Below are 57,671 nucleotides of genomic sequence, written 5' to 3' on the forward strand. Positions count from 1 at the left end.
TACCAGATGTTTTCCGCCCCGTTTCCGGCGCTTCGTTCATCCAACTCGCTGGCGTCTTCTGCGGCTTGACGCCCCGTCCGACGTTTCAAACTCTAGCCGATCCCCGCTCCGAAAAGCGAATCGACCGCAATCCAATAAAACGAACACGCCGAATAGGAACCAAGCCGCGACAAGACGCGACCCGGCCCGAACCAGGAAATGGTGTTTCAAAAGGATTGGCTGCCCCGGGACCGTCCGCGCGGAGATGCGTGTCCGGTGCTCCCAGCCAGGCAGCTCGAAGAACTCTACGCGTGATCGCGACCGGATGCAAACGGGGTGCAAAGGGCCGGCCGGACCCCGGGGAGAGGGGTCCGGCCGGCACGACCGCGGGGCGGGGGATCAGCTGTTGGTGGGGAAGCCGAGGTTGATGCCGCCGTGCGAGGGGTCCAGCCAGCGCTGGGTCACGGCCTTGCCGCGGGTGAAGAACTGCACGCCGTCCGGACCGTACGCGTGGGCGTCGCCGAACAGGGAGGCCTTCCAGCCGCCGAAGGAGTAATAGGCGACCGGGACCGGGATCGGCACGTTGATGCCGACCATGCCGACCTCCACCTCGAACTGGAAGCGCCGGGCCGCGCCGCCGTCGTTGGTGAAGAGGGCGGTGCCGTTGCCGTACGGGTTGGCGTTGATCAGTGCCAGGCCCTCGTCGTAGGAGGCGACGCGCACGACGGAGAGGATCGGGCCGAAGATCTCGTCGTTGTAGACGGACATGCCCGGCTTCACGTGGTCGAACAGGGTGGGGCCGAGCCAGAAGCCGTCCGAGGTCGGGGCGCCGTTCTCGTCCTCGGCGGTGACCGGGTGCTTGCGGCCGTCCACGGCGAGCTCGGCGCCGTCGGCGACCCCGGACTCGACGTAGGAGGTGACCTTGTCGCGGTGCTGGCCGGTGACCAGCGGGCCCATCTCGGAGTCGCCGTTGCAGCCGGGACCGACCTTCAGGGTGGCGATCCGCTGCTTGATCTTGTCGACCAGCTCGTCGCCGATCGGGTCGACCGCGACCAGGACGGACACGGCCATGCAGCGCTCGCCGGCCGCGCCGAAGCCCGCGTTGACCGCGGCGTCGGCGGCCAGGTCGAGGTCGGCGTCGGGCAGGACCAGCATGTGGTTCTTGGCGCCGCCCAGGGCCTGCACGCGCTTGCCGTAGCGCGTACCGGTCTCGTAGACGTAGCGGGCGATCGGGGTGGAGCCGACGAAGCTGACGGACTTGACGTCCGGGTGCTCCAGCAGGCGGTCCACGGCGGCCTTGTCGCCGTGCACGACGTTGAAGACGCCGTCCGGCAGGCCGGCCTCCTTCCACAGCCCGGCGAGGAAGTTGGCGGCGGACGGGTCCTTCTCCGAGGGCTTCAGGACGACGGTGTTGCCGGCCGCGATCGCGAGCGGGAAGAACCACATCGGCACCATGGCCGGGAAGTTGAACGGCGAGATGATCGCGACCGGGCCGAGCGGCTGGCGGATCGAGTAGACGTCGACGCCGGTGGACGCCTGCTCGGTGAAGCCGCCCTTGACGAGTTGCGGGATACCGCAGGCGTACTCGACGACCTCCAGACCACGGGCGATCTCGCCGAGCGCGTCGGAGTGGACCTTGCCGTGCTCGGACACGATGATCGCGGCCAGCTCGTCGCGGCGGGCGTTCAGCAGCTCGCGGAAGGCGAACAGCACGGTGGTGCGCTTGGCGACCGAGGCGGTGCGCCACTCCGCGAAGGCCGCGGCTGCGGCGGCCACGGCCTGGTCGACCTCGGCGATCCCGGCGAAGTCGACCTGGCCGGCGACCTGGCCGGTGGCCGGGTCGAAGATGTCACCGCGGCGGGGCGCCGCGCCGGCGGTGGCGACGGGCTCGCCGCCGATCCAGTGAGTGATGTGCTTGCTCAAGTCCGTCTGCCTCCGAAGTCCCGGGCGGCGTCCTGCCGCCGGTCCTGTCTGGCGCCGCCCGCGAGTGGGCCGGGCGACGGGATTCACGGGGCTACCGCGTTCGTCTCCAGTCTGGTGGCCGCCGCGCCAGGCCTCAACGAACAGGCTGACGGGGATCGCGGATTCAGCCTTACAGGTCGTCCGGTTGCTCGGCCGAACGCGTGAGAGAGCACGAACGTGTGAAGCCGGACCCGCAAGGACGAACACACGAGGACGGACGCGCGAGGACGGACGCGCAGCAACGAACCCGCAAGACGAGCGCGCAAGGACGAAGCGCCGCCACCCCGCGTTCAGGACTCCTCGTCTTCCAGGTACGGGTCGTGCAGACCGTCAGCCGCCTCCTGGGTCTCCAGCAGGTCCAGCCGCAGGTCCTGGGCCCAGGCGAGCGCCCACCGCTTCAGCCCGCCGACCGCTCGTGCCGCGACACCCCGGGCCCGGAACCGCCCGTCCGCCGCCTCGGCCAGCGTCTCCAGCCGGTCGGCGAGCGCCGCGGGCTGGAAGTCCGCGTCCAATTCGCCTGCCAGTGCGAGGAGCTCGCCCTCCCGGTAGCAGTCGGTGAGGGCGTGCACATCGACCAGGTCCCGCGGCATGCCGCGGTCCACCAGCAGCGCGGTGGTGAGCGCGGCGGCGTCCTCCAGGGCGACGACCGGCAGGACCACCGGCAGGACGACTGGCGGCGCCACCGGCGGGACCGCCGACAGCACCACCGCCGGCTCGCCGGGCGGGGGCGCGGCAAGGTCGAAGCGCACCGGCCGGTGGGCCAGCGGCTCCTTCCGCAGCTCCACCGAGTGCGACCGCCCGCCGAGCGCGAGCCGGACGGTGAGCTGCTCCAGTCGCGGCGTGCCCGGGCGTTCGGCGACCCCGCCGCCGGCCGCGCGGTAGGCCTCGCCCAGCGCGGCGGCCACCTCCGGCAGGTCGGCCCCGCCGGTCACCAGGGTGAGGCCGTCCTGCGGGCAGGCCGCGACGCCGTGGGCGCGCAGCGCGTGCCCACCGGCCAGGGCGAGCCCGTACCGGTCGCAGACGGGGGCCGCCAGTGCGGCGAGGCGCAGCTGGGCCGGGCCCGGTCGAAGGGGCGCGTCGACGGCGTCCGGGGCGGTGGTCACGTTTCCAGTCTGACGCGACCGCCCGCCCCGCGCGCCACCGCCGGCCGGGGCCGGAGCCCGGACCGCGGGATCACCAGCCGCTGAGCCCGGCCGCGGCCTCGTGCAGGGCGAGCTCCAGCAGCACCGGGTCGTTGAGCCGTCCGGAGCCGTCGGGCGGGACCAGCCAGCGCACCCCGCGGCTGCGGCGCTCGGGGTGCGGGACGACGATCCAGGTGCCCTCCCCCGCGCTGCGCACGCCCGTGCCGATCCAGCGGGCGGCGGTGCCGACGGGGACCAGGAAGCTGACGTGCTCGTCCCCGAAGTCGGTGAGGACGGGGCCGCAAGAGCCGGTGTCCAGGATCTCCAGCGCCGGGCGCCCGAGCCGTCCGGGGACGGAGAGGACGTCCCAGCGGCGGCCGGCCGGTAGCAGCATCAGCCCCAGTCCGGTGCGCTCCCATTGCTCCCGGAAGGCCTCCGGGTCCGGTGCCACCTGGGCGAGCCAGTGCAGTCCGGTGCTCTCCATGTCTGTCCCCGCTTCTTGCCGCTGGTTCCGGTCGGGTCGTCCCGGTCGGGACGCGGCGGGGAGACCGAGACCCGCCGTCACCAAGGAGAGGCGGACGGCGGGTCTCTCTTACACGGATAACACGGATGACACGGATAACGCGGACAACGGGGTCAGCTGTCGAAGCCGAGCCCCATGCGGTCGAGCGTGCGCAGCCAGAGGTTGCGGTGGCCGCCGTTGCGGTCCGAGCGCTCCAGCGAGCGGGTGGTGATCTCGATCCCGGCCCAGCGCACCGGCTCGGGCGGGAACGGCAGCGGCTTGCTGCGCACCATGTCCAGCGAGGTGCGCTCGGTGCGCTCGCCGGACAGCAGGTCGAGCATCACCTCGGCGCCGAAGCGCGTCGCGCCGACGCCGAGCCCGGTGTACCCGGCCGCGTACGCGACCTTGCCCCGGTAGGCGGTGTCGAAGAACGCCGAGAACCGGCTGCAGGTGTCGATGGCACCGCCCCAGGCGTGGGTGAACCGCAGGCCCTCCAGCTGCGGGAAGCAGCGGAAGAAGTGGTTCGCCAGCGTGCGGAAGGTCTCCGGCCGCTGGTCGTACTCGTGCCGGACGTGGCCGCCGTAGTGGTAGACGGCGTCGTAGCCGCCCCACAGGATCCGGTTGTCGGCGGAGAGCCGGAAGTAGTGGAACTTGTTGGCGCTGTCGCCGAGTCCCTGCCGGCCGCGCCAGCCGATCGCGGCGAGCTGTTCGTCGCTGAGCGGCTCGGTCATCAGCGCGTAGTCGTACACCGGCACGACGTACGGCCGGACCCTCTTGACCAGCGACGGGAACACGTTGGTGCCGAGTGCGACGCGCCGGGCGAAGACCCGTCCGTACGGGGTGCGGACGGCCATGCCGCTGCCGTACTCCCGCAGGTCGGTGGCCCGGGTGTGCTCGAAGATCCGCACGCCCTGGCCGAGGCAGGCGTCCCGCAGGCCCCAGGCGAGCTTGGCGGGGTGGACCATCGCCACGCCCTCCTTGTCCCAGAGGCCGCCGAGGAAGGTCGGCGAGTCGACCTCGGCGCGCAGCTCGTCGGCGTCCAGGACGGTGATGTCGAAGCCGTACCGGGCGACGGCCTCGGCGATCTCGTGGAGTTCCTCGACCTGGTGTGGCTGGGTGGCGACGTCGATCTCGCCGGTGCGCTCCCACTCGGCGTCGATGCCGTAGCGCTTGAGGGTGGCCTCGATGCCGTCCAGGTTGGCGGCACCGAGGCGTTCCAGCTGGGCGAGTTCGGCGGGCCAGCGTTGCAGGCCGTTGCCGAAGCCGTGGGTGAGGCTGGCCGCGCAGAATCCGCCGTTGCGCCCGGACGCGGCCCACCCGACCTCGTTGCCCTCGACCAGCACGACGTCCAGCGAGGGGTCGCGTTCCTTGGCGATGAGGGCGGTCCACAGGCCGGAGTAGCCGCCGCCGACGACCAGCAGGTCGCAGGTGGTGTCGCCGACCAGGGCGGGCAGCGCCGCCGGCCGGCCCGGGTCCTCCAGCCAGAAGGGGGTGGGCCTGGCGTCACTGAGTGCGCGGGCGGAGTCCATGCATTATCAGCCACTTTCTGTACTTAGGCGATGGTTTGTTCGGCCACCACACCCGACCGTACGTCAGGCGGTGGCCTTCCGGCGGTTGCCCAGCCACTGGCCGCCGACGGTCAGCGCGACGGCGGCGATGAACATCGCGGTGCCGATGACGTTCACCTGCACCGGGATGCCGCGCTGCGACGCGCCCCAGACGAACATCGGGAAGGTGACCGTGGTCGGGCCCGAGTTGAACTGGGTGATGATGAAGTCGTCGAAGGAGAGCGCGAAGCTGAGCAGCGCTCCCGCCGCGATGCCGGGGGAGGCCAGCGGCAGGGTGACCCGCAGGAAGGTCTGGGTGGGGGTCGCGTAGAGGTCCTGGGCGGCCTGTTCGAGCCTCGGGTCCATGCTCATCACGCGGGCCTTGACGGCCGTCACCACGAAGCTGAGGCAGAACATGATGTGCGCGATGAGGATGGTGGTGAAGCCGAACGGGATGCGCATGTTGAGGAACAGCGTCCCGAGCGAGGCGGCCATGACCACCTCGGGCATGGCCATCGGCAGGAAGATCATCGCGGTGGTGGCCGAGCGGCCGCGGAAGCGGTAGCGGGCCAGCGCGAAGGCGACCATGGTGCCGAGCACGGTGGCGCCGATGGTGGCGAGCACCGCGATCTGCAGGCTGAGCGAGAGCGACTGGCACATGTCGGCCACGCCGCAGGGGTTGGTCCAGGCGTCGGTGGAGAACTCGTTCCACTCGTAGTTGAACTTGCCGACCGGCTTGTTGAACGAGAAGGCGAGCACGACCAGGTTGGGCAGCACCAGGTAGGCGAGGGCCAGCAGGCCGGCCAGCACCACCAGGTGGGCGCGTATCCACTTGGTAATCCGGGACATCAGACCAGTTCCTCCGTCCCGGCCTTGCGCATGTAGACCGTCACCATGCCCAGGATCAGGGCCATCAGGATGAAGCTCAGTGCGGCAGCCGTGGGGTAGTCGAGCACGTTCAGGAACTGCTTCTGGATGCCGTTGCCGACCATCTGCTCGCTCGGCGAGCCCAGCAGCTGGGCGTTGATGTAGTCGCCGGAGGCCGGGATGAAGGTGAGCAGGGTGCCGGCGACCACCCCGGGCAGCGAGATCGGGAAGGTGACCTTGCGGAAGGTGGTGAACGGCCGGGCGTACAGGTCGCCGGCCGCCTCGTGCAGGCGGGGGTCGATCCGCTCCAGCGAGGTGTACAGCGGCAGGATCATGAACGGCAGGAAGTTGTAGGTGAGACCGCAGACCACGGCGAGCGGCGTGGCGAGCACCCGGTCGCCGGAGGTGAGGCCGAGCGCGTTGGTGACGTCCAGGACGTGCAGGGTGTTGAGCACCCCGACCACCGGCCCGCCGTCGGACAGGATGGTCTTCCAGGCCAGCGTGCGGATCAGGAAGCTGGTGAAGAACGGCGCGATGACCAGGATCAGGATGACGTTGCGCCAGCGCTTGCTGGCCTTGAAGGCGATCGTGTACGCGAGCGGGTAGCCGACGGCCAGGCAGAGCACGGTGGCGATGCCCGCGTAGGAGAACGAGCGGACGAAGTGCCACTTGTACTCGACCAGGGCGTCCCAGTAGGTCGCGAGGTGCCAGGTGACCTTGAAGCCCGCTTCGAGCGAGCCGGTCTGCAGCGAGGTGGACGCCTGGTAGACCATCGGGACGGCGAAGAAGACGACGAGCCAGGCGATGCCGGGCAGCAGCAGCCAGTACGCGGTGAGCTTGCGCTTCGGCTTCCGCGCCGGTTCCGCGAGCGGTATGACCTGTGACGGGGCGGCCGGGGTGGTGGTGGTCATGCGGCCTCCTCCGCGGTGCCCGCGTCGATCGCCTGCGCGGCGTCCAGCGCGAAGGAGTGCGCCGGGTTCCAGTGCAGCAGGACGGGCGCGCCGGGGACGATCCGGGCGTCGCGCTCCATGTTCTGCTCGAAGACGGTGACCTCCTGGCCGCCGTCGGTGCGCACCACGTACTGGGTGGAGACGCCGATGAAGCTGGAGTCGAGGACGGTGCCGGCCAGCCGGTTGCGGCCGTCGGCGACCTCGGCGGAGGCGTGCGCGATGGTGATCTTCTCCGGGCGCACGCCCAGGTGGACCTGCCTGGCCTCGGTGGCGCAGCGCGCCTTGGGCACGGCGAGGCGGACGCCGGCCGCGCTGAGCAGCAGGTCGCCGCCGTCGCTGCCGGTGACCTCGGCGGGCAGCAGGTTGGACTGGCCGAGGAAGTTGGCCACGAAGGTGGTGGCGGGGTTCTCGTACAGCTCGGCGGGGGCGCCCAGTTGCTCAACCCGGCCGCCGTTCATCACCGCGATGGTGTCGGCCATCGTCATGGCCTCCTCCTGGTCGTGGGTGACGTGCACGAAGGTGATGCCGACCTCGGTCTGGATCCGCTTGAGCTCCAGCTGCATCTGGCGGCGGAGCTTGAGGTCGAGCGCGCCGAGCGGCTCGTCGAGGAGCAGCACCTGGGGGTGGTTGATCAGGGCGCGGGCGACGGCGACGCGCTGCTGCTGGCCGCCGGAGAGCTGGTGCGGCTTGCGCCGGGCATACTGGCCGAGTTCGACCAGCTCCAGCATCTCCTCGACCTGCTTCTTGACGTCCTTGCGGCCGCGGCGGCGCAGGCCGAAGGCGACGTTCTCGAAGATGTCGAGGTGCGGGAAGAGCGCGTAGCTCTGGAAGACGGTGTTCACCGGCCGCTTGTACGGGGGCAGGGCGGTGACGTCCTGGCCGCCGATCAGGACGGTGCCGCTGGTGGGCTCCTCCAGGCCCGCGATCATGCGCAGGGTGGTGGTCTTGCCGCAGCCGGAGGCGCCGAGCAGGGCGAAGAAGGAGCCCTGCGGGACGGTGAGGTCGAGCGGGTGGACGGCGGTGAAGGCGCCGTAGGTCTTGCCGATGCCGGTGAGGCGGACGTCGCCGCCGGCGGCCGCGTCGCGCTGCTGGTCTGTCATGGGTGTCTTCCTGGGTTCTCTGCCGGGAGTGGGCCGCGCGTGGGGGTCAGGCGCCGATGAGCTTGGAGAACTTCTGCTCGAAGTCGCTCTCCTCGGTCTCGGTGAGGGTGCGGAACACGTGCGACTTGGCCGCCATCTCGGGGGTGGGTACGACCAGCGGGTTGGCCGCGCTGTCCGGGGCGAGGGTGGCGAGTTCGTCCTTCATCCCGGTCACGGCGGAGACGAAGCCGATGCCCGCGACCAGCTGCGCCGCGATCTTCGGCTGATAGTAGAAGTCGATCAGCTTTTCCGCGTTCGCCTTGTGCTGCGCCCGGGCCGGGACCAGCATGTTGTCCGTCGAGGAGACGTAGCCCTTCTCCGGGATGACGAACTCGATGTCCGGGTTGTCGGCGCGCAGTTGGATCAGGTCGCCGCCCCAGGCGACGCAGGCCGCGATGTCGCCGGAGGACAGCTCCTGGCCGTAGTCGTTGCCGGTGAAGCGGCGGATCTGCTTGCTGTCGACGCCCTTCTGCAGCCGGGCGACGGCGGCGTCGTAGTCGTCGGCGGTGAACTTCGCCGGGTCCTTGCCCAGGTCCAGCAGGGTGATCCCGATGCTGTCGCGCATCTCGGAGAGGAAGGTGACCCGGCCCTTGAGGTCGGGGTCGTCCAGCAGTTGGGAGACGCTGGTGACCTCCTTCCCCTTGGTCGCCTTCTTGTTGTAGGCGATGACGACCTGGATGCCGGCCCACGGGTAGGAGTACAGCCGGCCCGGGTCCCAGTCGGGGGCGCGGAAGCGGGAGTCGATGGTGGTGATCGCGGTGGTGACGTTCGCCGGGTTGAGCTTCTGCGCCCAGCCGAGCCGGATCAGCCGGGCGGCCATCCAGTCGGTGAGGACCATCAGGTCGCGGCCGGTGTCCTGGCCGGCCGCGAGCTGCGGCTTGACCTTGCCGAAGAACTCGACGTTGTCGTTGACGTCCTCGTTGTACCTGACCTTGACGCCGGTGGCCGCGGTGAAGGCGTCCAGGGTGCCGTGCTTCTGCTTGTCCTTCTCGTCGGTGTCGATGTACAGCGGCCAGTTGGAGAAGTTGACCACCTTCTCGCTGTCCGAGAGGTCCTTGGCGGCGTTGGCGGTCGAGTCGCCGCCGACGGTCCTGGCCGCCGGGATCCCGCAGGCGGCCAGCGTGCCCGCACCGGCGGTCAGCGCGGCGGCCCGCAGCAGGGTACGGCGGCCGATCGCGGCCCGGCCGCTGGTCAGGCTGCGTTCCCAGGCCTTGCGGACCGGTTCGGGCAGACCGTCGGTGAACTCGTTGAACGCCATGGAACGGGCCTCCTGGGGGTAAGAGGTCGAATCGGGGCGCCCTGGGGGCGGCGCCCCTGGGCAGGGGTTATCTGTCTCCGAAGACGGTGCGGTGCCAGTCCTTGCGGGCGACCGCGGTGGTGTCGAACATGACGTGCTTGACCTGGGTGTACTCGTCCAGCGAGTACTGGGACATGTCCTTGCCGTAGCCGGACGCCTTGTAGCCGCCGTGCGGCATCTCGCTGATGATCGGGATGTGGTCGTTGACCCAGACGCACCCGGCCGCGATCTCCCGGGTGGCGCGCAGCGAGCGGTGCACGTTGCCCGTCCAGGCGGAGGCGGCCAGGCCGTAGGGGGTGTCGTTGGCCAGCCGCAGGCCCTCGTCGTCGGTGTCGAAGGGCAGCACGACCAGCACCGGGCCGAAGATCTCGCCCTGGACCACCTCGCTGTCCTGGGCGGCGCCGGTGATCAGGGTGGGCGCGTAGTACGCGCCGCGGGTGAGGTCGGTGCCGTCGTGGCCCTTCTCCGGCGCGCGGCCGCCGGTGACCACGGTGGCGTAGGAGCGGGCGCGTTCGACGAAGCCGGCCACCCGGTCCCGGTGGGTGTACGAGACCAGCGGGCCGAGGTCGGTGTGCGGGTTGAGCGGGTCGCCGATCCGGATCGCGGCGTACAGCTCGGCCACGCCGGCCACGAACGCGTCGTACAGCGGGCGCTGGACGTACGCGCGGGTGGCGGCGGTGCAGTCCTGGCCGCCGTTGATCAGCGAGGCGGCGACCGCGCCGTGCACGGCGGCGTCGAGGTCGGCGTCGTCGAAGACCACGAACGGGGCCTTGCCGCCGAGCTCCAGGTGGGTGCGCTTGACGCTCGCGGTGGCGAGTTCGGCGACCCTGCGGCCGACCGGGGTGGAGCCGGTGAAGGACACCATGGCGACGTCCGGGTGCGCGACCAGGTGCTCGCCGGTGGTGCGTCCGGCGCCGGTGACCACGTTGACCACGCCGTCCGGGATGCCCGCCTCGGTGCAGGCCCGGGCGAACATCAGCGAGGTGAGCGGGGTCAGCTCGGACGGCTTGAGCACGATGGTGTTGCCCGCCGCGATCGCCGGCAGGACCTTCCAGGCGGCCATCTGCAGCGGGTAGTTCCACGGCGAGATCGAGCCGACCACTCCGATCGCCTCGCGGCGCACGTAGGAGGTGTGGTCGCCGGAGTACTCGCCGGCCGCCTTGCCCTCCAGGTTGCGGGCGGCGCCGGCGAAGAACGCCACGTTGTCGATGGTGCCGGGGACGTCGAACTCGGTGGCCAGCTTGACCGGCTTGCCGGTCTGCGCGGTCTCCACCCGGGCGAGGTCGGCACTCGCCGAGGCCAGGACGGCGGCCAGTGCGGTCAGCGCCTCGGAGCGGGCACCGGGGGTGGCGCGGGACCAGCCGGGCAGGGCCGCCTTCGCGGCGGCCACGGCCGCGTCGACCTCGCCGGTGGTGGCCAGGGCGACCTGCTCGACCACGCTGCCGTCCGCGGGGTTGACGACCTGGAAGGGCTCGCCGCTCCCCCGGGTCTGACGGCCCGCGATGTACTGCGCGCCCGCGCCGAAGTCGGTCAGGTCCATCTGGTTCCTCCAAGTGCCGGTGGGTCGACTGCCACGGCGATTCTCACGGTTGTGCCGTGGGGGAATCCGACCGGCTGATCACCGGGGTTGCGCGATCCTGGCAGTCCGGCGGACTCCGGACAAGGGATTCCGCTGTTGCATTCCGGCAACGCGATGGATTCCGGCGTGAGGTCTGTTTTTCGCCACAGCCGACCCGCTGACCATGCCCGCTGCCGCCCCGGCGTGACAAGGGTCACTGCGACAACCTCGGCGGGTAGGGCCTTACAGGGTGCAAGGGTTCACCGAGGGCGACAGGTCGTCGCCGCGATGGATGATTTACCTGACACTCTGGTCCCTCAAGGCCCTGGAGGCCCGCGATGCTCCCCACCGTCGCCCGCGTGCTCGACCTGGAGGTGATGCGGCGCGGCCTGCCCCAGGTCGTCGCCGGCGCCGACCACCTGGAGCGGCCTGTCCGCTGGGTCCACGTGAGCGAACTGCCCGACGTCGCCGGGATGCTCCAGGGCGGCGAACTGGTGCTCACCACCGGCATCGCGCTGCCCGACGACCGCGAGGGCCTGGCCCGCTACGTCCGCGAACTGGACGAGGTGGGGGTCGCCGGCCTGGTCGTCGAGTACGGCCGGCGCTACTTCGACTCGCTGCCCCGCGCCCTGGTGCACGCCGCCGAACAGCGCGGCCTGCCGCTCATCACGCTCCGCCGCGAGCTGCGCTTCGTCGCCGTCACCGAGGCCGTGCACGCGCTGGTGGTCAACGCCCAGCTGGAGCAGCTGCGCGTCTCCGAGGCCGTCCACCAGGTGTTCAACGAGCTGGTGGTGGAGGGCGCCGAGCCGCCCGAGGTGATCCGCCAGGTGGCCCGGATGGCGGGCGCGCCGGTCGTCCTGGAGAACCTCGCGCACCAGGTGCTCGCCCACGACACCGCCGGCCGCCCGGAGGTCGAACTGCTGGAGGACTGGGAGCGCCGCTCCCGCGGGGTCCGCCCGCCCGGCCGCACCGGGCACGACCCGCGCAGCGGCTGGCTGGTGACCACGGTCGGCGCCCGCGGCCAGGACTGGGGCCGGCTGGTACTGGTGCAGGATCCGGGCCCGCTGCCCGAGAACGAGGCCCACCCGCACACCATGCTGCTGGAGCGCGGCGCCTCCGCGCTGGCACTCAACCGGCTGGTGGTGCGCGACCGGGAGAGCCTGGAGCGGCAGACCCACCGCACCCTGCTGTCCGGCATCCTCACCCACGCGCTGACCGTCTCCGAGGTGGCCCTGCGCGCCCAGGCGCTCGGCGTCCCGCTGGAGGGCCGTCGGCTGGTCGGGGTGGTGCTGCGGCAGCGGCGCGGCCCGATCCCGGCCGCTCTGGAGGCGCAGGCCCGGCTGCGCGACTTCACCGAGCTCGCCGCGGGGGCCGTCCGGGCCTGCCGGCTCTCCGCCCTGGTCGGCGCGCTGGACGACGAGGGCGTCGGCGTGCTGATCACGCTCGGCACCCAGCAGGACGAGCACGCCGCCCTGGACGCCTTCTCGGCCACGCTGCGCCGGATGTCGGCCGAGGCCGGCCGGGACGACGCCGCCGCCGCACCGGCCCCGGTGGTCGCGGTCGGCTCCTCGGTCGGCTCCGTCCGGGACGCCCGGCGCACCCTGCTGGAGGCCACCCAGGTCGCCGACGCGGCCCTGCACGACGCGCCCGGCGGCCGGGCCGCCTCGTACTACCGGCTGCCGGACGTCCGGCTGCGCGGCCTGCTCCACCTGCTGCGCGACGACGCCCGGCTGCAGACCTACGTGGAGCGGGAGCTCGGCCCGCTGCTGGCCCACGACGCCGAGCACAACGGCCAGTTGGTGCAGATGCTGCGGATCTACCTGGAGCAGGGCCGGAACAAGTCGGCGGCGGCCGACGCCGCGCACCTGTCCCGGCCGTCCTTCTACGACCGCCTGCACAAGGTCGAGCGGATCCTCGGCGTCGACCTCGACCAGGTGGAGTCCTGCCTCTCCCTGCACGTGGCACTGCTCGCCCTGGACGCCGTCCGCCGCTGACCGCTGCACGCCGGTGGCCTACACGCCGGTGATGCGCCCCCAGACCTTGTGCAGTTCGGGCCGCTCCGCCGAGGTGACGTCGCGCATGGTGTGCAACCGGGCGCGCATCTCGTCGGTCGGGAAGAGCAGCGGGTTCTCCGCCAGCTCGGCCTTGTCCTTGTCACCGCTGGCCGCCAGCACCTCGCGGGCGGCCGGCACCGGGCAGATGTACTGGACGAACGCGGCGAGTTCGGCGGCCACCTCGGGCTGGTAGTAGTGGTCGATCAGCAGCTCGGCGTTGCGCTTGTGCCGGGCCCGGTTGGGGATCATCAGGCTCTCCGCCCACAGCTCGCCTCCCTCCTGCGGCACCACGAACTCGATGTCCGGGTTCTGGGCGGTCAGTTGGACGGCGTCGCCGGAGTAGGCCTGGCAGGCGACGGCGGCGCCGGAGGCGAGGTCGCTGGTGTAGTCGTTGCCGGTGAAGCGGCGGATGTGGCCGGTGTCGACCATCTTCTGCACGGTGTCCATCGCCCGGTGCGCGTCGTCCTCGCCGAACCGGGAGACGTCCGCGCCCTGGGCGAGCATCAGCAGCCCGAGCGCCTCGTCCAGCCCGGCGAACAGGGTGACCCGGCCCTTGAGGTCGGGCGCCCAGAGGTCCGCGGTCGACTTCAGCTCCCGGCCGAGCGCCTTGCGGTTGTACGCGATGCCGGTGATCCCGGACTGCCAGGGCACGCTGCGCCGGCGCCCGGGGTCGAAGGCCGGGTCGGCGAGCTGCGGGTCCAGGTTGGCGGTGACGTTGGGCAGGTTGGCCCGGTCCATGGCCTGCACCCAGCCGAGCGAGACGTACCGGCCGGCCATCCAGTCGCTGACCACCATGAGGTCCCGGCCGGGGTCGGCGCCCTGGGTGAGCACCGGGCTGATCTTGCCGAAGAACTCGTCGTTGTCGTTGATGTCCTCGGTGTAGGTGACCGCGATGCCGGTCCGCTCGGTGAAGGCGTCCAGGGTCGGCCGGTGCCCCTGGTCGTCGGTGTCGATGTACTGGGTCCAGTTGGAGAAGGCGAGCCGCTGCTCGCGGTCCGAACGGTCCTGGACCGAGCGGCGGTCCTCGGCGACGTACGCGGACGGGATGCCGCAGCCGGTCAGCGTGCCGGCGCCGAGCAGCGCGGCCCCGCCGAGCACCGAACGCCGGCGGATCGTACGGGAGTTGTGGGGGCGGGTCGGGGTGGTGCTGCTGGGCATGGGGAAGGCCTCCGGAGCGTGGGACGGCCCCGGGCGTGCGCGACACCCGGGGCCGTCCGGTCGGTACGTCAGACGGTGTGCACGTCGGCGAGCGACAGCACCTCGTCGAGCACCGCGAGACCGGTCTTGGCCTCCTCCTCGGTGACGGTGCACGGCGGGACGACGTGGAGGCGGTTCATGTTGACGAACGGCCAGAGCCCGCGCTGCTTGCAGGCGGCGGCCAGCTCGGCCATCGGCGCGTTGGCGGCGCCGGCCGCGTTGTACGGGACCAGCGGCTCGCGGGTCCCGCGGTCCTTCACCAGGTCGAGCGCCCAGAACACGCCGAGGCCGCGGACCTCGCCGATCGAGGGGTGCCGCTCGGCCAGCTCCCGCAGGCCGGGGCCGAGCACGGTCTCGCCGATGTGCTTGGCGTTCTCGACGATGCCCTCCTCCGCCATGGCGGTGATGGTGGCGACGGCCGAGGCGCAGGCCAGCGGGTGGCCGGAGTAGGTGAGCCCGCCCGGGAACGCCCGCTCGGCGAAGGTGGCGGCGATCTCGGCGCTGATCGCCACGCCGCCCAGCGGGACGTAGCCCGAGTTGACGCCCTTGGCGAAGGTCAGCAGGTCCGGGGTGACACCCCAGTGGTCGGCCGCGAACCACTCGCCGGTGCGGCCGAAGCCGGCCATCACCTCGTCGAGGATGAACACGATGCCGAAGCGGTCGCAGATCTCCCGGACCCCGGCCAGGTAGCCCGCCGGCGGGATCAGGATGCCCGCCGTACCGACCACGGTCTCCAGGATGATCGCCGCGATCGTCCCGGGGCCCTCGAAGGCGATCACCTGCTCCAGGTGCTCCAGTGCGCGCTCGCACTCCTGCGCCTCGTTCTCGGCGTGGAAGTTGGAGCGGTAGGCGTACGGGCCCCAGAAGTGCACCACGCCGGAGACGCCGGTCTCGTTGGCCCAGCGGCGCGGGTCGCCGGTGAGGGCGATCGCGTTGGCGGTGGCGCCGTGGTACGAGCGGTAGGCGGACATGACCTTCTGCCGGCCGGTGTGCAGCCGGGCCAGCCGGACGGCGTTCTCGACCGCCTCGGCGCCGCCGTTGGTGAAGAAGATCTTGTCGAGGTCGCCGGGGGTGCGCTCGGCGATCAGCCGGGCGGCCTCGCTGCGCGCCTCGACCGCGAAACCGGGGGCGATGGTGCAGAGCTTCGCCGCCTGCTCCTGGATCGCGGCGACCACCTTCGGGTGCTGGTGACCGATGTTGGTGTTGACCAGCTGCGAGGAGAAGTCGAGGTAGCGGTTGCCGTCGTAGTCCCAGAAGTACGAGCCCTCGGCGCCGGCCACCGCGAGGGGGTCGATCAGCGCCTGGGCGGACCACGAGTGGAAGACGTGCGCGCGGTCGGCGGCCTTGACCGCCTGGCCGGCGGCTGAGTCAGCGGTGGGGATGCTCATGCCGGTAAGGCTAGGGAGTCGCGGCCCCGAAGTGCAGTTTCATCTTGTCAGCCGGTCACGCGAACGGCCGACAGGATGCAAAGACACCGGGCCCGGGTCGAAAGGACCCGGGCCCATTGTCCGTTCACACGATGGACGCGCGATCAGATCGCGGTCATACAGCGCCCGACCGCCACGACCCGCTAGATCGCGGTCATACAGCGCCCGACCGTCACGACCCGCTAGATCGCGGTCATGACGTGCTTCACCCGGGTGTAGTCCTCGAAGCCGTACGCGGAGAGGTCCTTGCCGTAGCCGGACTTCTTGAAGCCGCCGTGCGGCATCTCGGCGACCAGCGGGATGTGGGTGTTGATCCAGACGCAGCCGAAGTCCAGCCGGCGCGACATCCGCATGGCGCGGGCGTGGTCCTTGGTCCACACCGAGGAGGCCAGCGCGAAGTCGACGCCGTTGGCGTAGTCGACGGCCTGGTCCTCGTCGGTGAACTTCTGCACGGTGATGACCGGGCCGAAGACCTCGTTCTGGATGATCTCGTCGTCCTGCCGCAGGCCGGAGACGACGGTCGGGGCGTAGAAGTAGCCCTTCTCGCCGACCTGGTGGCCACCGGCCTCGACCTTGGCGTGGGCGGGCAGCCGCTCGATGAAGCCGGCCACCTGCTTCAGCTGGTTGGCGTTGTTCAGCGGGCCGTACAGCACGTCCTCGTCGTCCACGCCGCCGGTCTTGGTCTCGGCCGCGGCCTTGGCCAGCGCCTCGACGAAGGCGTCGTGGATCGACTCGTGCACCAGCACGCGGGTGGCGGCGGTGCAGTCCTGGCCGGCGTTGAAGTAGCCCGCGACCGAGATGCCCTCGACGGCCTCGGCGATGTCGGCGTCCTCGAAGACCACGACCGGGGCCTTGCCGCCCAGCTCCAGGTGGACGCGCTTGACGTCCTTGGAGGCGGACTCGGCGACCTGGATGCCGGCCCGGACCGAACCGGTGATGGAGGCCATCGCCGGGGTCTTGTGCTCGACCATCAGCCGGCCGGTCTCGCGGTCGCCGCAGATCACGTTGAAGACGCCGGCCGGCAGCTCCAGGTCCTTGAGGACGCCGCCGATGATCTCGGCGAGCAGGACGGTGGAGGCCGGGGTGGTGTCCGAGGGCTTCAGGACGACGGTGTTGCCCGCGGCGATGGCCGGGGCGAACTTCCAGACGGCCATCATCATCGGGTAGTTCCACGGCGCGACCTGGGCACAGACGCCGACCGGCTCGCGGCGGACGATCGAGGTCATCCCGTCCATGTACTCCCCGGCGGCCTTGCCCTCCAGCATGCGGGCGGCACCGGCGAAGAAGCGGATCTGGTCCACCATCGGACCGATCTCCTCCGAGAGGGTCAGCCCGCGCGGCTTGCCCGTGTTGCGGACCTCCGCCTCGACGAGCTCGTCGGCCCGGGCCTCGACCGCGTCGGCGATCTTGAGCAGCAGCTTCTGGCGGGTGCTCGGGGTGGCGTCACGCCAGACCGGGAAGGCGGCGGCGGCCGAGGCCATGGCGGCGTCCACATCGGAGGCACCGGACAGCGGGGACGTCGCGTAGACCTCACCGGTGGTGGGGTCGACGATGTCGAGCGTGCGGCCGTCCGCCGCGTCGACGAACTCACCGTTGATGTAGTTGCGCAGCGTGCGAAGGTCGCTCACGGGGTCTCTCCTCGGTCTGGGCCTGCGGCGTTGCAGTTTCCGGCGCCATGGTACGTCGGCTGGTCCGGCGCACGAAGGGTGTCGGGTGGCCGGGCCCTGGACGGCGCGGTCCACTGGTTTGGGGGAACGCGCGCTGCGCTGCGGGGCTGCGCGCGTACCGTGCCAGGGTAGCCGCATGACTGCTGGTATCGACAGGTGCAGTGCACGTAGGCGATGAAATCCGTACGCGGATTCCAAGATCACGACGAAATCAGCAGATTCCTCGCTTGCGAACAGGAGAACGATCAGGCACAGTGGCGGCGTGGCCAACCGCGACCGGAACGCGAGCGTTCCCCTCGATGCCGCCTCCAAGGCGATCATCGAGCAGCTCCAGGAGGACGGACGCCGCCCGTACGCCGCCATCGGCAAGGCCGTCGGCCTGTCCGAAGCGGCCGTGCGCCAGCGCGTCCAGAAGCTGCTCGACCAGGGCGTGATGCAGATCGTCGCCGTCACGGACCCGCTCACCGTCGGCTTCACCCGCCAGGCGATGGTCGGCATCCGGGTCGAGGGCGACATCGAGCCCGTCGCCGACGCGCTGGCCGCCCTCGACGAGGTCGACTACGTCGTCTGCACCGCAGGCTCGTTCGATCTCCTGGCCGAACTGGTCTGCGAGGACGACGAGCACCTGCTCGAACTGATCAACAAGCGCATCCGCGCGCTTCCCGGCGTGCGGAGCACCGAGAGCTTCGTCTACCTGAAGCTCCGGAAACAGACCTACACCTGGGGCACCCGATGACAGCCGACCCGGCGCAGAAGGACCTTTCCAAGACCGCCTACGACCACCTGTGGATGCACTTCACCCGCATGTCGTCGTACGAGAACTCCCCCGTGCCGACGATCGTCAAGGGCGAAGGCACCTACGTCTGGGACGACAAGGGACGCAAGTACCTCGACGGCCTCGCCGGCCTGTTCGTCGTCCAGGCCGGCCACGGCCGCGAGGAGCTGGCCGAGGCCGCCGCCAAGCAGGCCAAGGAGCTCGCCTTCTTCCCGGTGTGGAGCTACGCCCACCCGAAGGCCGTCGAGCTGGCCGAGCGCCTGGCCAACTACGCCCCGGGCGACCTGAACAAGGTCTTCTTCTCCACCGGTGGCGGCGAGGCCGTCGAGACCGCCTGGAAGCTCGCCAAGCAGTACTTCAAGCTGACCGGCAAGCCGACCAAGTACAAGGTCATCTCGCGCGCCGTCGCCTACCACGGCACCCCGCAGGGCGCCCTGTCGATCACCGGCCTGCCGGGCCTGAAGGCCCCGTTCGAGCCGCTGGTGCCGGGCACCCACAAGGCCCCGAACACCAACATCTACCGCGCCCCCGCCTTCCTCGAAGGCCCGGACGGCACGGTCGACCCCGAGGCCTACGGCCGCTGGTGCGCCGACGAGATCGAGGTGGCCATCCTCAACGAGGGCGCCGAGACCGTCGCCGCCGTCTTCGTCGAGCCGGTGCAGAACGCCGGCGGCTGCTTCCCGCCGCCGCCCGGGTACTTCCAGCGCCTGCGCGAGATCTGCGACCGCCACGACGTGCTGCTGGTCTCGGACGAGGTCATCTGCGCCTTCGGCCGCCTGGGCACCATGTTCGGCGCCGACAAGTTCGGCTACCAGCCCGACATGATCACCTGCGCCAAGGGCATGACCTCGGGCTACTCCCCGATCGGCGCCACGATCATCTCGGACCGCCTCGCCGAGCCGTTCTACAAGGGCGACAACACCTTCCTGCACGGCTACACCTTCGGCGGCCACCCGGTCTCCTCCGCGGTGGCGCTGGCCAACCTCGACATCTTCGAGCGCGAGGGCCTGAACCAGAACGTCCTCGACAACGAGGCCGCGTTCCTGGGCACCCTGAACAAGCTGCGCGACCTGCCGATCGTCGGCGACGTCCGCGGCAACGGGTACTTCTACGGCATCGAGCTCGTGAAGGACAAGGTCACCAAGGAGTCGTTCAACGACGACGAGGTCGAGCGCGTCCTCTACGGCTTCCTGTCGAAGGCCCTCTTCGACAACGGCCTGTACTGCCGCGCCGACGACCGTGGCGACCCGGTCATCCAGCTGGCCCCGCCGCTGATCTCCAACCAGTCGACCTTCGACGAGATCGAGCAGATCCTGCGGACCAGCCTCACCGACGCGTGGGCGAAGATCTGACCCCCTGATCCTCCTTCCCCACCCTCCGCCGAAGGGCGGTCCCACTCCCCCGGGACCGCCCTTCGGCGTTTTCCGGCGCGGACAGCCGATCAAACATGCCTGATTGCGGGTGATTTACCCGCGATGGACCAGAGCGCCGCAACCGCACCAGGCCCCAGTCGTTCTAATCTGACGACTGTCATATCCCTGCGGCCACCCAGGATGGAACCTCATGTCAGCGGCACCGCCTGACAACGACGTGCTGTGGGCCCGGGGGATCGTCAAGTCCCATCACGGCACCCCCGCCCTGCGGGGCATCTCGATCGGCGTCCGCGAGGGCGAAGTGCTCGCCGTCACCGGCCCGCGCGGCTCCGGCAAGAGCACCCTCCTCGGCTGCCTCTCCGCCCTCCTCACCGTCGACGAGGGCGAGGTCTGGTTCAACAGCGCGCCCGTCCACACCCTCGGCCGGGCCGGGCGCGAACGGCTGCGCCGCGACCGCTTCGGCTTCGTCGGCTCCGAACCCCACCTGGTGCCCGAACTGACCGCCCGGGAGAACGTCGCCCTGCCGCTGCTGCTCGCCGGCGCCGGCAACAAGGCCGCCTACACCGCCGCCGACGAATGGCTGGAACGCCTCGACGTCGGCGAGGTCGCCCGGCAGCGCCCCGACCGGCTGCTCCAGGACCAGCGCCAGCGGATCGCCGTCGCCCGCGCCCTCGCCCCGCTGCCGCCCGTCGTCTTCGCCGACGACCCCACCGCCCCGCTCCACCGCGAGGCCGCCGACCAGGTCCTGCGGATACTGACCAGCGCGGCCCGGTCGCACCAGCTCACCCTCGTCCTGGCCACCCACGACCCCGAGCTCGTCCGGTTCGCGGACCGCGCCGTCGCCCTCGTCGACGGCCGGCTCACCGCCCCCGCCGCCCCCGTCCCGCGCGGCCCCGCCGTCCCGGGGGCGGCCGGCGCGTCCGCCGTCTCGGCCACCCGCCGCTGACGACGCCGAGCCGCTGAAAGAGTCGACGTGTTCTATCTCCGTCTGGCCCGGGGCTACCGGGTGCCCGACCTCGGCCGCTGGCTGCTCACCGTGCTGGCCGCCGCCGTGGTCTCCGCCTTCCTGCTGCGCTCCCTCGGCCGGGCGATGAGCGACCCGCTCGGCGGCGAGGACGCGCTGGTGCGACTGCTCTGGTGCCTGCCCCCGCTCGCCGCCGTCGCCTGGTTCGCGGCCGTCACCGCCCGCGCCGTACCCGCCCAGCGGCCCGAACGGATCACCGGCCTGCGCGCCGCCGGAGCCGGCTCCGGCCGGATCCGCACCCTGATCGCCGGTGAGGTCGTGCTCGCCTGCACCCTCGGCAGCGTGCTCACCCTGCTGGTCTTCCTGGTCCTGCGCAACGACATCGCCGGGCCCGCGCTCGCCCCCGACCTCGGCATGGGCGTACCGCTGCCGGCCGTCGCGCCGGTCGCCCTGCTCGCCCTGGTCCCGCTCACCGCCGGGATCGCCGCCGCCTGCGCCGTCCCGCCCACCGAGTACCTGCCCGGCAGCCGCACCCACCGCGGCACCGGCTTCGGCGCGCTGCGGGTCGCCCTGCCGGTCGGGCTCGCCGTGATCGGCCTCGCCCTCGAACTCATCGCCCTGCGGCCCGGCGCCGCCGCCGACGGCCGGCCGATCCACCTGCCCGCCGGGCTCGGCAGCACCAGCACCGCCGCACTCGGCGGATGGGCCGCCAGCGCGGTCGGGCTCGCCCTGCTCACCGGCCCGTTGCTGTCCTGGACGGGACGGCTGCTCGCGCTCGGCCGGCCCACCCCGCTGCGGCTGCTGGCCGGCCGCGGACTGACCGCCCAGGCCCGCCGCCTCGGCCCTCCGCTGGCCGTGCTCACCCTCGCCCTCGCGCTGGTGCTCACCACCATCCGCTACTGGATCGGCACGCCCGACAGCGCCGACGTGCTGCCCGCCGTCGAGGCCTGCCTGGTGCTCGGCTGCGCGGCCGCCGCCGTGGCCGCCCGGCTGGCCGAGGTCCGCACCGACCGCCGGGACGTCACCGACGTGCTGCTGCGCCTCGGCACCTCGCCCCGGCTGCTGTTCGGCGCGGTCGCGCTGCGCACCCTGGCAGTGGGCACCACGCTGCTGGTGACCGGCGGGGCGACCGCCGCACTGGCGGCCGCCGGCCTGCGGTGATTGCCCGGCCTGCGGTGACCCGCCGGCTCAGCCCGCCGCGGCGAGCTGGCCGCAGGCGCCGTCGATCTCCTGGCCACGGGTGTCACGGACGGTCGTCGGCACCCCGTGCGACTGGAGCCGGCGGACGAACTCGCGCTCGTCCTCGGGCCGGGAGGCGGTCCACTTGGAGCCCGGCGTCGGGTTCAGCGGGATCAGGTTGACGTGCACCCGGTGGTTCTTGATCAGCCGGCCGAGCAGGTCCGCCCGCCACGCCTGGTCGTTGATGTCCTTGATCAGCGCGTACTCGATGGAGATCCGCCGGCCGGACTTCTCCGCGTAGTTCCACGCGGCGTCCAGCACCTCGGCGACCTTCCAGCGGGTGTTCACCGGCACCAGCTCGTCGCGCAGCTCGTCGTCCGGGGCGTGCAGCGACAGCGCCAGGCGGCAGCTGAGGCCCTCGTCGGCCAGCCGGTTCATCGCCGGGACCAGGCCGACGGTGGAGACCGTGACACCGCGCTGGGACAGGCCGAAACCGTCCGGCGCCGGGTCGGTCAGCCGGCGGATCGCGGCCAGCACCCGGTTGTAGTTGGCCAGCGGCTCGCCCATGCCCATGAAGACCACGTTCGACAGCCGCGCCTCGCCGCCGGGGATCTCGCCGGCCTTGAGCGCGCGCATCCCGGCGGCGATCTGCTCGACGATCTCGGCGGTGGACAGGTTGCGGGTCAGCCCGGCCTGGCCGGTCGCGCAGAAGGGGCAGTTCATGCCGCAGCCCGCCTGCGAGCTGATGCACATGGTGACCCGGTCCGGGTAGCGCATCAGCACCGACTCGACGAGCGTGCCGTCGAAGAGCTTCCAGAGCGTCTTGCGGGTGCTGTCGTCGTCGCAGGACACGTGCCGCACGACCGACATCAGCTCCGGCAGCAGGCTCCCGGTGAGCTTCTCCCGGCTGGCAGCGGGGATGTCCGTCCAGCCCTCCGGGTCGTTCGACATCCGGCCGAAGTAGTGGTTGGAGAGCTGCTTGGCGCGGAACGGCTGCTCGCCCAGCTCGGCGACGGCCTCCTTGCGCTCGGCGGGGCTCAGGTCGGCGAGGTGTCGCGGGGGCTTGGCGCCGCGCGGCGCGACAAAGGTGAGTTCTCCGGGCTTAGGCATGGTTCATCCAGTGTCGCAGACGCCGGGAGCGGGCCGGGACGTGCGAGGGCCCCGGACGCGCGGACGTCCGGGGCCCTTCCGCCGCTCGCGGCCGGAGGCCGGGTCGAGGGCCTGTCCGAGGGCCGGACAGGCCCTAGCTGCCGACGAAGGCCGCCAGCAGCAGCCAGACCACCGGGGCGGTCGGCAGGAGCGAGTCCAGCCGGTCCATGATGCCGCCGTGGCCGGGCAGCAGCGTGCCCATGTCCTTGATGCCGAGGTCGCGCTTGATCATCGACTCGCCCAGGTCGCCCAGGGTCGCGGTGACCGCCGCGCAGCCGCCCAGGATCAGGCCCTGCCACCAGCTGCCGCCGTCGATGATCAGCTCCATCAGCACGGCGCCCGCCAGCATCGACAGGCCGATGCCGCCGGCTAGGCCCTCACGGGTCTTGCCGGGGCTGATCGTCGGGGCGAGTTTGGTCTTGCCGAACTTGTAGCCCACGGCGTAGGCGCCCGTGTCGCTGCAGATCGTGACGATCAGGAACAGCACGATCCGCTGGGGGCCGTCGTCGGCCGCCAGCATCAACGCCACGAAGGTGGCCAGGAACGGCACGTAGAAGGCGGTGAACACCCCGGCCGTTATGTCCCGCAGGTAGTCCTCCGGCGGCTCGGCCATCCGCCAGAGCATCACCGCCAGCCCGGTCAGCGCGAGCGAGGCCGCGGCCCACTGCACCCCGGCCCAGTAGCCGGTGGCGATCATGGCGATGCCGCCCGCGACCAACGGCACCAGCGGCGCCTTGATCTGCTTGCGCTCGGCGAGCCGACTGGTCAGCTCCCAGACGCCGACCGACACCGCGGCCATCACGACGAACAGGAACAGCGCCTTCACCACGAACAGCGAGGCGATGATCACCGCACCGAGACCGACCCCCACGCCTATCGCGGCCTGGAGGTTACGGCCACCGCGCTGCTTGCGCGGCTGCGGCTGCGGGGCGGACTGGGCGGCCACGGGTGTCTCCTGCCCTGGATGGGACGACGGCACGAAGTGGGGCTGCCCGGCCGCCGGGTGACTCGACGGCGGCGCGGGAGGCACCGGGGCCCCGGGGCGCGGCGGGGCGCCGCGGCCGGGGGTGGCGTCATCGGTTATCGCGCGCAGCACGACCGTCTCCGTCACACCCGGCACCGCCGCCTCGGACCGGTCGTCCCGGAACAGCGGGCCGCTCAGCCGACCGGCCTCCCGGGACTGACCGGCGGCGGGGTCACCCGGCCGGCCGGAGCCCGCCGGCGGGCCCTGGTCCGGCACGCCAGGGAACGGGCCGGGGCCCGCCGGTACGGGAGGCATGACCTGAGTCTCCTCCGCGTCGCCGCCCCAGTACACCGGAGGCTGCTGCGAGTGATCCGAACGGTGGCCGGGGTCACCCGGCGCGCCGCCCGGCGCACCCGGGTGGGCGGCCCCGCCGCCCGGGCGACCGGGATAGCCCTGGGCCTGCGGCGGCGCCGGGTACTCGCCGTACCCCGGCGCCGGGTGCGCCTGCTGCAGAGGAGCCTGCGGCCGGGGCTGCGGCGCCGGGCGGTAGGGCTGGAACTGCTGGTCGGACGGGCCCCAGTAGCCAGGGGCGTCAGGGGCGTCGTTCATCAGACTTCGAGCAGCTCGGCTTCCTTGTGCTTCAGCAGCTCGTCGACGGCGGCCACGTACTTGGCCGTGGTGTCGTCGAGCTCCTTCTCGGCGCGGCGGCCGTCGTCCTCGCCGACCTCGCCGTCCTTGACCAGCTTGTCGATGGCGTCCTTGGCCTTGCGGCGCACCGCGCGGATCGAGACCTTCGCGTCCTCGCCCTTGCCCCGGGCCACCTTGATGAACTCCCGGCGGCGCTCCTCGGTCAGCTCGGGCAGCACCACCCGGATGAGGGAACCGTCGTTGGACGGGTTGACGCCCAGGTCGGAGTCGCGGATCGCCTGCTCGATCGCCTTCAGCGCGGTCTTGTCGAACGGCGAGACGACCGCCATCCGGGGCTCCGGCACCGAGAACGAGGCCAGCTGGTTGATCGGCGTCACGGTGCCGTAGTACTCGGCGACGATCTTGGCGAACATCGCCGGGTGGGCACGGCCGGTGCGGATGGCGGCGAAGTCGTCCTTGGCGACGGCGACGGCCTTCTCCATCTTCTCCTCGGCTTCGAGGAGGGTCTCTTCGATCACTGTGATCTCCCTGTCCGGTTCATCTGCGATTGTCCCGACCGGTGTCGGCGTCGAGGCCGGTCACGGCGACGGCGCCGTCCCGTACGGCTGATTGCTGCTCAGGCCCGGACAGAATCCTGGCTGATGAGTGTGCCGATCTTCTCACTCTTCACCGCGCGCGCGATATTGCCCTCCGCCAGCAGCTCGAAGACCAGCATCGGGAGGTTGTTGTCCTTGCACAGCGTGATCGCGGTGAGGTCGGCGACCTTGAGGTCGCGCGCGATGACCTCGGAGTACTCCAGCGCGTCGAACTTCACCGCGTCCGGGTTGGTCCGGGGGTCCGAGTCGTAGACGCCGTCCACGCCGTTCTTGCCCATCAGCAGGACGTCGGCGTGGATCTCCAGGGCCCGCTGGACGGCGGTGGTGTCGGTCGAGAAGTACGGCATGCCCATACCGGCGCCGAAGATCACCACACGGCCCTTCTCCAGGTGCCGGACGGCACGCAACGGCAGGTACGGCTCGGCGACCTGGCCCATGGTGATCGCGGTCTGGACCCGGGTCTCGATGCCTTCCTTGACCAGGAAGTCCTGCAGCGCCAGGCAGTTCATCACGGTGCCGAGCATGCCCATGTAGTCGGAGCGCGCCCGGTCCATGCCGCGGACCTGCAGCTCGGCGCCCCGGAAGAAGTTGCCGCCGCCGATGACCACCGCGACCTCGGTACCGGCACGGACGACGGTGGCGATCTCCCGGGCGATCGCGTGCACGACGTCCGGGTCGACGCCGAGTCCGCCACCACCGGCAAAGGCTTCACCGGACAGCTTGAGCAGCACCCGGCGGCGCGAGCCGACCTTGGGGTCCTGCGCGGTCTCCTGCGTCTCCTGCATGGACTTCTCCTTTTTGCACCTACTGGCTCACAGGCGCGGGTGTGCGGATGCCCGGCCTGCGCGTACGCGAGAGGAGGCCACTGCCGCGGGAACCGGTTCGGTGTCCTGCACGGCAATGGCCTCCTCGTCGTTCATGGTGCCGACGCGGCCCGCCCGTGGACGGTTGGCACTGGGTGAGCCCGTTCGGCGTTCCGCCCGCCCCGGTCAACGGGCGGGGGCGGTTCCCAGCGTAAGGGTGCCGGGGACCAGGTGGAACGTGGCTCAGGCGCCGACGCGGAAGCGGGCGAAGCGCTTGAGGGCGACGCCGTTCTCCTCGAGGACCTTGGCGACGGTCTTCTTGTTGTCCTTCGCGAAGGCCTGCTCCAGGACGGAGTTCTCCTTGACGAAGCCGGTGACGCGACCCTCGACGATCTTCGGCAGGGCGGCCTCGGGCTTGCCCTCCTCGCGCGCGGTGGCCTCGGCGACGCGACGCTCGTTCTCGAGGTCCTCGGCCGGGATCTCCGCGCGGGACAGGAACTTCGGCGCGAACGCGGCGATGTGCTGCGCGACGTCCTTCGCGACCTCGGCGTTCTCCTTGTCCAGCTCGACCAGGACGCCGACGGCCGGCGGCAGGTCGGGGCTGGTCTTGTGCAGGTAGACCGCGACGAAGCCGTCACCGTCGAACTGGGCGAAGCGACGGAAGACGATCTTCTCGCCCAGGGTCGCGTTGGCCTCGTCGACGAACTGCTGGACGGTCTTGCCGGCCTCGATCTCGGACGCCAGGGCGGCGTCCAGGTCGGCCGGGGCGGTCTTGGCCACGTGAGCGGCGATCGCGTCGGCGACCTTGACGAAGTTGTCACCCTTGGCGACGAAGTCGGTCTCGCAGTTCAGCTCGACCAGAACGCCGGACTTCTTGTCCTCGGCGATCAGCGCGGCGACGGCGCCGTTGGAGGCGTCACGGCCCTCGCGCTTGGCAACGCCCTTCTGGCCCTTGATGCGCAGGAGCTCGACGGCCTTCTCGACGTTGCCCTCGGCCTCGTCCAGGGCCTTCTTGCAGTCCATCATGCCGGCGCCGGTGAGCTCACGGAGCTTCTTGACGTCCGCGGCGGTGAAGTTCGCCATGGTGTGAATCTCTTCTCGCGTCTCGCGTGTCTGCGTGGGGAGACGCCGGGACCGATGGTTCGGTCCCGGCGCGGGAGAGAGGGGCACCTACCGGTGTCGTACCGGCGGGTGCCCCTCACCCTTGGTACGTCAGGCCTGCTCGGCCGGCGCCTCGGTGGCGGGGGCCTCGACGGCCGGAGCCTCGGCGGCGGGGGCCTCAGCGGCCGGAGCCTCGGCGGCGGCGGGGGCCTCCTCGGCCTTCTTCTCGCCCTCGATGAGGTCCTTCTCCCAGTCGGCCAGCGGCTGGTCGGCGCCCGGCTCGGCCTTGACGTCGCCCTTGGCGACACCGGCGCGGGCCTTCAGACCCTCGGCCACGGCGTCGGCGATCACGCGGGTCAGCAGGGTGACGGAGCGGATCGCGTCGTCGTTGCCCGGGATCTTGTAGTCGACCTCGTCGGGGTCACAGTTGGTGTCGAGGATGGCGACGACCGGGATGTTGAGCTTCCGGGCCTCGCCGACCGCGATGTGCTCCTTCTTGGTGTCCACGATCCACACGGCGCTGGGAACGCGCTGCATGTCACGGATACCGCCGAGGGTCTTCTCCAGCTTGTCGTGCTCGCGCTGGAGGACCAGGAGCTCCTTCTTGGTGAGGCCGGAACCGGCCACGTCCGAGAAGTCCAGCTCGCCGAGCTCCTTCAGGCGCTGCAGGCGCTTGTAGACGGTCGAGAAGTTGGTCAGCATGCCGCCGAGCCAGCGCTGGTTCACGTAGGGCATGCCCACGCGGGTGGCCTGCTCGGCGATGGCCTCCTGGGCCTGCTTCTTCGTGCCGACGAAGAGGACGCTGCCGCCGTGGGCAACGGTCTCCTTGATGAACTCGAAGGCGCGGTCGATGTAGTTCAGCGACTGCAGGAGGTCGATGATGTAGATGCCGTTGCGCTCCGTGATGATGAAGCGCTTCATCTTCGGGTTCCAACGGCGGGTCTGGTGACCGAAGTGGACGCCGCTCTCCAGCAGCTCCCGCATCGTGACGACGGCCATAGCCGTGCTCCTCAGGTGTTACGGCCCGGCGGTCGCGCAACGGACGGCGGGTTCGCGCGGTGGCGCTCCCCGCTCGCGCGGTGCGTCCGGCCGGGTCAGGCTCGGTTTGTCCGTGGCAGCCAGGTGACAGCCACGCCTGACGCCCCGAACGTGCCGAGCCGCTTGAACCCGCACGGTCCGGGGACCAGGCGGGCTCGGCGGACCGAGCGGCACTCGCACCTGGCGGGGGCAGCGGCCGGGCCGCGTCCGTCCACCGGTGGCGGGGCGTGCGAAGTCGACCCGGCGGACCGGGTCGCGTGTGAAGTGTACGGGAAGCGCTGCGGGGCGGGCGACTCCGCGACCGGCGGGGGCCCTGGGCGGGCGGATCAGCGCTGGCGGGAGCGGGGCGGAGGCGGGCCGGAGACGGACCGGAGGCGGGCCGGCCGGGCCCTGGGAGCGCTGCTGCTGCGGTGCTTGTACACCGGATGGCGGCATCCGTACACCCGCTGGAGGGACGGGATCCGGCCACGAGGTCGATTTGTCCACAGGAGTCCGGAAGTGGGTGGCACCGGGGCGGCGGCGCAGCAAGCCTCGGGGCATGACTGCTCGCGCTGGGTGCCCGGTTCTGTCCGCCGTCGGTCCGGCCCGCTTGGGGCCGGACCGACTGAGGCCGGGTTGGTTGGGGCCGGACCGGTTGGGGCCGGGTTGGTTGGGGCCGGACCGGTTGGGGCCGGGTTGGTTGGGGCCGGACCGGTTGGGGCCGGGTTGGTTGGGGCCGGACCGGTTGGGGCCGGGTTGGTTGGGGCCACGCTCGTTTGGCGTGCTGCGGGGGCTGGTCGCCGTGCTGGTGGCACTGGTGCTGCTGGTCTCGGGCGGCGCGGCGCGGGGCGCCGCTCTCAGTGGGGGTGTCGGCCCAGGTCCGGGCGGGGGTGCCGGAGGCGCTGGCGGGGGCGGCGAGACCGGCCGGACCGGTTCGGGCGGTGCGCGGGCCTGGCCGGTGGGCGGGCCCGGCGGGGTGCTCGGGCGGTTCGAACCACCGGCCGCGCCGTGGGCCGCCGGACACCGGGGAGTGGACCTCGCCGCCGCACCCGGGGCGGAGGTACGGGCGGCTGCCGCCGGGGTGGTCACCTTCTCCGGGCTGGTGGCGGGACGCCCGGTGGTGACCGTCACCCACCCCGGCTCGGGGTCACCCCCCTTGCGGACCACCTACCTGCCCGTCGCCGGCACCGCCCCGGTCGGCACCGAGGTACCCGCCGGACAGGTGATCGGGCGGCTCGCCCCCGACGGGCGGCACTGCCCAGCGCGGGACTGCCTGCACTGGGGGCTGCTGCGCGGCGGACGCTACCTCGACCCGCTGGCCCTGTTCGGCGCGGGAGCGGCGCGGCTGCTGCCGCTGGGCGGCGCCGGGCGCACCTGATGAATCAGCTGAACCGGATGAACCAGACGAACCGGGCCGAATGGCGGCTCAGGCCCGGTCGAGGCCGTGCAGGGCCATGGCCACCGCGGCGTCCGCGATCAGCTCGGGGCGCTCGGCCGCACACCCGGCGCGGCCCCCCGCCGCCACTTGCTCGGCCCGGCGCACGGCCGCCTCCACGACCCCTTGGAGCAGCGCCGCAGCGAGCCGGGGCTGCGCGTGACCGAGATCCTCCAGGGCCCGGACGACCAGGCCGACCAGCTTGCCGTGCGTCGCCCGGATGCGCTCGCGCGCGGCCTCGTCGAGTTCGAGCGCGGAGATCGCCACCACCGCCCGGTGGCGCGGGTCCGCGGCCAACGCCAGCTGGCCGCGGACATACGCCTCGATCCGGTCGGCCGCGCTGTCGCAGCTCTCCATCCCGGCCTCGATCTCGGCCGCCCAGAGCGGGAAGTCCACCTCGCAGAGCGCCTCGACCACGGCGGCCCGGGAGCGGAAGTACTCGTAGACCGAGGAGCGCGCCAGGGAGGTGCGCGCAGCGAGCGCGGGGAAGGTCAGCGCCTCCATGCCGCCCTCCGTGAGCAGGGTGCGGGCAGCGTCAAGGAGGGCTGCGCGCTGCAGCTGGCGATGCTCGGCCACCGTGGCCGCTCGGATCTTCGGCACGCTCCCACTGTACGGAGCCCTACCTTCGGCCGGTACAGCGCCGCGCATCTGGGCGGGGAGCGAGGGCGCGCAGGCGCGCGGCGAGGCGTGCGAGTGGGCGCGCAACCCGGGGTCCGGCCCGGAGTAACGGCCCAGGGCCCCGGCCAGGCAGGTGCGGACCGGGCACGCGGCCGGGCGGGTGCGCACCGGCGACGAGGTCGGGGTCGCGACCCGGAGGTCGGCCGGACCGGAGGTCTGCCGGGCCGGGACGGGCCCCCGCCCTCGCTACCGGATGTCCGACAGCTTGGCGCGCAGTTGGAGGACGGACTTGGTGTGGATCTGGCTCACCCGGCTCTCCGTCACCCCCAGCACCTGGCCGATCTCGGCGAGGGTGAGGCCCTCGTAGTAGTAGAGCGTCACCACGGTCTTCTCCCGCTCGGGGAGGGTGTTGACCGCATGGGCCAGCAGCCTGCGCAACTCGCGGTCCTCGGCCACCTCGACCGGGTTGTCGGCACCGTGGTCCACCAGGGTGTCCATCAGGCTCAGCCGGTCGCCGCCCTCCCCCACCGGGTGCAGCAGTTCGTCCAAGGCCACCACGTTGGCCAGGGACAGCTGGCTGAAGATCGCGTGCAGATCCTCGATCGCGATGCCCATCTCGGCCGCGACCTCGGGCTCGTGCGGCGTACGGCGCAGCCGGGCCTCCAGCGTCGCGTACGTCCGCTCGACGGCCTTCGCCTTCTGCCGCACCGAGCGCGGGATCCAGTCCAGGGCACGCAGTTCGTCGATGATCGCGCCGCGGATCCGGCTGATCGCGTAGGTCTCGAACTTGATCGCGCGGTCGACGTCGAACTTCTCGATCGCGTCGATCAGCCCGAAGACCCCCGAGGAGACGAAGTCGGCCTGCTCGACGTTGGAGGGCAGGCCGACCCCGACCCGCCCCGCCACGTACTTGACGAGCGGTGAGTAGTGCAGGATCAGCTGCTCGCGCAGCCGCTGGTCGCCGGTCTCCTTGTAGGAGCGCCAGAGCTCTTCGAGCGCGGTGCGCCCCTGGGCTCCGGGGCCCTGACCGCTCGGCCCCTGCTCCGGGCCTGGCGGGGGGGTGCCGTCCGGTGGCAGGGCGCCGACAGCGATCGGGCGGGCTGCGCCGTCGCCGGTGGTGGCGGCGGCGACCGCGTCGGCGGGCTGGCCCGGCACCGCCGTCGGCCGGCCGCCCTGGCGCGACAGGCCCCCCATCGTCCCCGTCGCCTTGGGCGGGAACTCAGTCACGGGGCGCCGCTCGGTCCGCGGCCCTCCCGAGGACCGGGCGCCACCGGTCACTCTGTGTCCGGGAATGTGTGTGGGCATGCGTTGGTCTGCGCCGTTCTGCCGAGTCATGTGCTGATAGGGAAGGCATGTGGAGCGTAGCGTGACCGACTCGCTGCAATGCGCTACCGCCACTCGGTCGTCCCCCGATCCGGTGGCGTTCGCGCCACCGGATCCGGGCACGCGAACGGACGAACCGGAGCAGCAGGTCAGCCGGGCGATTCCGACACTCCCTCCCCACGGCACGGATGTGCGCTCCGTTCCGACCGTCACCTCCTCCGCACCAGGCGCCAGTGCGCGCCGTGCCGCTCGACGTAACCGAGCGAGCCCAACTCGTAGAGCCGCTGCAGTACTTCGTCCGGAGGGAGTCCGGACTGTCGGGCCAACCGCTCGATCGGCGCGCCCTCCGCCGTCGCCGGGACGGCCTCCAGCACCCGGGCCACCGCCGGCTCCAGCAGATCCCTGGGCAGGACCGGGCCGCTGCGCTGCGGAGCCAGGTCGTCCCCGATCGCCCCGATCAGTTCGGCGATCTCGGCGGAGTCGGTGACCAGCGTGGCGCCGCCGCTGCGGATCAGGGCGTGCACCCCGGCCGAGAGTTCCGAGGTCACCGGGCCGGCGACGCCCATGGTGTGACGGTTGAGGTCCCGCGCCCGTCTGGCCGTGCTCAGCGCGCCGCTGCGCATCGCCGCCTCGACCACCACCGTGCCCCGGGTGAGCGCCGCGATGACCCGGTTGCGGAGCACGAAGCGGAAGCGGTTCGGGTGCTCCCCAGGCGGGAGTTCGCTGACCAGCAGCCCCTGGACACCGATCCGCCGGATCAGTTCGGCGTTCCCCTTCGGGTAGGCCACGTCGACCCCGCAGGCGAGCACCGCGATGGTCATCCCGCCGACGGAGAGCGCCCCTCGGTGGGCGGCCGCGTCGATCCCGTAGGCGGCTCCGGACACCACGACCCAACCTCGCTCGGCCAGTTGGGCCGACAACTCCCCAGCGACGTGGGCGCCGTAGGCCGTGCAGGCCCGGGAGCCGACCATCGCCACCGAGCGGAGCGCGAGCAGCCGCAGCGACCCCGTGCCGGTCGTCCATAGCCCGATCGGGCGCCCGTCGCCCAGATCGTCCAGTTGGCTGGGCCATTCCGTGTCCCCCGGAATGATGAAGCGTCCACCGACGGCTCGTACCCGTTCCAGGTCCTCGGCCGGGTTCGGACCGGGGAGTCTCGCCTGGTAGCCGGCCAGCCGGGGGCCGTCCAGTCCGGGGTGCGCGGGCACCGTCCCGTCGCGGATCGCCCGGACGACGTCGGCTGCGGAGAGCTGACCGAGCCACCGGCCGACCACGGCGTCCCCGGGCTCGCTCAGCCGGCTGAGTACGGCGCGGGCGAGGCGCTCCGGATCGGGACCGGACTCGGGCTCTGCCCGGCCGGGAGGCTGAAGGTGCGTCATCATCGGGTTCATGCCTCACCGCCCTCGTTCGCCGGATGCCGGTCGCGTTTCCCGGACCGCTTGGCGGAGCCGGACCGGATGGATCGGCCAGGGGCATCGGGGCGGTCCGACCGACCAACACTCTCCGGGCCAGGACTCTCCGGGTCAGGGCAGTCGGGACGATCGGGCTTCTCGAACCGGCCCGACCGGCTCTGCCCTTCGGGCGGCTCGTCGACCGGCCCGCTGCGCTGGGCCGGGATGCCACCGAGTCGGCCGTAGACCCGCTCGCCCAGCGGCAGCCCCTGCTCGACGCCGGTACGCAGGACCAGTGCGGTGCGAACGTCCCGCTGGTCCGGCCGATCGCGACCGGCGAGGTCGGCGACCGTCCAGGCGACCCGGAGCACCCGGTCCAGGCCGCGGGCGGTCAGCACCCCTCGCTCCAACTGGCGGGCGACGTCGTTCAGTGCGCCGGGGGCGAGCTGCCAGCGGGTCCGCAGTTCGTGGCCCGGGACTTCCGCGTTGGTCCGCCACGGGGTGGCCGCCAGCCGGGTCGCCGCCCGTTCCCGCGCGGCCAGCACCCGGGCCGCGACGGTCTCGGTGTTCTCCGCCGTGGCGTCCCGTTCCATGAGTTCGATCCTCGTCACCGGGGCGACCTGGACCTGGAGGTCGACCCGGTCCAGCAGCGGCCCGGAGAGTCGCCCCTGGTAGCGGCTGACCATCGCAGGAGTGCACTCGCAGCCCTCACCCCGCCGTGAATGCCGGCCGCACGGACAGGGATTGGCGGCCAGGCAGAGGAGGAACCTGGCCGGGAGCCGGAGTGAGCCGGCCGAGCGGGCGATCACCACCTCGCCCGACTCCAGCGGCTGGCGCAGTGAGTCGAGCACCCGGACCGGAAACTCCGGCGCCTCGTCCAGGAACAGCACGCCCCGGTGGGCCAGCGAGACCGCCCCCGGTCTCGGCAGGCCGCTGCCGCCGCCGACGATCGCCGGCATCGTCGTGGAGTGGTGCGGGGCGCAGTACGGCGCCGTGTCGATGAGCGGGCGCCCTGCCGGGAGCAGCCCGGCCACCGAATGCACGGCGGTGACCTCCAGGGCCTCCTTCTGGGTCAGTGGCGGGAGCAGCGAGGGCAGCCGCTCCGCCAGCATCGTCTTGCCCGCGCCCGGTGGGCCCTTGAGGTACAGGTGGTGACCGCCGGCGGCGGCGATCTCCAGGGCGCGCCGGGCCTCGTACTGTCCGGCCACGTCGGCCAGGTCGAGGCGCGCCGACTTGTCGTCGGACAGTCCCCGGACGCCGGCGCTGGGCAGCATCAGGCCGGCCATCAGCGGATCCGGCCGGCCGCCGATCGGGTCGGGCGGCTCCTCCGGCGCGGGCGCGCCGGTCAGGACGGCGATCAGCTGCCGCAGGCTGCGGACGCCGATCACGGTCACGCCCGGGACGAGCGAGGCCTCGGGCGCGGTCTGCTCCGCGACCACGACCCGCTGGTATCCCGCGTCGGCCGCGGCCAGCACCGACGGCAGCACCCCGCGGACCGGCCGCACCCGGCCGTCCAGTCCCAGTTCGCCGATGATCAGCAGCTCGGCGATGGAGGAAGGGTCGAGCCGCTCGGCCGCGGCCAGGACGGCGCAGGCCACCGCGAGGTCGAAGCCACTGCCGCTCTTGGGCACCGAGGCCGGACTGAGCCCGACGGTCAGCTTGCGCTGCGGCCAGGCCTCACCGCTGTTGACCACGGCCGCGCGCACCCGGTCGCGGGCCTCGGACAGCGCCTTGTCGGGCAGGCCGACCAGGGTGAACGCGGCCACCCCGGGCTCCAGGTCGGCCTGGACCTCGACGATCACTCCGTCGACGCCGACCAGCGCGACGGAACAGGTACGGGCGAAGGCCATCTCAGACCACCCCCCGCAGGTGGTCGACCAGGGCCGCACCCCGGGCCCGGTTGACCACGGCCACCAGGTCGATCCGCACGCCCCCGGGCGGAGCGGGCGGCCAGTGCGGGTCCGTGGGCCCGGGGTCGTACCCGGGACCGGCCAGCCGTGCGAAGTGGCCCGGCCAGCGTTCGGCCATCCAGCGCTCCGCCAGGCGTTGCAACCGGGCGGCCTTGGCCTGGCCGATGGCCTCGCTGGGTTGTTGGAAGCCCCGCTCGGAGCGGGTCTTCACCTCGCAGACCGCCACGGTGTCGCCGTCGAGGGCGACGATGTCCAACTCACCCTCGACACAGCGCCAGTTGCGGTCCAGGATGCGGAGCCCGGCCTCCGTGAGACGGCGGGCGGCGACCCGCTCGCCGTAGCGGCCGAGCCCGTTGTTGGTACTGCGGCCGCCGGCACTGCGGCCCGGGCCCGGCCCGGTTCCGTCCCTCGTGTCGTCTTTCGTGCCGTCCCGCGCGGCTGCGGCCGCTCCGGCCTGGTCCAGTACGGCCGCACCCGGTACGGCCTGGTCCTGCGTGATCGTGTTCTGCACGGTGACCACCTCCGCCGTGGAGGTTGCACCGTCGCGCACGGCGGGGCCGGGGATTTCCGGTTCCCTGTGGATAACTCGAGCCTGTGGATAACTTTTGTCACCCGCAGGAGTGAGACGCCCCGATCGCGCGAAATTCCGCTGGACAACGCCGGTCCGAGCAGTCCAACGTCAGTTCCCGAAGCCGGACTCGTCCGAGGGCAGCTCCAGATCGCTCTTCGCGAGTTCCTCGATGTTCACGTCCTTGAAGGTCAGCACCCGGACCTTACGGACGAACCGGGCCGGCCGGTACATGTCCCAGACCCACGCATCCGCCATCGACACCTCGAAGAAGACCTCGCCCTGCACCGAGTGCACCTGCAGCTCGTAGTCATTGGTGAGGTAGAACCGTCGCTCGGTCTCGATCACGTACTTGAACAGGCCGACGACGTCCCGGTACTCCCGGTAGAGCTTGAGCTCCATCTCGGTCTCGTACTTCTCGAGATCTTCGGCACTCATCCAGGCGTCCCCTCAACTTGTCACGTCCACCCATTGTGGACCACCGCACCCACGCTCAGAGCCGTACCGGGGCGACCGGCGGGCCCTCGGCCAGCAGTCGCTCCAGGAAGTCCGCCAATCCGACCGGGTAGACCGTCTCGGCGGTCCCCCTCAGCTCCTCGACCGTCCACCAGCGCGCCGCGAGCAGTTGGGCGTGTTCCTCCTCGCCCATCCCCGAGTGGTCGAGCCCCGTCTCCGTGGTCCGGGCCAGATGGAACCACTGATCCTGCTCGTAACGCCGTCCCTGAAAGGAGAACGACACCGTGCCGTACGCCACCAAGGGCCCCAGGTCCACACCCCGCAGGCCGGTCTCCTCCGCGAGTTCCCGCGCGGCGGCCTCCCGCACGTCCTCCCCGGGCTCCAAGCCGCCGCCGGGCGTGAACCACCACGCCTCCCCCGGCGTCGCCGGGTCGGAGCCCAGGAAGAGAAGGATGCGGTCCTGCCCGTCCAGCAGCAGGATCCGCGCCGCCCTGCGCCGTTGTGCCGTCATGGCAGCGCTCCACGCTCCTTCCGTTCGCGTCGGTGGCGCTACCGATCCTGCCACCCGGCGCCGCCGTCCGGGGCGATGTTCGGCAGAGCGGCCCGGGCCGCGACGACCGCGATCAGGAGCTGCGCCCCCGGCTGAGCCGGCGGGCCAGGCCCGCCACCCCGCCCACCGCCGAAGTCACGAGGATCAGCGCCGCGCCCGCAACGGTCGCGAAGGCGGCCGGTTGCAGCGGCCCGGGCGCACCGGCCTTCGGTCCGGGAAGCCCGTCGAAGGCCGCGGTTCGGCCGAGGTCGCCCACCCGGCCGAACGGCATCACGGTGGCCTCGACCCTGGCCTCCACCGCGCCGGCCGGGACGGTCCCGCCGTCGACCTCCAGGTGGGTGCGGGAGTCGAGCGAGCCCAACCGGTTGTCGCCGAGCAGGAACAGCCGCCCCGGCGGCACCGTGACGCTGAACGAGGAGCCCTGCGGGCCCTGCGCCGCGAGGTACGGCTCCTCCACCGCCTGTCCGTCGACCGTCAGCCGGTGGTCGTTGCCGGTGGCCGCGACGGTGTCCCCGCCGACCGCGACCACACGCTTGACCATGAGCTCGCCACCCCAGTCCTGGTCCCGGAAGACCACGACGTCCCCCCGGCCGACGGCCCCGCCGTCGATCTTCCGGGCGAGCACGGTGTCCCCGATCCGAAGCGTGGGGGACATCGAGGCGGTCGGGATGCTGTACGGCCGGTAGTCGATCGCGATCAAGGCGAAGCCGCCGATCATCAGCACCAGCCCGAGCGCGATCGCGACGCCCTGCAGCACCGCTGCGGGCCGGCGGCCCGGACGGGCGGGCGAAGCCGGGTGGTCGGCCGTCTGCTCAACGACACCGCTCATCGAATCCGTCCACCTCTGGCCGACCGGAGAACACCACTGGCACGCCGGGGGCGCCGGCGGAAAAGCCGACGGGCCGTGGCACGTCCGAGCAGATTACTCGTCGGTACCACGGCCCGCGCAAGGGCTGGGGAGAACCCGGTGGAGCTCAGGAGTCCTTCCGGCCGTCCCTCCGCTCCCGCACCCGACGCACCAGCGGAAGCAGCGCGACCGCGCCCACCGCGCCGGCCACGGGAGGCGCCAGAGGCGCGGCCGCCGCCAGACCCTTCTGGTCGAAGGTGTTCGGCACCGAGAGCGTCGACCAGTGGCCGACCGGCCAGGCCACGACGAAGGCCCGCCCGATCACGTTGCCCACCGGAACGGTGCCGCCACCCGGCTGGTCCATGTGGAAGCGGGAGTCCAGCGAGTCGGCGCGGTGGTCGCCCATCACCCAAATCCGGCCGTTGGGCACCTTCACCGGGTCGAACGGGTGGTCACCGCAAGGGGTGTTGCCCTGGTAGACGTACGGCTCGTTGAGCGCGACGCCGTTGACCTTCACCGGCCCGGTGCCCTGGCACTCGACGGTGTCCCCGCCGACCGCGATGACCCGCTTGATCAGGTCCTTCTCGTTGGCCGACGGCATCAGACCGACGAAGCTGAGCACGTCCTGGACGCCCCGGACGAAGGAGTTGCTGCTCTGCGGGGTCGGCTCGTCGTTCAGCCAGCCGCCCGGGTCGTGGAACACCACGACCTCACCGCGCTCGGGCTCTGCTCCGAACCAGGGGGTCAGCTTGTCCACCAGGACACGGTCACCGACCTGCAACGTGTTCTGCATCGACTCCGACGGAATGGAGAAGGCCTGGACGAAGAAGGTCTTGATCACCAGCGCCAGGACCAGCGCGATGCCGACCAGGATCGGCAGTTCCTTCCAGAAGGAACGCTGCTTGCGCTGCTTGCCGGGGGCCTGCGACTCCGACTGGTCCGCCGACTCGGCGCCGGGCCGGTGGGACTCCGAAGAGCCCCCGGTGGGGCCCTCCGTCCCGTCGCCATGCTCGTCGGCGGTCTGGGCCGCCGCGTCCTCGACCGAGGCCGAGGACGCACCGGACTCGGCGGACCGGGCCGCTCGACCGCCAGAGCCCTCGGGCTCGCCGGCACCTGAGCGGGCGCCGATCACCACATCCCCCACAACGTCTCCTCCCTGCTGTGCGGACGCCCGCGCGCCCGCGCTCACAGTGCCGCACAGCGGGCACCACGCTCACCACGACCATGGACGCTTCGGGACTGCCCATCGCGGGCTCCCCTGACACCAGCACAGCCTCGACGCACGACCGGGACCTCCCGGCCGCACCTGCACTTCTCTATCACTCCAAGGCATCCGGCTCGCGGTCCCACGCGCGCGGCCCGGCCGCGAGACGCCCGGCCCGGCTCACTCGGGCGGCCGCCCTGGCCGGCGAACGACGGCCGGAAGGATGCCCAACACACCCATAACGAGCGGAGGTTCCATCGGAACCGGCCCAACGCCCACGGATTCCGGCGCAGTTCCGCGCGCCTGCGGAGCCCGCGCCAACGAGGAGAGTGAACTCGGCACGCCAAGTTGATGGAGGCGGTCCAGCGGCCAGGCGTTCATGAAGGCCCGGCCGACCACACCGCTCAGCGGGATGGTCCCCTGCCCCGGGTTCCCCATGTGGAAGCGGGAGTCGGCGGACACGTCCCGGTGGTCGCCCATGACCCAGAGCCGGCCCTGCGGCACCCGCACCTTGAAGGGCTGCCGGGACGGCGGGTTGGCGGGCGCGAGGTACGGCTCGTCCACCGGCGTGCCGTTGACGCTCAACCGGCCCTGCGTGTCGCAGCACTCCACGGTGTCCCCGCCGACGCCGATGACCCGTTTGATCAAGTCCTGCTCGCTGTCCGACGGCAGCAGCCCGACGTAGGTGAGGACCTGCTTGGCCGCCCCCAGCACCGGACCGTCGTCGGACGGTTTGTGGTCACCCTCCAGCCAACCGCCCGGATCCTTGAACACCACCACGTCGCCGCGCTGCGGCTCGCTGCCGAACCAGGGGGTCAGCTTGTCCACCAGCACCCGGTCCCCCACCTGGATGGTCTGCTCCATCGAGCCGGAGGGAATCACGAACACCTGGAGCAGGAAGGTCTTCATCACCAGCGCGACCAGCAACGCCACCACGATGATCAGCGGGAACTCCCGCAGCAGCGACCGCTTGCGCCGCCGGGCCGCGCGTCGGGCGCTGCGGCGGCGATCGGCCCGGCCCCGGACCGGAAGCACCACGGCTGGGCCCGCACCCCCGGGGGAGGCGCCTCCTGGTCCGGCACCGTCAGATCCGCCACTCGCGGGGTCGGCATCCACACGTCCGGCATCCGCAGGTCCGGCTTTCACACGTCCGGCATCCACACGCCCGGCCTCCGCAGGTCCGGCACCTGTGGATCCGGCGCCGATCGGTCCGCCGGCGCCCGGCTCCGGAACCGGGCGGTCCGCCACCCGGCCCCTGCCCCTGCTACCTCTGCTCCCCATGACCGCCCGTCCCCGCAGTCGCGGCGAAGGCTGCGGGCCGGTCCAGGCCGGTCAAGCGCGAGAACGGGTAGACCACCCAGTCCGCCCGGCCGATCACCCTGCTCTCGGGCACGAAGCCACCGCCGGGCTCGCCGAGGTGGTCGCGGGAGTCACGGGAGGCGCTGCGGTGGTCCCCCATCACCCAGAGCTTGCCGGTCGGCACCACCACGTCGAAGGCCACGCTCGACGGCTGGTCCCCCGGGGCCAGGTAGGAGGACTCGTCGATCGGCACCCCGTTGACGGTGATCGGCCCGCCCGGGCCGGTGCTGGTCACCCGGTCCCCGCCGACGCCGATCACCCGTTTGACGTAGACCGTGTTCCCGGCCGGGGCCAGCCCGAGGTCCCGGCCGAGCGAGCTGAGCCCGTCCCAGAAGCCGGTCGGCCCACCCGACCCCGGCAGGAAGGAGCCCGTCCCGTCGAAGACCACGACGTCGCCCCGCTGGGGGTGGCCGCCGAAGGCATAAGCGAGCTGGTTCGCGATCAACCGGTCGCCCGGTCGCAGGGTCTCCTCCATCGAACCGGACGGCACCGAGAACGGGCGCGCGACGAAGGCGTTCACCAGCAGCAGGGCCAGCAGGCAGATCCCCACGAGCAGCAACAGGTCCCGAGAGCGCGAGTGGCCCGGCTCCTCATTCCCCGGCGCGCGCTCACCTTCCGGCGCGCTCCCACCTTCCGGTGCACGCTCGCCCTCCGGCGCGTTCTCACCCTCTGGTGCGTCCTCGCCCTCGGACGCGGCCTCGCCCTCCGGCGCACCCCCGGCGTCCGCCCGCGGGTCCCCACTGGGGCCGGATCCCTCCCCACCGGGCCCCGGGACGACCCCCGAAACGACCGCGGACCGCGACAGCGAGTCCGCACCGGTGGGTGCGGGACTGCCGTCGCGGTCCGCGGGTGGTTCGTGCGTGCTCATCGGGGGCTGAGCTTACCGTGCGGCGGCCCGGCCCCTCAGAGCGATCCGATCCCCCGGCGAGGCCGGGGACGGTGGATCAGCGGTCGCGCTTCTCCTTGATCTTCGCGGCCTTGCCGCGGAGGTCACGCAGGTAGTACAGCTTGGCGCGGCGAACCGCACCGCGGGTCACGACCTCGATCTTCTCGACGACCGGGGTGTGCACCGGGAAGGTGCGCTCCACGCCGACGTTGAAGCTGACCTTGCGAACGGTGAAGGTCTCACCGACGCCGGCGCCGTGGCGGCGGATGACGACGCCCTGGAAGACCTGGACACGGGAGCGGTTGCCCTCGATGACCCGGACGTGGACCTTCAGGGTGTCACCGGCGCGGAAGGCCGGAATGTCGCTACGCAGCGAGGCCGCGTCGACAGCAGCGAGCTTGTTGCTCATGTTGCTCTCCATCGCAGGCGCCACGGGCCGCCCACGGAAGTTCGTCACAATGGGGTTTGCTGCGGGCCGCATCGGCTGACGACGATCCCCCCGTGGCGAGGGCGCCGGTCCACGTGGCCCCTACGAAGGGGGCCCAGCAACAGACAGCAGCGGCCTATTCTTCCACACCGACGGCCACGGACCGAAATCGGCCGAGCTCCTCGTCCCAGGCCAGACCGAGGATGCTGAGCGCCTCCCGGTCCTTCTTGTCGAAGGCGCCGTAGCGCCAGCGCTCGACCAGGTCGGTGCGGTTCGCCAGGGTCCGGGCGAAGGCCTGTTCCCGCCGCCAGCGGGCGATCCGGCCGTGGTTTCCGCTGAGCAGCACGTCCGGCACGGTCCGGCCGCGCCATTCGGCGGGCTTGGTGTAGACCGGGCCCTCCAGCAGGTCGGCCATCGCACCGGGCGCGAAGGAGTCGTCCCGGTGGGACTCGGCGTTGCCGAGCACCCCGGGCAGCAACCGGGCGATCGCCTCGACCATCACCAGCACGGCGACCTCGCCACCGGCCAGCACGTAGTCGCCGATCGAGGCCTCGACCACCGGCATCCGGGTGGCCGCCTCCTCGATGACCCGCCGGTCGATGCCCTCGTACCGGGCGGGGGTGAACGCCAGCCAGGGGCGGCTCGCCAGTTCCTGGGCGAGTTCCTGCGTGAACGGCCGCCCGCTGGGGGTGGGCACGACGAGCGTCGGCAGCTGACCCTCGGGCCCGCCGGCGACCACCGCGTCCAGCGCCTCGCCCCACGGCTCGGGCTTCATCACCATGCCGGGGCCGCCGCCGTACGGGCTGTCGTCCACGGTCCGGTGCACGTCGTGGGTCCACTCGCGCAGGTCGTGGACGTGCACGTCCAGCTGGCCGCGGGAACGGGCCTTGCCGACCAGCGAGATGTTCAGCGGGTCCAGGTACTCGGGGAAGATCGAGACGACGTCGATCCGCATCCCGTCCTGGACCTGCGCGACGCCCTCCTCCACCGTCACTCCGACCCCTCCGCGCCCTTGGCACCGGCCGCACCCTCGGCGCCCTCGACACCCTCAGCGCCCTCAGCGCCCTCGACACCCTCAGCGCCCTCGGCGTCCTCGGCGTCCTCGGCGTCCTCGCCCTCGGCGGAGGCACCACGGGCGACCTCGGCCTGCTCGGGTTCGATCAGGCCGACCGGCGGGGTGATCACGGCACGCTGGTTCTCCAGGTCGATGGTCGGCACGATCTGGCGGACGAAAGGCACCAGCACCTCCGTCCCGTCGGCCTTCTCCACCGTGAGCAGGTCCTGGTACGGCAGGTGGACGACCTCGGTCAGCTCGCCGACGAGGGTGCCGTCGAGCAGCACCACGTCCAGGCCGATCAGCTGGTGGTCGTAGTACTCCTCCGGGTCCTCGGGGCTCTCCTCCGGGTCGACCTCGGAGATGAGCAGCGTGCCCCGCAGCGCCTCCGCCGCGTTGCGGTCCTTGACGCCGACGAAGCGCAGCAGCAGCCGGCCGCTGTGCACCTTGCCGGACTCGATGGTCAGCGGGCCCACCGACGCGGGGTCGGTGAACAGGACGGCACCGGGGCCGAGCCGGAGCTCCGGCTCGTCGGTACGGACCTCGACGCTGACGTCCCCCCTGATGCCGTGGGCGCGGCCGATCTTGCCGACGACGAGCTGCACGGTGATCGTTCTCCTGGAGTTCCTAAAGCGGGACGGAATGCGGGAAGCGCGAGAAACGCGAAAAGGCCGACCGGGACGACATGCGTCCCGGTCGGCCTCACAAGCCCTGACGGCTGAACGAGCAGCTGCGTCAGCGAATGTTGTCCACGTCGACCAGGTCGACCCGGACGTTGCGACCGCCGAGGGCGCCGACCACGGTGCGCAGTGCGCGCGCCGTGCGGCCACCCCGGCCGATCACCTTGCCGAGGTCATCGGGGTGCACTCGCACCTCGATGGTGTTGCCCCGACGCAGGTTGCGCGAGCGCACCTGCACCTCGTCGGGGTGCTCGACGATGCCCTTCACCAAGTGGTCGAGGGCGTCCTCGATCACGCTCAGGCCTCGGCGGCGGCGTCGGCCTCAGCCTCGACCTTGTCCGACTTCTTGGCCTTCGGGGTGATGGCAACACCGGTGGTGGCGTCCTCGAAGCCGGCGACGGCCTTCGCGAACAGGTGCGAGAAGTCCTCGACCTTGGGCTCGGCGACCAGCAGCGGCGCCGGGGCCGGGAGGCCCTTGAACTTCTGCCAGTCGCCGGTCAGCTTGAGGATGGCGAGCACCGGCTCGGTCGGCTGGGCGCCGACGGACAGCCAGTACTGGGCGCGGTCGGTGTCGACCTCGATCTTCGAGGGGTTGTAGGTCGGCTGGTAGATGCCGATCTCCTCGATCGCGCGGCCGTCACGCTTGGTGCGCGAGTCGGCGACGACGATGCGGTAGTGCGGGGAGCGAATCTTGCCGAGACGCTTGAGCTTGATCTTGACTGCCACGGGAGTGGATTCTCCTGGTGTTGACGTGGGTGAGCGGCCGCGCCGTCGCGTGGGGTTGCGCCGTGGGCCGTTCAAGGGACACGCCAGCCGTAGGAGAGAGGGGTCCTGCTCGGCTGCCGAGTACTCAGCTGTCCATTCTGCCATACCGGCGCGAACCGCCTTCGCTCGGCCATCCACAGGAGGCATCCCGGCTGCATCCCAGCCGCGCCCCGGCCGCGCCCCAGCCGCGCCCCAGCCGCGCACCCCAGCCGTACACCCGGCCGTCCGCGGGCCGCGCACGACCCTCCGGAGGCCGCCCCCCGACCGCCTCCGCAGGCCCGTCCACAAGGCGCGACCGGGAGCCCTCGCTCCCGGTCCGCCCACGAACTCACCGATGTACCGCTCGCTCCGGCCGGATCCGCTGCCCGCACAGCCGTCCGCCGGCCTTCCCCGTCTTCTGGTGTTCCGGTCTAACGATCTCCCGGTCCGGTGGACCGATCGGTCACGAGATCTTGAACGGCTGCTGGCACGCGCCGCAGACGATGGACGCCTGGGCGAGCACCGACGGCACGACCCGGACGTTCCGCCCGCAGCCGCACACCGCCTTGACCCGGACGCCGCCCCCGGAGGAGCCGTGCCGGGCGGCCGGGCCGCGGAAGGCCCGCGTCGTACCGTCGCCGGCCACCGCCTCCTGGTGCGCGCCGAGGGCGCGGTCCAGTCGCTCGATGGTCTCCGCGTAGCGCTCCTGGGTCTCCTTGAGCATGGTCACCTGGGAGAAGCCGCTGCTCGCGTGCGGTTCGACCGGGTGCGCCAGTCCGAGCTCGGAGGCGAGCAGCAGGAAGCGCCGGTTGTGGTAGCGGCCGGCTCGCGAGGTGTCCCGGATGTCCCGGGCCGCGGCCAGACCGTGGGCAGCCTCGTGGAGGAGCCGCTCGAAACCGAGCCGGGTGCCACAGGCCGAGGAGGATTCGCCGATCAGGGCCTCGGGCGAGGCCAGATCGGGGAGGTCCTGGTGGTGGGCCTGGATGTCACTCCAGGCGGCGGCCAGTTCGGCCGCGAGGACGAGGGGCTGTGTCGTGCTCACGCTAGACCAACGATGGAGTGCGAGCCGATGTTCCGCATGTTCTCGTTCTTCGGGAATTCCCAGGAAACTCCCAGGAATGCATGGTCGCGCGCGAATTGCGCGTTCCGGATCTGACGCAAGACCAACCCCCTGCCGGTTTCGGCTCGCCGCAGCTCGGCGGGCCTCGTGAATTCCGTCCGGGGGCGGGCTGTCGCCCCCTGGACGTACGGCCCGTGGACCCGTCGAGTTGACAGGGCCACGGGCCGTACACCGTACCGCTATTGCGTTAATACCGGCAGTTGACCGGCCAGTAGGGATGTCCGCGGTCGGGGCGCCCCTCGGACAGTTACCGGATTCTTACTCATCCGCATTCCGGGCAAATGTCGCCGACAACGGTCATTACCTGCTGGTAACAGGCATCAGTACGCGCGGGCGACGATCGCGATATTGCCGTCCTGGTCGTCCGCCAGCGGCACCGAGCCGTCGGCCGCGACAATGCAGCGCACCGAAACGCCCTGCTCGGCCAGCTTGGCCTCGCCCTCCGGGCCGAGGTCGGCCCAGGAGATCCGGCCCCAGCCGGTCGCGGCGGCCTCGGCGGCCTCCTCGATGGTCTTGACGTCGACGGTACGGGCCTCGCGGCGCTCGCGGGACTGGCGCAGCAGCAGCGTCTGGTCCTCCTCCAGGATGCCCGGGACCAGCGCGGCCAGGGAGTCGATGGAGACGGGCTCCTTGCCGCCGGGGATCCGGCGGGCCAGCATCGCGGTGCCGTTCTCGAGGTCGCGCGGGCCGACCTCGATGCGCAGCGGCACGCCCTTGAGCTCCCAGTCCACCGCGCGGCGGCCGAACGGGGTGTCGGTGCGGTCGTCGACGACCACCCGGACACCGGCGGCCTCCAGCGTGGCGCCGATCTCGCGCACCTTGGCGATGACCGCGTCGTCGCCCTTGATGGCGAGCACGACGGCCTGGACGGCGGCCAGTCGCGGGGGCACCCGCAGGCCGTTGTCGTCGCCGTGGGACATGATCAGGCCGCCGACCATGCGGGTCGAGACGCCCCACGAGGTCTGCCAGACGTACTCGCGCTCGGCGCCCTGGAGCTGGTAGGTCGTGTTGAACGCCTTGGCGAAGTTCTGGCCCAGCTCGTGGCTGGTGCCCATCTGCAGCGCCTTGCCGTCGCCCATCATGCCCTCCAGGGTGAGGGTGTTGATGGCGCCGGCGAACCGCTCCTTGGCCGTCTTGCGGCCGAGCACGACGTCGATGCCGAGCACGTTCGTCATGAAGTCGCCGTAGACCTGGGTGTGGATCATCGACGCGTACGCGCGGGCGTCCTCGTAGGTGGCGTGGGCGGTGTGGCCCTCCTGCCAGAGGAACTCGGTGGTGCGCAGGAAGACGCGCGGGCGCAGCTCCCAACGGACCACGTTGGCCCACTGGTTGATCAGCAGGGGCAGGTCGCGGTGGCTCTGCACCCACTTCGAGAAGTACTCGTTGATGATCGTCTCGGAGGTGGGCCGGACGACGACCGGCTCGTCGAGCTGCTTGCCGCCGCCGTGGGTGACCACCGCGAGCTCGGGGGCGAAGCCCTCGACGTGCTCGGCCTCCCTGGTCAGGTAGGACTGCGGGATGAACATCGGGAAGTAGGCGTTCTGAGCGCCGGCCTTCTTGATCCGCGCGTCCATCTCCTGCTGCATCCGCTCCCACAGGCCGTAGCCGTACGGTCGGATGACCATGGTGCCGCGCACCGGACCGTTGTCGGCCAGCTCGGCCTTGTTGATGAGGTCCTGGTACCAGCGCGGGAAGTCTTCCGCCTGAGGGGTGAGAACGGGTGCCTTAGCCATGGCCCGAATGGTACGGGGCGCGGCCCCCTGACTTCGAATCGATAACACGCCCGCGGCCGCCGGACGGACGACCGCCGCACCCGCCGGACGGACGACCGCGCACCCGCCGGCGGCAGGAGGCGGCACCCGCCGACCGCAGGGGGCGCACGACCGCGACACGCGCGCACCACCCTGCACCCCTCTGGACGCCGGGCCCGACCCGCTGTTCGCTGGAGTGGGGCGGGACTTTGGGGGAGCCGTAGCAGCACACCGAAGGACCGGATGGGAGGCCGCGATGGCTTCAGCTCGGACGACCGGCACGACCGTACGACCGACAGGCGCACGACCGCACCACCCGCAGCCCGGGGCGGCGCGGCCCGCGCGGGCGCGCGACTGGGCGGAGATCCAGGAGCGCATGCTGGTGCCGCTCTACGAGGCGGTCCACGACCGGCTGGAGGTCGGCCCGGCGACCAGTGTGCTGGGCCTGGGCTGCCGGTCCGGACTGGCGCTGCTGCTCGCCGCCGGGCGCGGTGCCCAGGTCACCGGCCAGGAGCCGCGGGACGAGCTGCGCGAGCTGGCCCGTGGCCGTCGGCTGCGGGTGTGCGCGGGGGCCCGGCCGACCGCCGCCGTCCCCCGCTCGGCCCATTCGCTGGTGACGGTGTTCGAGCAGTTGCCCGGTTGCGCCGAGCCGGGTGCGGTGGTCGTCGAGGCCGCCCGGCTGACCCTCCCGGGCGGGCACGTGGTGCTGGCCGCCTGGGGCCCTCCGGAGCGCTGCCAGAGCGCCCCGGTGCTGGACGTGGCGCGTCGGCGGGCGGGCCGGACCACCGCGCGCGACCCGTTCGAGCTGAGCACGCCCGGCACGCTGGAGGACCTGCTCGCCCCGGCCGGCCTGCGCCCGGCCGGCAGCGGGCGGGTGAGCTGCCCGTTCGCCTACGCGGACCTGGACAGCGCGGTGCGCGGCCTGCTCTCCACCGGTCTGTTCGAGGCGGCCGAGGAGTTCTCCGGCGCGTCGCTGGTCGCCAAGGAGCTGGAAGAGGCGCTGCAGCCGTACCTGCGCGCGGACGGCTCGGTCCGGATGGAGAACGTCTTCCGCTACCTGATCGCCGAACGGCCCCGGTAGCGGCTGGCGGCGGCCGACCCCGACGGCGTTGGGAACGGGGCCCACGGCGACGCCCGGAACGAGCCCCCGGCGGCACTGGGAACGAGACCCCCGGCAGCGATCGGAACGGCCCGGGCGACAACAGATCCGGCAGCGACGAAACCGGGGGCGTCCGCCAGCGCGGCGAGCGCCCCCGGCCCGCCGGTTCACGCCTGGTCGAGCGACTTCTCGTCGGAGCCGGAGCCCTTCCGCGGCACCCCGGCCGCCCGGTACGCCTGCTCCTCGTCCAGCGTCTCCCCCTCCAGCAGCGCCGCCGCCAGCGCGTCCAGCCGGGCCCGCTGCTCGGTCAGCAGCCGCACCGCGTCCTCGTAGCACTCGGCGACGATCCGCCGGGCCTCCTCGTCCACCGCGTCGAGGGTGGTCGGCGCGGCGGAGAGCCCGTAGGCGCCCTGCGGGTCGGCGGGCACCGCGGTCAGCCGCCCGACCCGCTCGCTCATCCCCCACCGGCCGGCCATCCCGCGGGCGATGTTGGTGACCTGCTCCAGGTCGCTCTCCGCCCCGGTGGTGATCACCCCGTAGACCACCTGCTCGGCCGCCATCCCGCCGAGCGCGCCGATGATCCGGCCGCGCAGGTAGGGCTCGGTGTACGAGTAGCGGTCGTTCTCCGGAGTGGACAGGGTCACGCCGAGCGCCCGGCCGCGCGGCACGATGGTGATCTTGCGGACGGGGTCGGCGCCGGGCTGCAGCATGCCCAGCAGCGCGTGCCCGCTCTCGTGGTAGGCCGTGCGCTCGCGCTCCTCCTGCGGCATCACCAGCGGCCGGACGGCGCCGAGCTGGACCTTCTCCAGGGCGTCCGAGAGGTCCCGCTCGTTCACCGCGTCCTGCTTGCGCTTGACGGCCAGCAGGGCGGCCTCGTTGACCAGGTTGGCGAGTTCGGCGCCGGTCATCCCGGGGGTGACCTTGGCCAGCCGGGTGAGATCGGCGTCGCCGGCCAGCGGGACGGTCCGGGTATGGATGCGCAGGATGGCGGCGCGGCCGTCCCGGTCGGGCGGGCTGACGGTGATCCGCCGGTCGAACCGGCCGGGGCGCAGCAGCGCCGGGTCGAGCACGTCCGCGCGGTTGGTCGCGGCGATCACGATGACGCCCTCGGAGCCGGTGAAGCCGTCCATCTCGGTGAGGATCTGGTTGAGCGTCTGCTCGCGCTCGTCGTGCCCGCCCATGCCGCCGCCCGCGCCGCGCTGGCGGCCGATGGTGTCGATCTCGTCGATGAAGATGATCGCCGGGGCGACCTTGCGGGCCTCGGCGAACAGTTCGCGGACCCGGCTGGCGCCGACGCCGACGATCATCTCGATGAACTCGGAGGCGGAGGCGGAGAAGAACGGCACGTCCGCCTCGCCGGCGACGGCCCTGGCGAGCAGGGTCTTGCCCGTCCCGGGCGGGCCGCTCAGCAGCACGCCGCGCGGCATCTTGGCGCCGAGCCTGCGGTACTGCTGCGGGTTCTTCAGGAAGTCGACCACCTCGGTGAGTTCGGCCTCGACCTCGTCGATGCCGGCCACGTCGGCGAAGGTGGTGCGCTTGCCCTGGTCGGCGGTGACCGGCTTGGGCGGGGCCTTGCGGCCGAGCGCGCCGGCGCCCAGCCCGCCGGCCATCCGGCGGGCGAGCAGCACCCAGATCAGGATCAGCAGCACCATGGGGGCCAGCGAGATCAGCAGGTTGGCGAGGAAGCTGCGCTGCTGGACCACCGGGGAGGTGGCGGTGACCTCGACGCCCTGCTGCTGCAGCGTGGTCCACAGGTTGTCGTTGGCGAAGGACGGCCGCTGGGTGGCGAAGTCGGTGTAGTCGCCCTTGCCGCCGTCCGGTTTGGGCTGGGCGCTCTTGAGGGTGCCCTCGATCGCGTCGCCCTTGGAGTAGATCTTGGTGATGTTGCCCTTGTTCAGCTGGTTGTTGAACTCGGTGTAGGAGATCGTGGTGGCGCCGGCGTTGCCGAAGAAGGACAGCAGCAGGTCGGAGATCAGGAACACCACGAGCGCGGTGAGGGCGAGTCCCATCCAGCCGCCGGGCATCCGGCGGCGGGGCGGCGGCGGGGGCGGGGCGCCCTCGGACCGCCAGGGCTGGTCGGGGGTCTGGCGCGGCGGCACGGGTTCGGTCACCCATCGGACGATACGGACGCGGGCTCGGGCGAGCCACCCGAAACGCCGCGCCGAGCACGCCCCTGACCAGCCGCGACGGCGCCCCGCCCGTGACTACGCCTCCGCGCCCGGCCACTCCTCGGCGGTCAGCGCGAACCGCTCGTGGTCCCGCCAGTCGCCCTGGAGGAACAGCATCCGGGGGGTGAAGCCCTCGTGCCGGAAGCCCAGCCGCTTGGCCATCGCGACCGACCGCTCGTTGTCCGGCTGCACGTTGATCTCCAGCCGGTGCAGGCCCAGCCCGCCGGCCGACTGCGGGGCGAAGCAGCGGTCCAGGACCAGCCGCAGCCCCTCCGTCATCCGCCCGGTGCCGGCGAACGGCAGGTACGCGTCGTAGCCCAGCGCGCCGTTGCAGAACCGGCCCATCACGATGTTGGCGACGTTCACCTTGCCGACCAGCCCGCCGGTGTCCCGGTCGACGATCAGGAAGGTGCGCAGGCCCGGCCCCTGGCGGTCCAGCAGTTCGGCCAGGCCGTCCGGCTCGACCGGGTTCCACCGCCCGATGTGGTCGGCGGACCGTCGGACCGCCTCGGCGTACACGTCCTTGTCCTCGGCCCGCGGGGCCCTGATCGTCACTCGCACACCACCATCATCGGGCATGCGAGCGGCCCGCCGCCCGGAAGGTCCCGGACGGCGGGCCGCTCGAACGACGGACCGGTCTACAGCAGGTCCTTGAACTCCTTGGGCAGCTCGAAGTCGGCCGGGCCCTTGCCCGCACCGAGGCCGAACGCGCCGCCGCCGGCCGGGTCCTGGTCGCCGCCCGGGCCGAGCGCGCGGCGCTGGGCGGCCGCGGCCTCCTCCTGCGCCCGCTTGAGCGGGTTGCCGCTCTTGCGCTTGCCCTTGGCCTGCGGGGCCTTCTTGCCGGACTTCTTGGCGCCGCCACCCATGCCCGGGATCCCCGGCATGCCGGGCACGCCCTTGCCGGAGGCCATCGCGGACATCATCTTGCGGGCGTCGAAGAACCGCTCGACCAGGTTCTTCACCTCGCCGACCTGGACACCCGAGCCCTTGGCGATGCGGGCCCGGCGGGAGCCGTTGATCAGCTCCGGCTCGGCGCGCTCGGCCGGGGTCATCGACTTGATGATCGCGCCGACCCGGTTGACGTCCTTGTCGTCGATGTTGTTGATCTGGTCGCGGATCTGGCCCATCCCGGGCAGCATCCCCAGCAGCTTGGAGATCGAGCCCATCTTCTGGACCTGCTCCAGCTGCGACAGGAAGTCGTCCAGGGTGAACGCCTTCGGACCGCCGCGCAGCTTGGCGGCGATCTTCTCGGCCTCCTCCTGCGAGAAGGTCTGCTCGGCCTTCTCGATCAGCGAGAGGACGTCACCCATGCCGAGGATGCGCGAGGCCATCCGGTCGGGGTGGAAGGCGTCGAAGTCGTCGACCTTCTCGCCGTTGGAGGCGAACATGATCTGCCGGCCGGTGACGTGGGCGACCGACAGGGCGGCACCGCCGCGGGCGTCGCCGTCGAGCTTGGAGAGCACGACACCGGTGAAGTCGACGCCGTCGAGGAAGGCCTGCGCGGTGGTGACCGCGTCCTGGCCGATCATCGCGTCGACGACGAACAGGACCTCGTCCGGGTTGACCGCGGCGCGGATGTCCGCGGCCTGCTGCATCAGCTCGGCGTCGATGCCCAGGCGTCCGGCGGTGTCGACGACGACGACGTCGTACTGCTTCTGCTTGGCGTACTCGATCGAGTCCTTGGCCACCTGCACCGGGTCGCCGACGCCGTTGCCCGGCTGCGGGCCGTAGAAGGCCACGCCGGCGCGGTCGGCGACCACCTGGAGCTGGTTGACGGCGTTGGGCCGCTGGAGGTCGCAGGCGACCAGCAGCGGGGTGTGCTTCTGGCTCTTCAGCCAGTGGCCGAGCTTGCCCGCGAGGGTGGTCTTACCGGCACCCTGCAGACCGGCGAGCATGATCACCGTCGGGCCGTTCTTGGCGAACCGGACCCGGCGGGTCTCGCCACCGAGGATCGCGATGAGCTCCTCGTTGACGATCTTGATGATCTGCTGCGCGGGGTTGAGCGCGCCCGAGACCTCGGCGCCGGCCGCCCGCTCCTTGACCTGCTTGATGAAGGCCCGCACGACCGGCAGCGCGACGTCCGCCTCCAGCAGCGCGATGCGGATCTCGCGGGCGGTGGCGTCGATGTCCGCCTCGCTCAGGCGGCCCTTGCCCCGGAGGTTCTTGAACGTCGCTGCGAGGCGATCGGAAAGAGTGTCGAACACGTCGTCGCGGGTCCTCTGCGGCATCGGTATCGGTACGGTCGTCGCCCCCCAGGGTATCCGGCCGCCCCGGGTACGGTCTCCACCCGGGTTGCCACGACCTCGGAACGGACCTCGGCGCCCGCCGGCGGGCCCCGGCGGGCCGACCCCCGGCAGCCCCAGGCGGGCCCCGGCGGAACTCGGCGGAACCGCACCCCGGCGAGCCCCGAAGGCCCCCGGCGCGGCTCAGCCCAGCGCCGCCCGGACCGCCGCCGCCACCTCCCCGGCCCGCCCGGCGGAGAGCGGGCGCCCCTCCCCGTCGGTCAGGTAGAAGGAGTCGACGGCCTCCGCGCCCAGCGTCGAGACGTGCGCCGTCCGCACCCGCACGCCCGCCCCGTCCAGCGCCCGGCCGATCCGGTGCAGCAGCCCCGGCGCGTCGTGCGCGCGGACCTCCAGGACGGTCGCGGTCGCCGAGGCCACCGCCGGCGCCACCGCGACCACCGGCGGCGGGGTGGGGATGCCCCGGCGGCGCGGGGCGGCGGCGTCCCGCTCGGCCAGCCGGCGCGCGACGTCCAGCGAGCCGTCCAGCGCCCGGCGCAGGTCGGCCCGTAGCCGGGCGGCCTCCGGCAGCTCGCCGAACTCGGCGGCCACCCGCCAGGACAGCAGCAGCACCGGGCCGGCGCCGATCGGGTCCAGCTCGCGCAGACCGGCCGAGCGGACGGCCAGCCGGTGCAGCGCGAGCACCCCGGCGACGGTGCCGAGCAGTCCGGGCCGGTCCGGGACGGCCAGGGTCAGCTCGACGCCCATCGGCTCGGCGCCCGGCTCCGCCCCCTCGGAGCGCGCCAGCAGCGACAGGGCGGGCCCGCCGGTCCGGGCGGCCTCCACCGCGAGCCGTTCCTGCCCGGCGGTCGGCGCGGCCTCCACGGGCGCGGCGTAGGCGCCGGCCAGCCGGGCGGCGACCCGGGCCGCCAGGCCGTCCACCAGCGAGGCCCGCCAGCCGCTCCACGCGGCCGGGCCGGTGGCCAGCGCGTCCGCCTCGGTGAGCACGTGCAGCAGCTCCAGCTGGGCCGCGGTGCCGACCACCTTGGTGATCGCCTCGACGGTGGCCGGGTCGTCCGGGTCCCGTCGGGTCGCGGTGTCGACCAGCGTCAGGTGGTGGCGGACCAGCACCGCCAGGGTCTCGGTGTCCTCGGGGCCGAAGCCCATCCGGGCGGCGACGTCCCGGACGATGACCTCGCCGGCCTCGCTGTGGTCGCCGGGCCAGCCCTTGCCGATGTCGTGCAGCAGCGCGGCGACCAGCAGGAGGTCCGGCCGGGCCACCCGGCGGGCCATCGCCGCGGCCCGCACCGCCGTCTCCACCAGGTGCCGGTCCACCGTCCAGCGGTGCACGGCGTTGCGCTGCGGACGGCAGCGCACCCGCTCCCAGTCCGGCAGCAGCCGGGTGACCAGTCCCTCCGCCTCCAGCGCCTCCCACACCGGGACGGCCGCCTCGCCCGCGCCCAGCAGGGTGACCAGTTGCTCGCGCGCCTCGTCCGGCCAGGGCACCGGCAGCGGGCGGCACTCGGCGGCCAGCCGGCGCACCGTCGCGTACGAGACGGTGAGCCCGTTCTGCGCGGCGGCGGCCGCGGCGCGCAGCGGCAGCACCGGGTCGGCGGCCGGGCGGGCGCCCTGGGCGAGCACCGCCTCGCCGTCCTGCTCGACCACGCCCTCGGCGAGCGGCCGACGCGCGACCGCGCCCCGGGCCACCGCGCCCGCGCCGCGCCCGGCGCCGGTGAACGGGAAGGCCAGCCGGGCGGTCCGGCGGCCCCGGCCGGACCGGGCGGCGAGCACCCGCTCCACCGCCCGCCAGGTGACGTCACTCGCGTAGGCGACGGTGCGGGCGGCCTCGTAGACCTGGCGCAGCAGGGTGTCGGCGTCCAGCACGCCGAGCCGTTCGGCGACCTGGTCCTGGTCCTGGAGGCCGAGCCGCTCGGTGGCCCGGCCGGTGGCCAGGTGCAGCGCGTCGCGGACGTCGGCGAGCCGCAGCGCGGCGGCGTCCAGGCCGTCCCGGGGGGCGTCGGCGAGCCAGGTGGCGGCGACGGCGTTGAGCGCGACGGCGTCGCGCAGGCCGCCGCGGGCCTCCTTGAGGTCGGGCTCCAGCAGGAACGACAGCTCGCCGTGCCGCTCGGCCCGCTCCCGCCCGAGGTCGCGCAGTTCCGGCAGGCGCGCGGGGGCGCTCGCGCGCCAGTCGGTGAGCACGGCGGAGCGCAGGGCGGCGGTGAGCTCCTCGTCCCCGGCGAGGTGGCGGGCGTCCAGCAGGCCGAGCTGGGCCTTGAGGTCGGCGGCGGCGACGGACCGGGCCTCGGCGACGGTGCGCACCGAGTGGTCGAGCGCGGCGCCCGCGTCCCAGACCGGGTACCAGATCCGCTCGGGCAGGTCGGGGTCGAGCCGGCCGTCGTGCAGCAGCAGGACGTCGAGGTCGCTGCGCGGGGACAGCTCGCCGCGCCCGTAGCCGCCGACCGCGACCAGCGCGACGCCGGGCGGGCCGCCGGCGGCCGCGAGCAGACCGGCCAGCCAGTCGTCGGTGAGCCGGGCGAGAGCCGCGCGGCGGGGCCGCCCGGCCGGGCCGGGGCCGGCGAGCAGCGCGGCCCGGGCGGCGCCGTAGTCGGAAGGGCTGGTCTCGGTGGTCATGGCGTGGTCCCGTCCGTCGTGCGGTTGAGCGGGCGGCGCCGGACGGCCTGCGGGCGGCCGATGGGAGATCTGCGGACGGCCCGGGCGGCCTGGCGCCGATGCGCCGTCGGCGGACCCGCGACCCCTCGGGGACGGCGGGCCCGCCTGCGGCGCGTCCTACGGTTCAGGGCCCTCGACGAAGGGCCCTCGACGAAGGGCCGCCCTCAGAGGGCGTCCGGCCCGCGCTCTCCGGTCCGGACCCGGACGGCGGTGTCGACCGGGACGCTCCAGACCTTGCCGTCGCCGATCTTGCCGGTCCGGGCGGCCTTCACCAGGACCTCGATCAGCTCGTCGGCGTCCTCGTCCTCGACCAGCACCTCGATTCTGACCTTGGGGACCAGGTCCACGGTGTACTCGGCGCCCCGGTAGACCTCGGTGTGGCCGCGCTGGCGGCCGTAGCCGCTGGCCTCGGTGACGGTCAGGCCGTGCACCCCGAAGGCCTGTAGGGCGGCCTTCACCTCGTCCAGGCGGTACGGCTTGATCACGGCGGTGATGAGCTTCATCGGGCGTCGACCTCGGTCTTCTCGGTGGGCTCGGCGGTGGTCCTGTCGGCGGCCTCGCCGGCGGCCGTGGCGGCTGGCTCGGCGGAGGGCTCGGCGGCGGCCTTCCCGGCGGCGGGCCTCTCCGCGGACCTCGCGGCCGCCGCGGCGCCGACCAGGCCCGGCAGGGCCCGCGCCAGGCCCGCGCCCACCGCGCTGAAATCGTAGGCGGACTCGGCGTGTTCGGCCTGGTCGATGCCGCCCACCTCGACCTCCTCGGCGACCCGGAAGCCGACCGTCCTGTCGATCGCCTTCGCCAGCAGCCAGGAGAGGACGAAGGAGTACGCGGCGACCACGGCCACGCCCATCGCCTGCTTGCCGAGCTGCGCCGGCCCGCCGCCGTAGAACAGGCCCTTGGCGGTCTGGCCGACCCCGCCGGTGGCGAACAGGCCGATCAGCAGCGAGCCGATCGCGCCGCCCACCGCGTGCACGCCGACCACGTCGAGCGAGTCGTCGAAGCCGAGGCGGTACTTGAGGCCGACCGCGGCGGCGCAGACCGCGCCGGCGATCAGGCCGATCGCCACCGCGCCCAGCGGGCTGACCGAGCCGCAGGCCGGGGTGATCGCGACCAGGCCGGCCACCGCGCCGGAGGCGGCGCCCAGCGTGGTGAACGCGCCGTGCCTGAGCTTCTCGTAGACCAGCCAGCCGACCAGCGCCGCACCGGTGGCGACCTGGGTGTTGACCATCGCCATCGCGGCGACGCCGTTGGCGGCCAGCGCCGAGCCCGCGTTGAAGCCGAACCAGCCGAACCACAGCAGCCCGGAGCCGAGCATCACCAGCGGCAGGCTGTGCGGGCGCATCGGGTCCTTCTTGAAGCCGACCCGCTTGCCCAGCACCAGGCAGAGCGCGAGGCCGGCCACGCCCGCGTTGATGTGCACGGCCGTGCCGCCGGCGAAGTCGATCACGCCGTTGCGGTCGCCCAGCCAGCCGCCGTGGCCGCCGTCGAAGAAGAACACCCAGTGCGCGACCGGGAAGTAGACGACGGTCACCCAGAGCGCGATGAACAGGCCCCAGGCGCCGAACTTGGCCCGGTCCGCGATCGCGCCGCTGATCAGCGCCGGGGTGATGATCGCGAACATCAGCTGGAAGGTGGCGAACGCGGTGACCGGGATGGTCCCGGTGAGGTCGTTCAGGCCGATGCCGCGCATCCCGAGGAAGTCCAGGTTGCCGATGAGGCCGGCGAAGGAGTCGGGTCCGAAGCTGAGCGAGTACCCGTAGAGGACCCAGAGCACGCTGACGATGCCGAGCGAGAGGAAGCTCATCGCCAGCATGTTCAGGGTGCTCTTGGCCCTGACCATGCCCCCGTAGAAGAAGGCCAGGCCCGGGGTCATCACCATGACCAGGGCCGCACTGATGAGCACGAAGGCGGTGTCGCCCGCGCTGAAGCCGTCCGGCATCGGCGTCTCCTCTGCGTGGAAGCCGATCCAAACCCGGATTACCCGTCCCGTGCCACCCGGGGTGTCGGCGATGAAGAGGAGAGTGCCGAAGGCTGGTTTCGGCCGGTGCGGCCCGTTGTTTCGCGGCCGTGACGCGTACGACGCGTGGGTTACGCCTTCGTGAACGGCGGCCGTGCCGCAGGGCCGAACGGGTTACCGTGCCGCCGAACGGGACGGCCGGTGGCACGACGGCCGCCGACCGTGGCGGCGGCGGCCGTCACGGTCGGCGGGGTCCTCGGGCCGGATCCGCGGCCCACGGGCTCGGGGTGCTCAGACCACCGAGACGTACTCGGGGATGTCCTGGACGACGCGCTCCTTGAGCCGGCTCACCGCGTCCACTCCCTTGAACCGGGCGGCCGCGGCCTCGGTGGTCTTGCGGACCCGGGAGTTCAGCCGCTCCGAGCGCACCTTGGTGGCGATGTCCACCGCCTGCTCGGCCATCACCGCGGCCTGCTCGGCCTCCCGCTGCAACAGGTGGACGCTGGCCATGCCGATCAGGTTGAAGGCGTACGAGCGCACGTGGTCGCCGTCCTGGCGGAACAGGTCGACCGCGCGCTCCATCACCGGCGCGGACATCGAGGCGTACAGCTGGGCGTTGTCGGAGTGGTACGCGAGGTCGCGGAAGGAGTGCGCGTTCTCGGCGTTCAGCTCGGCCGGCGAGAAGAACTTCAGCCAGTCCGGCTCCTCCTCCCCCTCGCGGATGTCGGTGAAGGTGTCCTCGGCCAGCCGGACGGCCCGGGCGCAGCGGTTCACCTCGCCGATGGTGGCGTAGGCGCGCGCCTCCATCGCGTACAGCAGGGACTGCTGGCGCGCGCTGGCGGTGTCCCGGCTGCCGTACTGCGCCAGGTGGATCAGTTCCAGGGCGTCCTCGCCCCGGTTGAGGTGGATCATCTGGCGGCTCATGTCGGTGAGGATGAGTGCGCCGAACGGGCGGTCCCCGGCCTCCTTGGCGGCGTGCAGGGCCAGCACGTAGTACTTCTGCGCGCTCGGGTGCATCCCGACGTCGTACGACATCCACCCGGCCAGGTGGGCGAGTTCGGCGGTGAGCCGGAACAGCCGCCGGGTGGTGTTCTCGTTGTACGTCTCCTGGAGCAGGTCGGTGACCTCGTGGAGCTGGCCGACGACGGCCTTGCGGCGCAGCCCGCCGCCGTTCTGCGCGTCCCACTGCCGGAACATGACCGTGGTCTGCTCCAGCAGTTCGAGCTCGGGCTCGGACAGCCGGCCGGTGAACGGGTCGCCGCCGTTGGCCGCGGCGAGGATCGGGGTGGGGGCGCCGGTCGGGCCGGGGGTGAGCCAGCGCTGCATCGGCTCGATCAGCGCGGCGCCGGCGGTCAGCGCGAGCGAGGTGCCGAGGAAGCCCCGGCGGTTGAGCATCAGGTCGCTG

General features: G+C 72.3%; 50 protein-coding genes (1 of these 50 running past the window's edge). 7 read left to right on the top strand and 43 right to left on the bottom strand.

What is annotated here, in order from left to right; genetic code table 11:
• Positions 1-378: 378 nt before the first annotated feature.
• The 9 genes from AB0O19_RS32940 to AB0O19_RS32980 form a co-directional block, all read right to left on the bottom strand.
• Positions 379-1,902, bottom strand: a complete 1,524-nt coding sequence (locus AB0O19_RS32940) for a CoA-acylating methylmalonate-semialdehyde dehydrogenase (RefSeq protein ID WP_363624851.1) — start codon at positions 1,900-1,902, stop codon at positions 379-381.
• Positions 1,903-2,231: 329 nt separating this feature from the next.
• Entirely contained in the window at positions 2,232-3,044 is an 813-nt protein-coding gene (locus AB0O19_RS32945; RefSeq protein ID WP_363624853.1) for a nucleotidyl transferase AbiEii/AbiGii toxin family protein, read from the bottom strand.
• A 70-nt stretch (positions 3,045-3,114) separates the two neighbouring features.
• Positions 3,115-3,546 carry a hypothetical protein gene (locus tag AB0O19_RS32950; protein ID WP_363585759.1) on the bottom strand — a complete coding sequence of 144 codons (432 nt, stop codon included), beginning with the start codon at positions 3,544-3,546 and terminating at the stop codon, positions 3,115-3,117.
• A gap of 152 nt (positions 3,547-3,698) precedes the next feature.
• A complete protein-coding gene (locus AB0O19_RS32955) occupies positions 3,699-5,093 on the bottom strand; it encodes an FAD-dependent oxidoreductase (RefSeq protein WP_363624855.1) in 1,395 nt (464 codons plus the stop codon).
• Positions 5,094-5,156: 63 nt separating this feature from the next.
• Positions 5,157-5,960 carry an ABC transporter permease gene (locus AB0O19_RS32960; RefSeq protein ID WP_363585757.1) on the bottom strand — a complete coding sequence of 268 codons (804 nt, stop codon included), beginning with the start codon at positions 5,958-5,960 and terminating at the stop codon, positions 5,157-5,159.
• Positions 5,960-6,889: an ABC transporter permease gene (locus AB0O19_RS32965; RefSeq protein ID WP_350882859.1), complete on the bottom strand. Its 930-nt coding sequence runs from the start codon at positions 6,887-6,889 to the stop codon at positions 5,960-5,962. Before AB0O19_RS32965 ends, AB0O19_RS32960 begins: the two co-directional genes overlap by 1 nt.
• Positions 6,886-8,028 carry an ABC transporter ATP-binding protein gene (locus tag AB0O19_RS32970; RefSeq protein WP_363624857.1) on the bottom strand — a complete coding sequence of 381 codons (1,143 nt, stop codon included), beginning with the start codon at positions 8,026-8,028 and terminating at the stop codon, positions 6,886-6,888. The genes AB0O19_RS32965 and AB0O19_RS32970 overlap by 4 nt, the downstream gene beginning before the upstream one ends.
• A gap of 46 nt (positions 8,029-8,074) precedes the next feature.
• Complete coding sequence (locus AB0O19_RS32975) at positions 8,075-9,325, bottom strand: spermidine/putrescine ABC transporter substrate-binding protein (RefSeq protein ID WP_363624859.1); 1,251 nt, start codon at positions 9,323-9,325, stop codon at positions 8,075-8,077.
• A 67-nt stretch (positions 9,326-9,392) separates the two neighbouring features.
• Positions 9,393-10,904: a gamma-aminobutyraldehyde dehydrogenase gene (locus tag AB0O19_RS32980; RefSeq protein WP_363585754.1), complete on the bottom strand. Its 1,512-nt coding sequence runs from the start codon at positions 10,902-10,904 to the stop codon at positions 9,393-9,395.
• Between the two features lie 356 nt (positions 10,905-11,260).
• On the opposite strand from AB0O19_RS32980, the gene AB0O19_RS32985 reads away from it, so the two are divergent.
• The gene (locus tag AB0O19_RS32985; RefSeq protein ID WP_063347657.1) at positions 11,261-12,916 is read left to right on the top strand and encodes a PucR family transcriptional regulator; all 1,656 of its coding nucleotides are present in this window, start codon (positions 11,261-11,263) and stop codon (positions 12,914-12,916) included.
• Positions 12,917-12,934: 18 nt separating this feature from the next.
• Here the strand turns inward: AB0O19_RS32985 and AB0O19_RS32990 are convergent, their stop codons facing one another.
• The 3 genes from AB0O19_RS32990 to AB0O19_RS33000 all read right to left on the bottom strand — a co-directional run bounded on the left by AB0O19_RS32990 (position 12,935) and on the right by AB0O19_RS33000 (position 17,228).
• The gene (locus AB0O19_RS32990) at positions 12,935-14,134 is read right to left on the bottom strand and encodes a spermidine/putrescine ABC transporter substrate-binding protein (RefSeq protein ID WP_063347658.1); all 1,200 of its coding nucleotides are present in this window, start codon (positions 14,132-14,134) and stop codon (positions 12,935-12,937) included.
• Positions 14,135-14,202: 68 nt separating this feature from the next.
• The gene (locus AB0O19_RS32995) at positions 14,203-15,561 is read right to left on the bottom strand and encodes an aspartate aminotransferase family protein (RefSeq protein ID WP_363624861.1); all 1,359 of its coding nucleotides are present in this window, start codon (positions 15,559-15,561) and stop codon (positions 14,203-14,205) included.
• Positions 15,562-15,782: 221 nt separating this feature from the next.
• Positions 15,783-17,228, bottom strand: a complete 1,446-nt coding sequence (locus AB0O19_RS33000; protein WP_363585752.1) for a gamma-aminobutyraldehyde dehydrogenase — start codon at positions 17,226-17,228, stop codon at positions 15,783-15,785.
• A gap of 301 nt (positions 17,229-17,529) precedes the next feature.
• Between AB0O19_RS33000 and AB0O19_RS33005 the strand changes: the two genes are divergently transcribed.
• The 4 genes from AB0O19_RS33005 (at position 17,530) to AB0O19_RS33020 (ending at position 21,540) form a co-directional block, all read left to right on the top strand.
• Positions 17,530-18,003 carry an Lrp/AsnC family transcriptional regulator gene (locus AB0O19_RS33005; RefSeq protein WP_030243538.1) on the top strand — a complete coding sequence of 158 codons (474 nt, stop codon included), beginning with the start codon at positions 17,530-17,532 and terminating at the stop codon, positions 18,001-18,003.
• Positions 18,000-19,394, top strand: coding sequence for an aspartate aminotransferase family protein (locus tag AB0O19_RS33010; RefSeq protein ID WP_350882875.1), 1,395 nt, complete (start codon positions 18,000-18,002; stop codon positions 19,392-19,394). The genes AB0O19_RS33005 and AB0O19_RS33010 overlap by 4 nt, the downstream gene beginning before the upstream one ends.
• A 211-nt stretch (positions 19,395-19,605) precedes the next feature.
• Positions 19,606-20,361, top strand: a complete 756-nt coding sequence (locus tag AB0O19_RS33015) for an ATP-binding cassette domain-containing protein (RefSeq protein WP_363624862.1) — start codon at positions 19,606-19,608, stop codon at positions 20,359-20,361.
• A gap of 27 nt (positions 20,362-20,388) precedes the next feature.
• Positions 20,389-21,540, top strand: a complete 1,152-nt coding sequence (locus AB0O19_RS33020) for a hypothetical protein (RefSeq protein WP_363624864.1) — start codon at positions 20,389-20,391, stop codon at positions 21,538-21,540.
• A 27-nt stretch (positions 21,541-21,567) separates the two neighbouring features.
• Here AB0O19_RS33020 and rlmN read toward each other — a convergent pair whose 3' ends face one another.
• The 6 genes from rlmN to rpsB form a co-directional block, all read right to left on the bottom strand.
• On the bottom strand, positions 21,568-22,668 hold the full coding sequence (gene rlmN, locus AB0O19_RS33025; RefSeq protein WP_363624865.1) for a 23S rRNA (adenine(2503)-C(2))-methyltransferase RlmN: 1,101 nt from the start codon (positions 22,666-22,668) through the stop codon (positions 21,568-21,570).
• 133 nt (positions 22,669-22,801) lie between these two features.
• Complete coding sequence (locus AB0O19_RS33030) at positions 22,802-23,986, bottom strand: phosphatidate cytidylyltransferase (protein ID WP_363624918.1); 1,185 nt, start codon at positions 23,984-23,986, stop codon at positions 22,802-22,804.
• Positions 23,987-24,279: 293 nt separating this feature from the next.
• Positions 24,280-24,837 carry a ribosome recycling factor gene (frr, locus tag AB0O19_RS33035; RefSeq protein WP_063347665.1) on the bottom strand — a complete coding sequence of 186 codons (558 nt, stop codon included), beginning with the start codon at positions 24,835-24,837 and terminating at the stop codon, positions 24,280-24,282.
• 98 nt (positions 24,838-24,935) lie between these two features.
• Entirely contained in the window at positions 24,936-25,700 is a 765-nt protein-coding gene (gene pyrH / locus AB0O19_RS33040; protein WP_363624867.1) for a UMP kinase, read from the bottom strand.
• A gap of 261 nt (positions 25,701-25,961) precedes the next feature.
• Positions 25,962-26,801, bottom strand: a complete 840-nt coding sequence (tsf, locus tag AB0O19_RS33045) for a translation elongation factor Ts (protein ID WP_363624869.1) — start codon at positions 26,799-26,801, stop codon at positions 25,962-25,964.
• A 129-nt stretch (positions 26,802-26,930) separates the two neighbouring features.
• Positions 26,931-27,818, bottom strand: a complete 888-nt coding sequence (gene rpsB, locus AB0O19_RS33050) for a 30S ribosomal protein S2 (RefSeq protein WP_363624871.1) — start codon at positions 27,816-27,818, stop codon at positions 26,931-26,933.
• A 799-nt stretch (positions 27,819-28,617) separates the two neighbouring features.
• Here rpsB and AB0O19_RS33055 point away from each other — a divergent pair.
• Positions 28,618-29,214, top strand: coding sequence for a M23 family metallopeptidase (locus AB0O19_RS33055; protein ID WP_363624873.1), 597 nt, complete (start codon positions 28,618-28,620; stop codon positions 29,212-29,214).
• Positions 29,215-29,262: 48 nt separating this feature from the next.
• On the opposite strand, the gene AB0O19_RS33060 is transcribed toward AB0O19_RS33055, so the two are convergent.
• From AB0O19_RS33060 to proS, 18 genes are all read right to left on the bottom strand, one after another.
• The gene (locus tag AB0O19_RS33060; protein WP_363624920.1) at positions 29,263-29,847 is read right to left on the bottom strand and encodes a helix-turn-helix domain-containing protein; all 585 of its coding nucleotides are present in this window, start codon (positions 29,845-29,847) and stop codon (positions 29,263-29,265) included.
• A gap of 288 nt (positions 29,848-30,135) precedes the next feature.
• A complete protein-coding gene (whiG, locus tag AB0O19_RS33065; RefSeq protein WP_363624875.1) occupies positions 30,136-31,116 on the bottom strand; it encodes an RNA polymerase sigma factor WhiG in 981 nt (326 codons plus the stop codon).
• 305 nt (positions 31,117-31,421) lie between these two features.
• Positions 31,422-32,588: a DNA-processing protein DprA gene (gene dprA / locus AB0O19_RS33070; protein ID WP_363624877.1), complete on the bottom strand. Its 1,167-nt coding sequence runs from the start codon at positions 32,586-32,588 to the stop codon at positions 31,422-31,424.
• An 8-nt stretch (positions 32,589-32,596) separates the two neighbouring features.
• Entirely contained in the window at positions 32,597-34,450 is a 1,854-nt protein-coding gene (locus AB0O19_RS33075; protein WP_363624879.1) for a YifB family Mg chelatase-like AAA ATPase, read from the bottom strand.
• Between the two features lies 1 nt (position 34,451).
• The gene (locus AB0O19_RS33080) at positions 34,452-35,021 is read right to left on the bottom strand and encodes a YraN family protein (RefSeq protein WP_363624881.1); all 570 of its coding nucleotides are present in this window, start codon (positions 35,019-35,021) and stop codon (positions 34,452-34,454) included.
• A gap of 168 nt (positions 35,022-35,189) precedes the next feature.
• On the bottom strand, positions 35,190-35,516 hold the full coding sequence (locus AB0O19_RS33085) for a DUF2469 domain-containing protein (protein ID WP_030056781.1): 327 nt from the start codon (positions 35,514-35,516) through the stop codon (positions 35,190-35,192).
• Between the two features lie 55 nt (positions 35,517-35,571).
• Complete coding sequence (locus tag AB0O19_RS33090) at positions 35,572-36,045, bottom strand: NUDIX domain-containing protein (RefSeq protein WP_363375893.1); 474 nt, start codon at positions 36,043-36,045, stop codon at positions 35,572-35,574.
• Between the two features lie 112 nt (positions 36,046-36,157).
• Positions 36,158-36,913 (bottom strand): signal peptidase I, encoded by a 756-nt coding sequence (gene lepB, locus AB0O19_RS33095; RefSeq protein ID WP_363624883.1) that lies wholly within the window; start codon positions 36,911-36,913, stop codon positions 36,158-36,160.
• Between the two features lie 145 nt (positions 36,914-37,058).
• Positions 37,059-38,075, bottom strand: coding sequence for a signal peptidase I (lepB, locus tag AB0O19_RS33100; RefSeq protein WP_363624885.1), 1,017 nt, complete (start codon positions 38,073-38,075; stop codon positions 37,059-37,061).
• Positions 38,076-38,315: 240 nt separating this feature from the next.
• On the bottom strand, positions 38,316-39,173 hold the full coding sequence (gene lepB, locus AB0O19_RS33105; RefSeq protein ID WP_363624887.1) for a signal peptidase I: 858 nt from the start codon (positions 39,171-39,173) through the stop codon (positions 38,316-38,318).
• Positions 39,174-39,399: 226 nt separating this feature from the next.
• The gene (lepB, locus tag AB0O19_RS33110) at positions 39,400-40,053 is read right to left on the bottom strand and encodes a signal peptidase I (RefSeq protein ID WP_363624889.1); all 654 of its coding nucleotides are present in this window, start codon (positions 40,051-40,053) and stop codon (positions 39,400-39,402) included.
• 385 nt (positions 40,054-40,438) lie between these two features.
• A complete protein-coding gene (gene rplS / locus AB0O19_RS33115; RefSeq protein WP_063347674.1) occupies positions 40,439-40,789 on the bottom strand; it encodes a 50S ribosomal protein L19 in 351 nt (116 codons plus the stop codon).
• A 154-nt stretch (positions 40,790-40,943) separates the two neighbouring features.
• Positions 40,944-41,762: a tRNA (guanosine(37)-N1)-methyltransferase TrmD gene (trmD, locus tag AB0O19_RS33120; protein WP_363624922.1), complete on the bottom strand. Its 819-nt coding sequence runs from the start codon at positions 41,760-41,762 to the stop codon at positions 40,944-40,946.
• 35 nt (positions 41,763-41,797) lie between these two features.
• Entirely contained in the window at positions 41,798-42,466 is a 669-nt protein-coding gene (gene rimM, locus AB0O19_RS33125; protein WP_363624891.1) for a ribosome maturation factor RimM, read from the bottom strand.
• Positions 42,467-42,596: 130 nt separating this feature from the next.
• On the bottom strand, positions 42,597-42,836 hold the full coding sequence (locus tag AB0O19_RS33130; protein ID WP_030056773.1) for an RNA-binding protein: 240 nt from the start codon (positions 42,834-42,836) through the stop codon (positions 42,597-42,599).
• Positions 42,837-42,838: 2 nt separating this feature from the next.
• Positions 42,839-43,267 (bottom strand): 30S ribosomal protein S16, encoded by a 429-nt coding sequence (gene rpsP, locus AB0O19_RS33135; RefSeq protein ID WP_063347676.1) that lies wholly within the window; start codon positions 43,265-43,267, stop codon positions 42,839-42,841.
• Positions 43,268-43,748: 481 nt separating this feature from the next.
• Positions 43,749-44,327, bottom strand: coding sequence for a hypothetical protein (locus AB0O19_RS33140; RefSeq protein WP_063347677.1), 579 nt, complete (start codon positions 44,325-44,327; stop codon positions 43,749-43,751).
• Between the two features lie 398 nt (positions 44,328-44,725).
• The gene (gene proS, locus AB0O19_RS33145; RefSeq protein WP_363624893.1) at positions 44,726-46,138 is read right to left on the bottom strand and encodes a proline--tRNA ligase; all 1,413 of its coding nucleotides are present in this window, start codon (positions 46,136-46,138) and stop codon (positions 44,726-44,728) included.
• 394 nt (positions 46,139-46,532) lie between these two features.
• Here proS and AB0O19_RS33150 point away from each other — a divergent pair, with 394 nt between their 5' ends.
• Complete coding sequence (locus tag AB0O19_RS33150) at positions 46,533-47,237, top strand: methyltransferase domain-containing protein (protein ID WP_363624894.1); 705 nt, start codon at positions 46,533-46,535, stop codon at positions 47,235-47,237.
• A 185-nt stretch (positions 47,238-47,422) separates the two neighbouring features.
• Here AB0O19_RS33150 and ftsH read toward each other — a convergent pair whose 3' ends face one another.
• From ftsH to AB0O19_RS33185, 7 genes are all read right to left on the bottom strand, one after another.
• Positions 47,423-49,366: an ATP-dependent zinc metalloprotease FtsH gene (gene ftsH, locus AB0O19_RS33155; RefSeq protein WP_363624896.1), complete on the bottom strand. Its 1,944-nt coding sequence runs from the start codon at positions 49,364-49,366 to the stop codon at positions 47,423-47,425.
• Positions 49,367-49,459: 93 nt separating this feature from the next.
• Positions 49,460-50,002, bottom strand: a complete 543-nt coding sequence (locus AB0O19_RS33160; RefSeq protein ID WP_363375916.1) for a GNAT family protein — start codon at positions 50,000-50,002, stop codon at positions 49,460-49,462.
• A 59-nt stretch (positions 50,003-50,061) separates the two neighbouring features.
• On the bottom strand, positions 50,062-51,627 hold the full coding sequence (ffh, locus tag AB0O19_RS33165) for a signal recognition particle protein (protein WP_350882982.1): 1,566 nt from the start codon (positions 51,625-51,627) through the stop codon (positions 50,062-50,064).
• 222 nt (positions 51,628-51,849) lie between these two features.
• Entirely contained in the window at positions 51,850-54,273 is a 2,424-nt protein-coding gene (locus AB0O19_RS33170) for a [protein-PII] uridylyltransferase (RefSeq protein ID WP_363624898.1), read from the bottom strand.
• Positions 54,274-54,476: 203 nt separating this feature from the next.
• The gene (locus AB0O19_RS33175) at positions 54,477-54,815 is read right to left on the bottom strand and encodes a P-II family nitrogen regulator (RefSeq protein ID WP_063347683.1); all 339 of its coding nucleotides are present in this window, start codon (positions 54,813-54,815) and stop codon (positions 54,477-54,479) included.
• Positions 54,812-56,248 carry an ammonium transporter gene (locus tag AB0O19_RS33180; protein WP_363624900.1) on the bottom strand — a complete coding sequence of 479 codons (1,437 nt, stop codon included), beginning with the start codon at positions 56,246-56,248 and terminating at the stop codon, positions 54,812-54,814. Before AB0O19_RS33180 ends, AB0O19_RS33175 begins: the two co-directional genes overlap by 4 nt.
• 309 nt (positions 56,249-56,557) lie before the next feature.
• Positions 56,558-57,671 carry the 3' portion of a hypothetical protein gene (locus AB0O19_RS33185; RefSeq protein WP_350882914.1) on the bottom strand. The gene runs 341 nt beyond the window's last position, so 1,114 of the gene's 1,455 nt are visible here — the last part of the coding sequence; the start codon falls outside the window, past its right edge; it ends in the stop codon at positions 56,558-56,560.

It is taken from the genome of Kitasatospora sp. NPDC091276 (genome assembly GCF_040684355.1).
Classification (GTDB): Bacteria; Actinomycetota; Actinomycetes; order Streptomycetales; family Streptomycetaceae; genus Kitasatospora.

Bases quoted from the DNA above. Each gene is read 5' to 3' on its own strand.
- AB0O19_RS32950 (WP_363585759.1), bottom strand. From the start codon at position 3,546: ATGGAGAGCACCGGACTGCACTGGCTCGCCCAGGTGGCACCGGACCCG.
- AB0O19_RS32955 (WP_363624855.1), bottom strand. From the start codon at position 5,093: ATGGACTCCGCCCGCGCACTCAGTGACGCCAGGCCCACCCCCTTCTGG.
- AB0O19_RS32960 (WP_363585757.1), bottom strand. From the start codon at position 5,960: ATGTCCCGGATTACCAAGTGGATACGCGCCCACCTGGTGGTGCTGGCC.
- AB0O19_RS32965 (WP_350882859.1), bottom strand. From the start codon at position 6,889: ATGACCACCACCACCCCGGCCGCCCCGTCACAGGTCATACCGCTCGCG.
- AB0O19_RS32970 (WP_363624857.1), bottom strand. From the start codon at position 8,028: ATGACAGACCAGCAGCGCGACGCGGCCGCCGGCGGCGACGTCCGCCTC.
- AB0O19_RS32975 (WP_363624859.1), bottom strand. From the start codon at position 9,325: ATGGCGTTCAACGAGTTCACCGACGGTCTGCCCGAACCGGTCCGCAAG.
- AB0O19_RS32980 (WP_363585754.1), bottom strand. From the start codon at position 10,904: ATGGACCTGACCGACTTCGGCGCGGGCGCGCAGTACATCGCGGGCCGT.
- AB0O19_RS32985 (WP_063347657.1), top strand. From the start codon at position 11,261: ATGCTCCCCACCGTCGCCCGCGTGCTCGACCTGGAGGTGATGCGGCGC.
- AB0O19_RS32990 (WP_063347658.1), bottom strand. From the start codon at position 14,134: ATGCCCAGCAGCACCACCCCGACCCGCCCCCACAACTCCCGTACGATC.
- AB0O19_RS32995 (WP_363624861.1), bottom strand. From the start codon at position 15,561: ATGAGCATCCCCACCGCTGACTCAGCCGCCGGCCAGGCGGTCAAGGCC.
- AB0O19_RS33010 (WP_350882875.1), top strand. From the start codon at position 18,000: ATGACAGCCGACCCGGCGCAGAAGGACCTTTCCAAGACCGCCTACGAC.
- AB0O19_RS33015 (WP_363624862.1), top strand. From the start codon at position 19,606: ATGTCAGCGGCACCGCCTGACAACGACGTGCTGTGGGCCCGGGGGATC.
- rlmN (WP_363624865.1), bottom strand. From the start codon at position 22,668: ATGCCTAAGCCCGGAGAACTCACCTTTGTCGCGCCGCGCGGCGCCAAG.
- AB0O19_RS33030 (WP_363624918.1), bottom strand. From the start codon at position 23,986: ATGCCTCCCGTACCGGCGGGCCCCGGCCCGTTCCCTGGCGTGCCGGAC.
- pyrH (WP_363624867.1), bottom strand. From the start codon at position 25,700: ATGCAGGAGACGCAGGAGACCGCGCAGGACCCCAAGGTCGGCTCGCGC.
- tsf (WP_363624869.1), bottom strand. From the start codon at position 26,801: ATGGCGAACTTCACCGCCGCGGACGTCAAGAAGCTCCGTGAGCTCACC.
- rpsB (WP_363624871.1), bottom strand. From the start codon at position 27,818: ATGGCCGTCGTCACGATGCGGGAGCTGCTGGAGAGCGGCGTCCACTTC.
- dprA (WP_363624877.1), bottom strand. From the start codon at position 32,588: ATGACGCACCTTCAGCCTCCCGGCCGGGCAGAGCCCGAGTCCGGTCCC.
- AB0O19_RS33075 (WP_363624879.1), bottom strand. From the start codon at position 34,450: ATGGCCTTCGCCCGTACCTGTTCCGTCGCGCTGGTCGGCGTCGACGGA.
- AB0O19_RS33085 (WP_030056781.1), bottom strand. From the start codon at position 35,516: ATGAGTGCCGAAGATCTCGAGAAGTACGAGACCGAGATGGAGCTCAAG.
- AB0O19_RS33090 (WP_363375893.1), bottom strand. From the start codon at position 36,045: ATGACGGCACAACGGCGCAGGGCGGCGCGGATCCTGCTGCTGGACGGG.
- lepB (WP_363624883.1), bottom strand. From the start codon at position 36,913: ATGAGCGGTGTCGTTGAGCAGACGGCCGACCACCCGGCTTCGCCCGCC.
- rplS (WP_063347674.1), bottom strand. From the start codon at position 40,789: ATGAGCAACAAGCTCGCTGCTGTCGACGCGGCCTCGCTGCGTAGCGAC.
- trmD (WP_363624922.1), bottom strand. From the start codon at position 41,762: ATGCGGATCGACGTCGTCTCGATCTTCCCCGAGTACCTGGACCCGCTG.
- proS (WP_363624893.1), bottom strand. From the start codon at position 46,138: ATGGCTAAGGCACCCGTTCTCACCCCTCAGGCGGAAGACTTCCCGCGC.
- AB0O19_RS33150 (WP_363624894.1), top strand. From the start codon at position 46,533: ATGCTGGTGCCGCTCTACGAGGCGGTCCACGACCGGCTGGAGGTCGGC.
- AB0O19_RS33160 (WP_363375916.1), bottom strand. From the start codon at position 50,002: ATGCCCGATGATGGTGGTGTGCGAGTGACGATCAGGGCCCCGCGGGCC.
- AB0O19_RS33170 (WP_363624898.1), bottom strand. From the start codon at position 54,273: ATGACCACCGAGACCAGCCCTTCCGACTACGGCGCCGCCCGGGCCGCG.
- AB0O19_RS33175 (WP_063347683.1), bottom strand. From the start codon at position 54,815: ATGAAGCTCATCACCGCCGTGATCAAGCCGTACCGCCTGGACGAGGTG.
- AB0O19_RS33180 (WP_363624900.1), bottom strand. From the start codon at position 56,248: ATGCCGGACGGCTTCAGCGCGGGCGACACCGCCTTCGTGCTCATCAGT.